This window comes from Arenibacter hampyeongensis (genome assembly GCF_002909255.1).
Lineage (GTDB): Bacteria > Bacteroidota > Bacteroidia > Flavobacteriales > Flavobacteriaceae > Arenibacter > Arenibacter hampyeongensis.
Genome location: NZ_PIOB01000001.1, coordinates 749,730 through 807,400 on the forward strand (window position 1 = coordinate 749,730; position 57,671 = coordinate 807,400).

Genomic DNA, 57,671 nt, shown 5'->3' on the forward strand with positions numbered 1-57,671 from the left:
ATTCGATCTGGCGATTATATATTAACCATCTATGCCCAAGATTACCTAAGCAAAATAATGCCCGTATCCATAGGAAATCAAGATTTGGATTTGGGAATTATTTACTTGGAACGCGATATTGCCCAAGAGAAAACAGATAATTTAATAACATTGACGGATTCCGATTTGGTGGAGGATGAAAGTATTTCAATGACCTCGGGCATGTTACAGGCCACCAAGGACATTTTCCTTAACAGGGCGGCCTTCGATTTTGGTCAGGCGTTTTTTCGTGTTCGTGGATATGGATCGGAAAATGGCAGAGTCCTTCTAAACGGTATACCAATGAACAAATTGGTGGACGGACGACCCCAATGGAATAATTGGGGCGGCCTTAATGATATAACCCGTAATCAGGTATTTACCCATGGATTGCAGGCATCGGACTTTTCCTTTGGAGGTATTTTGGGGACTACCAATATTAGTACCAGGCCATCCGCTTTTAGGAAAGGTATGCGATTATCTACTTCGGCTTCCAATAGAACATATGCTGGGCGATTTATGGCCACCTATACTTCCGTAGTCCCGCAAAAGGATATTTATTATAGTGTTTCAGCCTCAAGAAGATGGGCCAAGGAAGGTTACATTGATGGTACCTTATACGATGCGTACTCCTTTTTTGGTGCTTTGGAATATCAATTAAACGATAAACACAGTATTGGTTTAACAAGTATTATGGCTTCCAATCGCCGGGGAAGGTCTTCGGCCGTTACTGAGGAAGTTTTTCAATTGGCCGGCAAACGGTATAATCCCTATTGGGGAAATCAAAATGGTAAAATCAGGAACTCTAGGGAAAGAAAAATTGTAGAGCCTATTTTCATGTTGAACCACTATTACAACTCTAGAAGTTTCAATCTTAATACTGGAATATCCTATCAGGTTGGATCTAACTCCAAAAGCAGATTGGGATATTACAATGCCCCCAACCCAGACCCGACATACTACCGATATTTGCCCAGTTTTTATATCAATAGTCCAATTGGCGCCAATTTTATAGGTGCCAATACGGCCAAAGAAGGGTTTTTGGAAAATCCACAATTGAACTGGAACAACCTATATAATGCAAATGCCAGTGTATCTACCCAAGGTAAAGCAGTGTATATTGCCTATGAAGATACTGAGAATGACCAACAGTTTAATGTTGCCACCATTGGTAATTACGACATAAATAGTCACTTAAAACTCGATTTTGGCGGGTATTATACCCATTTGGAATCGGATAATTATGCGGAAATAAATGATTTGTTGGGTGCGGATTACCATGAGGATATAGACCCGTTTTCCAATACAAAAAACGACGTGGATGGAAATCTAAATAAGACCAATGGCAACCAATTCAACTACCTATATAATATTAAGGCTGGGGTGTTTGATGCATTTTCCCAATGGAGCGTTACATATCCCAAATGGGGTGGATTTTTGGGCATAAATTATACATCCACCAAATACCAGAGAGACGGCAAATTTAAGAATGAACGTTTTTTGAATGCCTCTTTCGGAAAGGGTGATGAGGTTACCTTTTCAAACTTTGGCGCAAAAGGAGGAATAACCTATAAATTTAATGGGCGACATTGGGTGATTTTAAATGGGGCGTATTTAAATAAACCTCCAGTTTATCAGAATGTTTTTATAAACCCTAGGGAAAACAACCAGATTGTAAAGAGTATACAAAGTGAAAAAATCACCACTACTGATCTTAACTATTTTATAAGGCTACCTAATTTAATGGGTCGGGTAACAGGCTATTATACGCGATTTCAGAATACCACCGATATTAATTTTTTCTTTGTAGATGCAGGTGTCGGAAGTGATTTTGTCCAGGAAGTCCTTACAGATTTGGACAAGCTTCATTTGGGTACGGAATTGGGCTTGGAGTATCAGCTTTCGTCCGCAGTAAAACTATCCCTAGTAGCTGCAGTCGGGAAGTTTCTTTATGCCAGCGATCCTTTGGTGTCCATAAATTTTGATACCGCAGGAGCTGAGGAGGAAATACTTAATCCTATAGGCAATATAGATTTGGGCATAGCCGAAATTAAGGACTACAAATTGGCACAGGGTCCACAGAAGGCATTGGCATTTGGCGTGGAATACAGAGATCCCAAATATTGGTGGGTGGGTACCACTGCCAATTTCTTGGGGAACAATTATGCGGGCATTTCTGCCATTACCAGAACACAAAGTTTTTATCTGGATCCAGAAACCGGCGTCCCATTTCCAAATGCCACCGATGAAAATGTAAAAAAATTATTGTCCCAGAATAAATTGGATGATTTCTATTTATTGAATATGGTTGGTGGTAAATCCTGGTTAAAAGGTGGCAGGTATATTAGCGTTTTTGCCAGCGTAAATAATGTTTTTGATGCTATTTTTAGAACTGGGGGATATGAACAAAGCAGGAATGGGAATTTTGGACAGTTACAACAGGATAATTTAAGTGGTAACCCATCGTTTGCACCCAAATATTGGTACGGCTATGGACGTACCTATTTTATAAATTTTGCAATTAGTTTTTGATTTTTTTCCATTTAAATGAAAATGGTTGAACAGCAACAATTTGGTTAGATGGAAAGGATATATAATTTGTTCCCCGCACACGGAAAAGGATAAATAATACAACAATGAACTTTAGGATCAGCAATATCGTAAGCATTGTGGCTCTGTTGGCGTTATATCTTGTAATGGCCTGTGTTAAGGATAGGAATTTCGAGCCCCCCAAAGCTAATTGCCCATCGGATATTTCGGCCAATATTACTATATCTGAGCTAAAATCGCTTTACGTTGACGAGTTGATACGGATCCAAGAAGATTTGGTTATAGAGGGTTATGTGGTTTCATCCGATCTAGCGGGCAATTTTTTCGGTACCCTTCATATACAGGACAATCCAACGAACCCCACTCAAGGCTTGCAATTGGAAGTTGACCTTAGGGATTCGCACTTATTTTATGAAGTTGGGTCAAAAATCCTTTTAAAAACTAAGGGACTTTATTTGGGTATGAGTAAAGGGGTAATTAAATTGGGGGGTGTTTTTAGTGCTTTTGGCAACCCTTCCGTGGGGCGTTTGCCAGCAGCAAAAGTAGGGCAACATTTATTTAATTCGTGCGATCCAATGCAAGAGTTGGAACCTGCCAAAACTTCCATTAATGAGCTGGAGGACTCCATGATCAGCACTTTGATTCAGCTTAACAATATGGAAGTTTCATTAATCCAAGTAGGTCAATCCTTTGCTGAAAAAGAGGAAGAAACTATAAGGACCTTGATCAATTGTGAAGATTTGGAACTCGAACTGCTCAATAGTGGGTATTCAGATTTTCAGGCCAGTCCATTGCCAGAAGGTAATGGAACCATAACTGGGGTCTTAATAAAGGAGAATAAGGACTATCAATTGGTAATTAGGGATACCTCGGATATTGACTTTACTGCAATGCGTTGTGAGGATTTGGTAGATGAATTTACCTCAACTAAATTATTTATTTCCGAATTGGCCGATCCTGATAACGATGCTGGAGCACGGTTCGTGGAACTTTATAATTCAGATTCTGAAATGCTGGATTTAAAGGGTTGGACTTTAAGGAGATACACTAACGATAACACTGAAGTAAGTTCTATCATAGATTTGTCCGGATATGTGGTTCAGGGGGAAAGCACTTTTGTTATTTCGCCTAATGCTTCGCAGTTTCATTTAGTTTATGGTTTCCCGCCCGATCACAGTGTTTCTTCAAATAGCCCAGCAGATTCCAATGGTGATGATAATTTGCAATTGGTAGACCCTTTTGGTAATGTAATGGATAGTTTCGGTGTTGTGGGCGAAGATGGCTCAGGTACGAACCACGAATTTGAGGATGGCAGGGCCTTCAGGAACGAAAATGTCACCGAGGCCAACCCGTTATTTACGTTCAGTGAATGGACCTTATTTAATGATTCCGGCGAGGCTGGGACCATTAATCGACCACAAAATGCGCCAGAGGATTTCAATCCAGGAATCCGTTGACCCCATTAAATCCCTATATCAGATAGTAATTGGACCAGATCTTTTTTAAAAATGGGTTTAAAGACTTGGCAATTAAACTCTCCAAGGCATTTGACCCTAAGAATATCCCGGAGAAACATCGATTCATGAAATTTTTTATTGATTATAGTGATGGTTTTTTTATACATTTAACTAACGGGAATTAATTATGAACGAATTTTTCTTTAACGAAATTAGAAACGGGAACTTTGATGAGGTAAGTGCCATGTTGAAGAAGAATCCCATACTACTGGACAGTAAGGATCAAAGGGGGTCTACACCACTTATTTTGTCCACCTACTACGACCAGGAGGATATTACGGATCTTTTGTTGGAAAGCGGTGCTAAAATCGATGCCAAAGATGCAACAGGTAATACGGCCCTAATGGGTGTCTGCTTTAAAGGATATACGGATGTGGCCAAAAAATTGATAGACAAGGGTGCCAATGTAAACGAACGTAATACTATGGGAGCTACCTGTCTTATTTATGCCGCAACATTCAATAGGGAAGAGATTGCAAAAATGCTTTTGGACAAAGGTGCAGATACCGCCATCAAAGATGTACGCGGCCTTTCTGCCTTGGATTATGCAAAAGAACAGGGGGCGCCATCACTAATTGCTTTATTGGAAAAGGCCTAAAATAAATTCATGGATCTACGGGAGCATCTGTTCAAACTGGCCGCCCAGAATCATCCGGAGGTGTATTTTAATCGGAGCAATATAAAATGGAACTCAAAGTAGCAATTATTCAATCTTCCCTTGTTTGGGAAAATCCTGAAAAGAATAGGGAAAACTTTTCAAATAAACTGGATTCGATTACTTCTGATGTCGATTTGATCGTGCTCCCAGAAATGTTCACAACCGCCTTTACCATGGATCCCCAACATATAGCTAAGGAAGAAGGGGATAAAACGGTTAGGTGGATGCAAAAGGAAGCACAAAAAAAAAATGTGGCCATAACCGGTAGTATGGTCTTTTTTGCGGATGGTCATTATTACAACAGACTTTGGTTTGTGGAGCCCAATGGTAAATCCAGTTATTATGATAAGCGACATACCTTTACCCTAGCTGGTGAGGATAAGATTTATAACAGAGGGAGAAAGAGGATTATCATTGATTATAAGGGGTTTAGGATTTGTCCCCTTATTTGTTATGATCTTCGCTTTCCAGTATGGGCAAGAAACTCCGAGAATTATGATGTGCTTATTTTTGTTGCCAATTGGCCAAAACCAAGAATAAATGCCTGGGACGCTCTCCTAAAGGCACGTGCCATTGAAAACATGGCATATGTTATTGGGGTCAATAGGACTGGTAGTGATAATAGCGGACATATTTATCCTGGCCATTCCACTGTAATTGATGTTTTGGGTAACCTCGTAGTTTTTTCGGAAGAGGATACCGTACTTTATGCTACCTTAAATAAGAAACATATTTCCGAAGCACGGGAGAAACTAAAGTTCTTGGACGATCGCGACCATTTTAGTTTGAAAGGGTAAAGGTTTGTTCCAATTCCCAATTGGCCCTTACTTCCAAAGGATTGGGGTAATAGATTACTCTTTCTGGCTGTATTTGTTGAAGATAGTTTCCCGTATCCCATTTTTGGTTACCATTGTTATCGAGAATCAATCGAATAAGATATTTTGATGGATCAATATTGCTGAATTCGAAGGTTTGGGGCTCAGTGGCGAACAACTCTTTTTTTGTTATCCCTTTCTCATCGGTTAATTGCACTATTAAGGGATATGTAACGGGTCCCTCCAAGGTAAGTCTTAAATTTCCAAAATCCGCATAGCTTTTGGTTGTCAATTTAAAGGATAGTGTATCGTTTTCAGTGCCAAAAAAATCCATTATCGCTCCTGGGAGTAAGTCTAGAGCGTAATTTTCATTGGGCTCTACTTCAAAATCAAGATCAATTTTATTGCCCAAAGTATCCAATGCCAAAGCAAATTTCACCATGGAGGAATCTTTTCGAATCATACTTATTTTTGAACTATCGATACTTGAAATAGGGGTATTGGCCCCAATATAAAAAGGTCTTCCAAATTCTAGCGATCCTCTTTGGTTGGCCTGTAGTAATAGGGTGTCCAAGGCTACTTTTTTAGTTTTTACAGTAAAGGTATCTATTAGCCTTTCCTTCTCATTGGACACTGTAAAAACGAGCGAGTCAACTTGAAAGGGAGTAAACCAATAGTTTAAGGTATCTTTTTCCCGCTCTTTGGTAATTTTAGTTTTAACCGTATCTGGTATGGTGCTCAAGGGTTTAATGGAAATATCCCTGCCATTGCCTTGATACCCAAAAATGATTTTGTTTTTCGCCGCAAAATTTGGGACAGAAATACTATAATCCGGTATTTCCTTGAACATTGTTAGAAGATAAACAGAATCTGTAGGCAGACTAATAGTGTCCTTTATGAACGCAATTTTATCTACCTTTTGATTAAAGATGTTGTTTTTGGCTTCGTCTTTCACCCCGAACATGGCATATTTCCCCTCTTTTAGATTTTTTAAGTGAAAAATAGGGGTACTGTCCAAGGTGTTCGTAATATAATTTGGGGGTTGCCTATAAATAGTAGAATCAGTGTAGGCACTATCTATCTCATAAAGCATAATACTTATAAAAGTATCGGCATTTTTGTTAAAGGCATCTTTTACCACCCCAGAAACTGTAAGGGAATCTATATAATCCCCCGTAGAAAATACATAAGTCAAATTTCGATTAGGGTTGCCTTCGTTATTGTCAATAATACTTTGACCAAAATTGAAGGTGTAGGTAGTATTTTCTTTTAGGGTATCTTTTAGGATAATCTCCACATATTTATTGGCCGATCCCTGGGGTGTAATCACAGGGGTGTACTTCAAAGGCGGAGAAACTATGAGCTGCTTTTCAATGTCCTTAAGTTTAACATACTCGTCAAAATACAATCGAATTTTATTGGCCTTAAAATTTATGGACATATTCTTTGGCTCCGCCTTTATCAACTTCGGAGGGGTAATATCCTTATCACCTCCAGTAGGCGTGCCTCTACGGGCACACTGTACGAGGGCCGAGACCGTTAAAAGCAAAAATAAAAATCCTAAAATACGTTGGATCATAGCAGTCATGAAAATGTTCAACAAAGAAACAACTAATTTGTAGAATTGTAAAATTATGGTACAATGGCCATTGAGGCAATATAAATATTAATGTTCTTGGTTCCAGATAATGCTTTGGCACAGGCCTCCATGGTTGCCCCTGTGGTAATAACATCGTCCAGTAATAGTACGTTCTTATTCTCGAATATTTCTTGATCCGTTAAAATGTAGAGTGCTTGTTTGTTTTGCCACCTAAGTATTCTGGATTTTTTGGTCTGGGTCTTGGTATTGGCAGTTTTGATCAGTACCTCGTCCAAGTATTGGGCATTGATATGTGCTGCGATCGATTTGGCAAATAGAGCTACTTGGTTGTAACCTCTTTTCCTTAATTTTATTCGGTGCAGGGGTACGGGGATTACATAATCAATTTTGTTCAGGAAATTATTTTCCTTGAGTATATGGCCATACCAATTCCCTAATAATGATCCAATTTGTTCCTGATTTTTATATTTTAAATAGTGGATAATACTCTTTACGATTCCTTTTTCAGTAAAAAACAGGAATGCACTGGCCTTGATTATGTTAATTCTTCCGTAAAAAATACGGTCAACAGGGTTTTCCGCGTTAAATGTATAATCGGTGAGTGGTAATTGATTCCGACAAACGGTACAAACCTGTTCTTCTCCTCTATATAATGGAGCATTACATCCAAAACATAGCCTTGGCACGAGGATTGTGTTGATATCGTTTAGTATATTTGAAATCTTGGAATACACAAATCTTAATTACTATTAACCTACTTAATACGCATGCTTTTAGATGGATACTGAAGATAACAAATTTAATTATAAGATAATACTTGCCGCTTTGGCAGCTATTATATTAGGTATTCTCATTGCCTTCTATTATAGTTATGCCCAATCCAAAAGTAGAATTAGTTTTTTGGAGCAAGAGAAAGAATTGTTGGTTAAGGACCTTACTTTAATGAAATCTGATGTGGATCGACTTTCAGCTCTTAATGAGGTAAATGAAATTGAATTACAAGATTCCAAATATAGAGTGCAACAATTATTGGATTCGGTTGGCCGTTTAAATTTTACGGTTGAAAAACTAAAGGAATACAAAACCGAACTTAGAAAACTCGAAGCCAAGAATGATAGCCTTAAGCTAAAGAACAATTTCCTAAAATATAACAACATGCTCCTTGGTAACAAATATGAGGAAACCAGGAAGATGATAGAAGAACTTAGGGGAAAGAGCAGTTCATTGGCAGAAGCCGAGGCATTACTAAGAAGGAAGAACAAAGAGCTTAGTCAAGAACTTAAGACAAAAAGCTACCTTAAATTGGAAAATTCCGAAGGTAGTGGATTTAGGTTTCGATCGGGAAAACACATTAAGACCAATAAGGCCAACATCATTTCCAAATTAAGAGGTTGTGTTACCATCATGGGAAATCCCAATTCCAAAAATGAAGAACGGGTAATTTACTTTCAGTTTTTAGGGCCTAATATGGGGGTAATCGAGGATAACGCCAATACCATTTCTGTAAATGGAAATGTTTACAGCAAACGCGTGGAACTGGTTTTTATGGGCCAGGAGTTCAGTGTTTGCGATGCAATTTCAGTACCCGAGGGATCTTTGGGCGAAGGAACCTATACCCTTAATGTTTTCGAGAATGAAAAATTATTGGCGACTTCGGAATTTCAATTAAAATAAATCACCACCTTTTCTACTATTATTATATTTTTGCCAAATGTTGAAACAAGAAGACGATTTTAAAAAAGTAATCTCGCATGCAAAGGAGTATGGATACGTTTTCCAGTCCAGCGAAATTTACGACGGACTTAGTGCCGTATACGATTATGCCCAAAACGGTGCGGAGTTAAAAAAGAACATCCGTGAATATTGGTGGAAGGCCATGGTTCAGATGAACGATAATATTGTGGGATTGGATACGGCAATATTTATGCACCCTACAGTATGGAAGGCCTCTGGCCATGTGGATGCGTTTAATGATCCACTAATTGACAACAAAGATTCCAAAAAAAGATATCGTGCCGATGTTTTGGTGGAGGATTATACCGCTAAAATTGAAGCCAAAATAGATAAGGAAGTAGCCAAGGCAGAAAAGCGATTTGGCGATTCTTTCGATAAAAAGCAATTTTTGGAAACCAATCCAAGAGTGGTAGGTTACCAAGAGCAAATAACGACCATTTTAAAGCGATTGGGTAAATCCTTGGAGAATGAGGATTTGGTAGATGTAAAAAATTTGATTGAAGAATTGGAAATTGCCTGTCCATTATCGGGTTCAAGGAATTGGACCGATGTAAAGCAATTTAATCTAATGTTCGGTACTAAATTGGGAGCTTCCGCCGATAGTGCAATGGATCTTTACCTTAGACCCGAAACTGCCCAAGGAATTTTTGTCAACTTCCTAAATGTTCAAAAGACAGGAAGAATGAAAATTCCATTCGGTATTGCTCAAGTTGGTAAGGCCTTTAGGAACGAAATCGTTGCAAGACAGTTTATCTTTCGTCAAAGGGAGTTCGAACAAATGGAAATGCAATTCTTTATCCGTCCAGGCACCCAACAGGAATGGTATGAAACCTGGAAGGAAAAAAGGATGGCCTGGCATTTGTCCTTGGGGTTAGGTGGGGAAAACTACCGGTTCCACGACCATGAGAAATTGGCACATTACGCTGATGCAGCGGCCGATATAGAATTTAAATTTCCATTTGGATTTAAAGAGTTGGAAGGAATCCATTCCAGGACAGATTTTGACCTCAGTAGCCACGAAAAATTCTCTGGTAAAAAATTACAATATTTTGATCCTGAACTTAATGAAAGTTATGTGCCTTATGTGGTCGAAACTTCTATAGGTTTGGATCGTATGTTCTTGGCGGTATTTTCAAACTCCTTGGTAGAAGAGGAATTGGAGAACAATACCACAAGAACGGTTCTTAAATTACCTGCAGTTTTGGCACCTAACAAGGCGGCAGTTTTTCCATTGGTGAAAAAGGACGGTTTACCGGAATTGGCCCAAGAGATTATAGATGATCTTAAATGGGAATTTAATGTTGTATATGATGAAAAGGATGCTGTAGGACGCCGTTACAGAAGGCAGGATGCCAATGGAACCCCATTTTGCATTACAGTGGATCACCAATCCTTGGAAGATAATACGGTTACCATTCGTCACAGGGATACTATGGAACAACAACGTGTTGCAATCGCTGATGTAAAGTCAATTATCCATAAAGAGGTTGATATGAAGAGCTGGTTGAAAAGAATGGAGTAGTAACGCAATATATAAGAAGTTAAAGGTCCGATAATTAAACTATTGGGCCTTTTTTCGTTTATAGTGAATACCCTAAGCGTAAACTGCTGTAAAAATTTCTGTCGTTTCCAGGATAGTAATACCTAGGCTCGGCACCTCCAAATCCGGTTGTGTTTATAAGTACGGATTGGGCATAGTTGACATCGAAGATATTGTTGATGCCAAATGCAATGTCCATAGATAGATTTTTCCCTAATTGATTCTTATACCCCACTTTACTATTGATTACATTAAATGGGGAACTTGCAAGGCTATTGGCATCCGTTAAGGGTATATCCCCTACATATTGATGGGTGGAATACCAATAGAACCTATTGTTGAGTTGGGCCTGTAAACCAGAATTCAATCTGTGTTTGGGAACCCCTGTCAATGGATTGCCGGAGTAATTGTTGTCCTCGTCCACAAAGGTCACAAAACTGTGGTCGTTAAAAGTATAGCTAATAAAGGGGGTCATCCTAAGTTTTGAGGTAACATCCAGATTATATTCTGCCTCCAATTCCAAACCCTGATGTTGGGTCCTGCCTGCATTTTTGCCAACATATTGATCTTCGCCAACCCTTTGTGCCACGAGTAGATTTTTGATATCCATTCTGTAAATGGCTATGTTCATGTTCAATTTTCTATCCAGCAAAAGCAATCTAGTGCCAATTTCGTAATTCGTACCCGTTTCCTGGGCAATATCTGGGTTAATTACCCCGTCTGGAGTAAGTGTTTCTTCCAAAGTGGGGTTGGAAAATCCTCTACTAATGTTTGCGTAAAGTGAATTTAATTCCGAAAAACTATAGTTGAGGTTCAGGCTTGGCAAAATAATGGCATCAAAATCCCTTTCTGCGCTTCTATTGGCGGCCCCTTGATTAAATAAATCCCGAAAATCGTAATAGGTCTTGTTAACGTTCAATCCAATTTGGGTAGAAAAGTCCTTTCCTAGCGGAATAAGAATATTTCCAAAAGCATTGAACTGTCGTCTGTATTCCTTGTTTTTGGCAAATTGATCGCCTTGCAGGCTACCCTTTCCATTATTATCTTGATATAGATTTTCGAATTCGCTCCAATGGTATTCATCTTTGTATAATTCCGCACCAAAATTGTAGTCAATTTTGGATTTATTGGTAACCCATTGGCCAGCGAATTTCGTCCTAAAACCGTAACCATGGGTGTATTCATCCAAAATTCCAAAAGGTCTGGGTTCGTAGTGATCCAGATAGGTATAGAAAATACTGTTGGTGTTTTTTAATTTGTCCGTAATGGCGTGATTTATTGTCAACCCTGCCAGGCTATATTTGTTATCCTCGTATCCTTTGGCAGATTTCCAGGTAAATGCAGCCTTTGTTGGGCTTTCCTTAAAATCGGTTTCTCCCAAAGAACTTGGAATCTGGGCGTTATAATCAACATGGTTAAAGAGAAGGCCAATATTGGTTTTGGAACTAATTTTGTAATTAAGATCCAGTAGAACACCTTCACGTTTAAATCTATTGTTTTCACGATAGCCATCTGTCTCTAAAAAGCCATAATGTATGTTAAGGGCAATATTATTCTCCTTAAGACTAAATTGCAGGTTGTTCTTTAAAAGGTTGTAGGAGCCTATGGTAAAGTTATTCCTAAAATAGGTGGCCCCATCATTGGGCTGCTTGGAATTCAACAGAATAGCCCCTCCCAAATTAGCTCCAAAACTAGTGGCTTTTGGTCCTTTGATTACCTCTAACGAACTTAGATTTTCCAGGTCGAAGGATTCTATAGTGGAGAAGCCCGACCCGTTTGTAATCGGGATATCATTGTAGTACAATCGCAATTTATCTGTCCCGAATAGTGTTCTTGCGCCTACTCCACGGATGGTAATCCTATTGGTGTTTAAGGCCCCGGACAATATGTAAACTCCGGATATTTGATTAATGGCAGAAACCATATCTATTGGACTGTAATTCTGAAAAACCTTGGCACCTATAATTTTGGTTGCTATAATCCCATTATCTGTAGAGGATTGTAGGGAATCCAAAAGGATGACTTCGTCCAATTCGGTAATGCTGTCCTTTTTTACAGGTTCTTGAGCGTGGGATGTCAAGACAAAAAGAATGATTAATAAAAAACTAAGGGAGAATTTCATCGAATAATAATAAGCTTCAAACTTAAGTATTATTATCTAATTTTTTTGTGATTTTCATGGAATCTATAGAACAGGTATATTAAACATGGATTTAATTCTTAATAATATGGTTAGCCCTTTTTGGTTACAAAAAAGATTGGCTATTTTTAACACGATTATGGTTAATATCTAGCTACACTATCCACCAAAAATTGGTTTGGGTTAGCTGGAAAAAAATTAGTTAAATGAAAATTGTTTCTTATAATGTAAACGGAATTAGGGCGGCAGTGAGCAAAGGTTTTTTGGATTGGCTGAAAAGCGTAGACCCGGATGTAGTCTGTTTGCAGGAGATAAAGGCCAATCAAGATCAATTGGATCTTTCAATTTTTGAGGCTTTGGGATACCACTACCACTACTGGTACAGTGCTCAAAAGAAGGGTTACAGTGGTGTGGCCATACTGGCCAAAACAGAACCCGACCATGTGGAATTTGGTACCGGAATAGAATATATGGATTTTGAGGGGCGAAATATTAGAGCCGATTTTAACGGAGTCTCGGTTATGAGCCTTTACTTGCCATCGGGTACCAATATTGCCAGATTGGATCATAAACTACAATATATGGCCGATTTCCACGAGTATGTGGATAAGTTGAAAAAGGAAAAACCGAACCTTGTAATTTGCGGGGATTACAATATATGTCATGAAGCAATAGATATTCATGACCCCGTTAGAAATAAAAATGTTTCTGGGTTTTTACCTGTGGAAAGGGAGTGGATAGGCAATTTTATGGACAGTGGGTTTATAGATAGTTTCCGTCATTTTAATAAAGATCCCGATAATTACACATGGTGGAGCTATAGGGCCAATTCCCGGGCCAACAATAAGGGCTGGCGACTGGATTACGGACTGGTGAGTAGACCATTATTGAGTAGATTAAAACGGTCCGTTATTTTATCCAAGGCCGTGCATAGTGATCATTGTCCAATTTTGGTAGAATTGGAGTAGCGTCATTGACAAGTATTGGAATTTGGTTCAAATAATTTGGGGGAGCTTTTTGCTGACCTAATTAACCATTAGCGTATTGGGTAAATTGTGGAATTCAGTTAAATTGTAGCAACATAATAATTCACTTTTTTTTTGGTAATTGCATTCAATAATTCAGTTTTAGTTTGAGTAATGGAATTGGCTATGAAAGTAGAAGGAGTTTATAAAATAATATATACCCTAGGGCTGGCATTTCTATGTTACGCAATTTTTCTTCAAGGGAAGGATGCATTACCTGCCATTAAACAAAAACCCGCATTGGACAATTCAGGTAAGGAATTGGCTGAGCGGTATTGCCAAATGTGCCATTTGTTTCCGGATCCGAGCTTATTGGACAAGAATACTTGGAGACAGAGTGTTTTGCCCAATATGGGCATGCGCATGGGAATAAAGACAAAAGGTCTTGATCCGTTTGAAGATCTGGATTCCGAGGATGAAAGAATTGTACGGAATCTAAATATTTACCCTGAGCAACCGTTGATTTCAGAAGCGGATTGGTCCAAAATCGTCGATTTTTATGTGTCAAATGCTCCTAATAACTTGGAGATGCAGCCAAAAACCGTTGCTCTTGCGAAAGGGATTATGCCTTTTAAGGCCCAGTTTATCACTATAGGGGAAAGTAAATTACCGAAAGTATCAATGTTGGGCTATAACAAGATTACTTCTGAGCTATATATTGGGGATAACGATAATCTTTACACATTAAAAAATACTGGTGAAATTGGAAATAGTTGGAAATTGAACAGTCCGGCAGCCCATATTGAGTTTGAAGGGAATTCCGATCCATTGTTGCTGACTCTGGGAAAATTTAGGCCATCCGATCAAGAATTGGGAAGGCTTTCCAATTTAAAAATAAAGGAGAATAACCTAAGTTCCGGAGTAGATATCTCGAAACTGCGAAGGCCGGTGTATTTTGCTTCGGGAGATTTAAATGGGGATAAAAGAAGGGATGTAGTGGTATGTAGTTTTGGAAATTATGGGGGAAAATTGTCATGGTTTGATGGTTTTGAGACTTCCAAAGAGCATGTCTTGAGTAATTTGCCAGGAGCCAGAATGGTAGCGATTTCAGACCTTAATGGTGATCAAAGACCGGACATTGTAGCTTTAATGGCCCAGGCTTATGAGCAAATTTCAATTTATTACAATAGGGGGCAAGGAGACTTTGAAGAAGATAAAGTACTGGAATTTTCCCCGGTCCATGGGGTGAGTTATTTTGAATTGGCAGATTTTAATAATGATGGATTTCAAGATATTTTATTGACCAATGGTGATAATTGGGATTATTCCAACGTGGATAAACCTTATCAGGGATTAAGAATATATTTGAATGATGGGCAGAATCAATTTAAGGAGACTTTTTTTTATCCAATGTACGGGTGTAGTAAGGCCATGGCCAGGGATTTTGACAATGATGGGGATTTGGATATTGTAGCCGCTTCATTCTATGCGGATCTTGAAAATCCTGGGGAAAGCTTTGTATATTTATTAAACAATGGAAATTTAAAGTTTACCGCTTCATTTCATCCAGACGCATTATACGGTAAATGGTTAACTATGGAAGTGGCAGATTTTAATGGAGATAATAGACCAGATGTTATGCTGGGTTCCTTTATTTTTAATTTTAATGAAATGGCCAAGGTAGTGGCTACCACTGGCATATCTACTTTCCCACAAGTATTGTTGTTGACTCAAATGGAATAAGGTTAAGAGCCTAGGAATATTTATTTATATGAAGTAATAATATAGGGAATGAAAATAATAAGTATTTCGCGATTGATTTTTATTCTGGGTTTATCATTTCTTTGTTGTGCCATTTTTTTTCAAGGGACGAATATTTTTCCCCCTATTAAACAAAAAACCAAACAGCAGTATACGGGAAAGGAATTGGCGGAGCGGTATTGTCAAATGTGCCATGTGTTTCCAGAACCAAGTTTATTGGATAAAGAAACCTGGGTTAATAGTGTTCTTCCCGATATGGGCATGCGTTTAGGAATCAGAAATAACGATAAAGATCCATATAATGGAATGGATCCCACTACTGCGAATGTCGCAAGATATTTGAACATCTATCCCGATTCGGCCTTAGTTTCATTGGACGAATGGCAAAAGATAGTTAGTTATTATCAAATGTACGCGCCCCAAAAGTTACCCAAACAGATAAGGACCTTCCAAAAAGAAAAAGCAGATTTTCCCTTCGAGGCAAAATATATGAATATTGGCGATAATTCTTTGCCACAAATAACGCTTTTAAAATTTGACCCAAAGGCTTCTGAGCTGTATGTTGGGGATTATTTGGATTTATATGTTATTAACAGTAAGGGTGAAATTAGAAAAAGTTGGAAACTGACTAGTCCAGGTAGTCATATTGAATTTGGTGAAGATACATTACCATTAGTAATGACGCTTGGCAAATTGGGACCCAGCGATCAGCGATCAGGTACCTTGTTCAGATTAGGAGAAGGGCGCAACAATAAAGATGAGGTGGCCTTTTCCAATCTTGGCAGACCAGTTAATTTTGCGACAGCAGATTTAAATATGGATGATACGAAGGATATCCTGATCTGCAGTTTTGGTAATTACGGAGGTAAATTATCTTGGTATGAGGATTTGAATCAATCAAAGGAACATATTTTGAAAAATTTGCCTGGTGCTACTAAGGTTGAAATTAGGGATCTTAATGGGGACAATAAGCCAGATATAGTGGCTTTAATGGCGCAAGCCTATGAGCAGATAATAATATTTTACAATAAGGGAAATGGCGTGTTTGAAGAAATGCCTGTAATGCAATTTAATCCTGTTCATGGTTCCAATTATTTTGAGATGGTGGACTTTAATCAGGATGGATTTGAAGATTTACTAGTGACCAATGGGGACAATCGGGATAATTCCCCAATAGATAAGCCTTATCATGGTGTACGGGTTTATTTGAACGATACTAAAAATAATTTTATAGAGAGCTACTTCTACCCAATGTATGAGTGTAGCAAGGCCATGGCCAGGGATTTTGACAATGATGGGGATTTGGATATTGTGGCCATATCTTTTTATAATGGCTATAATGATTTGAAGGATCCAAAGGAAAGCTTTGTATTTCTTTCCAATAACGGAGGTTTAAATTTTACTCCTTCATTCATTCCAGAGAAGATTCATGGTAAGTGGTTGACCATGGAGGTTGGTGATTTTAATCAGGACAGTCTTTTGGATGTAGTATTGGGTACATGCGTTTTTAACTTTGCCGAATTAGGGAATATTATGGCTGCTACCGGAATATACTCATTTCCTCAACTTATGTTCCTTACACAAACTAAATGAGAGGATAATTTTTTGTTTCCAATTTTTAAAATTAAGCTAAAACTTAGTGGGTGTTTTTATTTGTATTGTTAATCCTTTTTTTTAGAACCCAAGAGTTATATTTTTGACAAACTTTAATTAAATAAATGAAGTACACCAATCTCCCCCATACCGATATTGAAGTTAGTAAAATATGCCTTGGCACCATGACCTGGGGAAGGCAAAATAGGGAGGAGGAAGGTCACGAACAAATGGATTATGCCCTTGAACAGGGGATTAATTTTTTTGATACTGCAGAATTATATCCCATTCCGGCGACCAAGGAGCGCTATGCGGATACCGAGAGAATTATCGGAAATTGGTTTAAAAAGAAAAGAAATCGCGATAAGGTGATTTTGGCATCCAAAATCGCCGGAAAGTCAGAAATGACGAAGTTTATTAGAAGTACGGGAATAAACCGGGAAACTATAAGATCGGCTGTTGAGGGAAGCCTCACTCGTTTACAGACAGACTACCTTGACTTATATCAGTTACACTGGCCCGACCGTGCAACCAATTATTTTGGAAAGAGAGGATATAAGCATAGTATTTCGGATTATTGGGAGGACAATATACATCAGATATTGGAAACATTAAGAGACCTTGTCCGAGAGGGGAAAATTAGACATGTGGGCATATCCAATGAAACTCCCTGGGGAGCCATGAGGTACTTGGAGGAAAGCAAGGTGCATACTAGTTTGCCTAGAATGATTACCATACAGAATCCGTTTAGCCTTTTAAACCGACTTTTTGAAGTTGGATTGGCTGAAATATCACATCGGGAGAAATTAGGGTTATTGGCTTATTCGCCTTTGGGTTTTGGTACTTTGAGCGGCAAATATTTGGGAGGTAGGAAACCAGAGAATACCAGGGTTACCCTTTTTCCAAATTACAATAGATACAGTAGTGATACGGCCGTTATGGCAACCCAAAAATATTTTGAATTGGCCCAGGCAAATGATTTGTCATTGGCGCAAATGGCGCTTGCCTATGTAAATTCGCGACCATTTCTAACATCCACTATAATTGGCGCTACCAATATGAATCAGTTAAAGGAAAATATTGGGAGTATTGATGTGGAATTGAGCGAAGAGCTGCTTAAAGGTATTGAGGCGATACATAATGAATTTCCAAATCCAGCTCCATAGCAGTATGATAGCAATCAATTTTTTAAAAGTAGGTTTCTGGCAATTGGGCTTAATTGTTATTGTTGTTGTATTAATGCTGGTTTTGGCGAGAATTTTTAATTCAAAGAATTAGAACGGGTTCAAGAGAAAAGGCTATTGGCAACATCCTCGATCCTTGCAGCCAATTGAATTCGGATTTGGGTATTTTTTAAGGTAATCTTGTTGTTTTTGGAAACATAGATAGTGCTGAAGCCTAATTTTTCTGCTTCCAAAATGCGCTGATCTATTCTTTGTACCGGCCTTATTTCCCCTGCAAGACCTACTTCGGCCGCAAAACATACCCCTTTTTCTATGGCAATGTCCTCGTTACTGGAGAGTATGGCGGCAATTACCGCCAGATCAATGGCGGGGTCATCTACCGATATACCACCTGTGATATTGAGAAATACATCTTTTGCTGCCAATTTAAATCCTGCTCTTTTTTCCAGGACCGCCAGTAGCATATTTAAGCGCTTGGCATTATAACCGGTTGTGGAACGTTGGGGCGTACCATAAACCGCCGTGCTTACCAAGGCCTGTATTTCGATCATTAGTGGGCGCATACCCTCTACAGTAGACGCTATGGCCGTACCGCTTAATCCTTCGTCGTTTTTGGAAATCAAAATTTCGGACGGATTGTTTACCTCTCGCAACCCACTGCCCTGCATTTCATAAATTCCCAATTCTGAAGTAGAACCAAACCTATTTTTAAGGGATCTTAGGATGCGGTACACATAATTTCTATCGCCTTCAAATTGCAAAACGGTATCTACCATATGCTCCAAAATTTTTGGACCGGCAATAGTGCCATCTTTTGTAATATGGCCAATAAGGATGACCGGAGTATTGGTTTCCTTTGCAAATTTTATGAGCTCGGCAGTGCATTCCCTAATTTGGGAAATACTACCTGCAGAAGACTCAATATAATCGGTATGAAGTGTTTGTATGGAATCTATAACTACGATATCGGGCTCAGTGGCCTCGATCTGGCGAAAAATATTTTGTGTTTTAGTCTCCGTCAGGATAAAACATGTTTCACTTTCGGGATGGATGCGATCAGCCCTCATCTTAATTTGTTTTTGACTTTCCTCACCTGAAACGTAAAGGGTTTTATACGGAAGTTTAAGTGCTATTTGCAACATTAAGGTGCTTTTTCCCACGCCGGGCTCTCCGCCCAAAAGAGTTAATGAGCCAGGCACCAAACCTCCGCCAAGAACTCTATTAAACTCTAGATCTAAGGTGTCCAGTCTTATTTCCTTGTCGGTACTAATTTCGTTGACCCTTAGTGGTTTTACAACTTTCTTGGAGGGTTGGGAAGAGATTTTCCAAGATACTTTTTCCTCTTTCTGAATAACTTCCTCCACTATGGTATTCCATTCCTTGCAGGATCCACATTGCCCTACCCACTTGGCATATTGGGTTCCACAGTTCTGACAAAAAAATGCCGTTTTCGTTTTGGCCATTATTTACTTTAAGCTTTGCGCTAAGGTAGTAAGAAGTTTGAAAAGGAATGTGGGATTTGCAGACTTAGATTAAAATGATACCAATAACATTTTGCCTTTAACAATTGGGACACTTATTATTGGACCTCCAAGGATTTTTAAACCTTATTCTTGACCAAATAAGCAAATTTAGCCTTCTGTTGTTTTAAACCCTTAGCACCTTTTTAGTAACCAAAATCGGCCTTAAGGGCGTCAATTTTTTCCAAAGCCATCTCTTTGGTAAGGAAATCTATTTCTTCCATGCCAAAAGCTTTTTCAAAGGTCCTGAGTGCTTTTTTGGGTTCCCCCAATTGTTCGTAATACTCGCCTTCAAAATAGAAGCCCAACATGGTATTTGGATACTCTTTTTTACACAGATCTGACAATGGCTTCAAGGATTCAAAATCCTCTTTTTTTCTGGAAGCAGCGTAAATGGCCATAATGTCGTTTAGACTTGTTGTTTTTCTAAAACCAAATAAGTTTTCAATGGAAGATTGTTTGTCCGCCAAATAGTTAAATACAGGCCCTTCCGAAGTTAAAATCTTTTCTTTGTATTCCTTTGGACTAATGGGTTTGAACATGCCAAAGATGTTGTCAAAGGCTTTCCCGATTCCGTAGGTGGCTACTGAAATATGGTCCGCATTCTCGTATTTATCAAAGAAATAGTGCAAATTTTCAGTGTCCATGCCTTTTAAATTTTGATCTAGTACCAAAACCCTATTGCTATTTTCACTTTTTTCCCCTTCCAAGATCAATTGATAGAATATTTTCTTCTTCATAACCGATAATCTGGAAGGCACTCTAGTTTCCATTTCTGGCGCCATGGTGGGTGAAATGCTAACATAGGCATTGAACAAGGATTCGTCCTTAAAAAGGTAAAAATTCCCAAAATTAGCGGTTATATCATACCCTACGAACATTTTAAAAGGAGCGGTGCTGAATTTTGTATCCAAATAAGGAAGGAGTTCCATACCCAAAAATTCGAAAAACAATTTACCTTTTTCTGAAGGTAGTCCGTTATCTGGCTCAAAGCCACAATCTTGATTTCTTAAATTATTTTTGGATTGATGTACGCCTACTATTATAGCTTCCGGCATACCATGAAAATTACTGTAAAATTTTGCATTCGCTACCACTTGATCAAATAGATATTCCGCATCCAGAACTAAAATAACCGGATATTTTTTATCTGCTGTGTAGCTTTCTGGGAAGTAGTATTGCACATCCCGACGTTCCTGTAATTTGAAGGATTCGAATATTTCCTGTGTTACTTGGGCGTTGCTGCCAAAGTACACAAACAAGGCCAATAAGGTAAAAAAACGTTGCATAGAACAGTATTTGGGAAATAGAAGACTATTTGTTTCTGTTCCATAACGGTAAAATCAGAAAAGATATTGCGCCAAAAACCACTACCATTAAAGTTTGTGAAATCCACATAATCCATCCAAAAGCATCTCCTGATACCTTGCTGATGCCAAAAATTGCCAAAGCACTGCTTACGGCGATGGGATAAATTCCTATTCCCCCATTGGTTGCAGACATGGCGAAGGCTCCGGCAACAAAGGCAACCAGTAACTGACTAACACTAAGGTCTATAGTTTCCAAGACCGTATATTTTATCACCCAGAACATTGCAATATAGGCTAGCCATATAAAGAGGGTATGAAAAACAAAACTCCATTTATTCTTCATTTTAAAGATACTTAGGATGCCATCCAATAGACCTTTTAAAAATGTTTTCAGTTTGGTGGCCAATTTCGATTTCGATTTTTTCACCACATACATCATTAAGGCCATGCCTAGTATTGCGGATCCCAGAAGTACGGATAGCAGTATAAGATTAAACCCTTTTTGCTCCAGGAAACCCCAGATAATGTCAGTTTGTAAAAATAGGGCTATTCCAACTATGAGGAATAGCATAACCAGGTCAATGACCCGCTCCGTAACTATGGTTCCAAACCCTTTTTCGAAAGGTACATGCTCGTAAGTGGCCAAGGCCGTTGCCCTTAGGATTTCACCGGACCTTGGTATTCCCAAGTTTGTAAAATAGGCCGTTAATATGATCAATATATTGTTGAACAATTTAGGTTTATAGCCCAGGGGTTCCAATAAATAGTTCCATCTTATAGCTCTTGAAAGGTGGGTAAGGATACCTAAAAAAACGGATATGCCGACCCAAAATAGATCAGCATTTTTTATGTAATGTATTATTTCCACTCTATCCTCTTCAGAGGTAATGTAATAAGAATACCAAACTAAAAACACACCCAATAAGATAGGGAGAAATGTTTTTAAGGATTTCTTTAGGGAAGACTTCAAAACTAGGTCAATAGATTGGTTTCCTCATTTGGGAAGACCAAGGAAGGGTTGAATTTTTTTGCCAATTCAATATCCATGGTGGCGTAGGTTATCAAAATTAAAACATCGCCTACGGCAACTTTTCTTGCGGCTGCACCGTTCAAGGTTACCTCACCACTACCTCTGGTTCCCGGTATGGCATAGGTTTCCAGTCTTTCGCCATTGTCGTTATTTACAATTTGCACCTTTTCGCCTCTAATAATATTGGCCGCATCCATCAAATCTTCATCAATGGTAATACTGCCTATATAGTTGAGGTCAGCACCCGTTACTTTTACGCGGTGTATTTTAGATTTTACTACTTCTATTTGCATGGGACAAAGTTAATCATTTATGCCAATTATATTTCCAATTCTATTTATTGGTGGCATTAAGCAACAAGATTATAAAATTAAAGGGCAATGTTATCAATAAGCCTAACATCTCCGGAATAAACAGCAATAAAGACCCTGTATTTTAATTTTCTATTTTTTCTTATTACAGGCTTTAATTGATTTACATCTGCAATTTTAACATATTCCAGTTTTAATTTCGGATGGGTTTCAAATTGTTTTTTAACCCAATTCACTACAAAATTAGCACTTTTCGTGCCAAATTTTTGTTTGGCAGCTTTGAGGGTTTTGTAGATATAGGCAGCCTCTTTTCTTTGGGCCTTGGACAAGCGTTCGTTTCTAGAACTCATGGCAAGTCCGTTGGCCTCCCGGACTATGGGGCACCCTACGATTTCTATAGGTAAATTAGTGATTTTTATCAGTTTTTTGATAATCTGGAGTTGTTGAAAATCCTTTTCCCCAAAGTACGCCCTGGTTGGTGAAATTAAGCTCAGTAATTTTTCAACAATAGTACCCACACCGTCAAAATGTCCTTCTCTAAACTCCCCCTCCATTACATTGTCAAGTCCCTCAAAATCATATGTTTTGGAGGTTATTCCACCAGAATACATTTCCGAGGCAGATGGCGCAAAGACGATGATCTTATCAGAAGCGGTTTTTAAAAGGGACATGTCGGCGTTCAAGGTAATTGGGTACTTCTCTAAATCTGCCTTGTTATTAAATTGGGTGGGGTTCACAAAAATACTTACAACGGTAATGTCATTTTCTTTAACCGATTTGTTGACTAGGGAAATATGACCCAAATGCAAAGCTCCCATGGTGGGGACCAAACCTATAGTTTTGGTTTTCGTTTGGGACGATAGATAGGATTTGAGCTCCTTTTTAGTGTTAATTAACTGCATGCGTTTTACTTAAAAGAGAGCAAACTTACTATAATTACTGCTAATCTGTATAATTTTTGTAATTTTGCACTTTCTCTTACACTATAAATAAAATATTGCTTTTATGAATGGCAAAAAGATATTGTTTGTATCTTCAGAATTAGTACCCTATCTACCAGAGAACGAAGTTTCCTTAATGTCTTACGAAACCCCAAGAATGGTCAATAGCAATGGTGGCCAGATAAGGATTTTTATGCCAAGGTTTGGGAATATTAATGAGCGTAGACATCAATTGCACGAGGTAATTAGATTATCCGGGATGAATTTGGTGATCAACGATATGGATATGCCATTGATAATTAAAGTGGCATCAATCCCCAGAGAGCGCATTCAGGTTTATTTCATTGATAATGATGAATATTTTAAAAGGAAGGCAACTTTTACGGATGAGGATGGAAAAGCTTTTCCTGACAATGACGAAAGGGCTATTTTCTTTGCCAAGGGTGTGGTAGAGACTGTAAAGAAGTTAAACTGGTCCCCAGATATTATCCATGTTCATGGTTGGATGGCATCTTTGCTTCCCCTTTATCTTAAAAAATTATACTCCGATGAGCCTTTGTTCGCCGAAAGCCAGATTGTTATGTCCGTCTATGGGCAGGGCTTCGATGGTACATTGGATAAAGATCTCATCAAAAAGATTGCATTTGACGGTGTTCCTGAAGAAAGTATAGAAGCACTTGCAGATCCCAATTATAATAATTTGTTAAAAGTTGCTGTTGATTATGCCGATGCTGTTATTTTAGCGGCCGAAGATATTCCAGCTGATTTGGAAGACTACATATCCAAGCTTGAAAAACCTGTTTTGCCATTTGTTCCTTTACAGGAGTTTGAAGAGGCGTACATGAACTTTTATAACACCAAAGTATTAAAATAATCTAAATGAACTTACTGAACAGATTAAAATTACCTGCTTTGGCAGGTATATTGCTTGTTTTGGTTTTAGGGTCCTGTGAGGAGGATCTGACGACTATAGGCAGTGGTGTAGTTGGGGGCGAACCATTTACTGCCAGCAAGGCAGTTTATGATGTTTTTGCCTACAATAAAAAAATAGAGGCAGTTAGGACCAATAAACTACCAGTTTATCAAATAGGTAACTATAATGACCCGGTATATGGGAAAACCGAAGCTAGCATTACGACTCAGCTTCAATTGTCATCTGGGAATCCTGTTTTTGGGAGTTATTCTGCACTAGTGGAGGAAACGGCCGATACAGATTCCAGTACCTTGACCATAAATGAGAATGAAACGGTGAAGGAAGTTTTTCTTTTTATTCCGTTTTTGACAAATCCTAAGGGTGACCGTGACCTGGATGGTGTTGCGGATGAGTTTGATGCTGACCCTGAGGATGCCAATAGTGATAGTGACGGGGATACCTTAACCGATATTCAGGAAAAATCCCTAGGAACCGATCCGCTAAATAAGGATACGGATGGAGATGGGACGAATGATAACTTGGACGATGATACTGCCGCAAATAGATTTCCTGTAAAATATGACCTTGATAGTATTTTTGATGGCAACGGAGATATACCGGAATCTTTTAATATTAAGGTAGAACGATCTACCTATTTTTTAAGGGATTTGGATCCCACTACCAATTTTCAGGAAGCGCAACAATATTATTCATCCCAACAGTTTTCACCGACCTTTGTATCTGACCTATTGTTCGAGGGCCCGGTAGAGGTAAATAATGTGGAGGAATTAATCTTTCAGGAAGACGATCCCGAAACGGAGGATGTGGACGAATCGGAAGAAGCTCCTACCCGTATTGCTCCGGGGATAAGGGTACAATTAAATTCGGCATTTTTTCAGCAGAATATTTTAAATATGGAAGGTTCTTCCGAGTTGTTGAGTCAGGCCAACTTTGCTGAATTTCTAAGGGGGGTTCATTTATCGGTTTCTGACGATGTTTTGGTGTTATTAGATCTAACTCGAGGAAATATTACCATAGATTATACGTATGACGGTGTAACCAGTTCAACAGATGCCACCGTTGTTGAAAAGGAAAGTCAATATGTGTTGAATTTTATAAGAAGAGACAGTAGTACCGGCGCAGTAATTGGTAATGCGGTCAACACTTTTATAAATGAGGATTATCCCGCTGAAATAACAAATGGCTTGGACAACGGCGAAAATGCCTCTAAAATTTACTTAAAAGGTGGTGCAGGGAGTTATGCCCAGATTAAACTTTTTGATGAGATCAACGGCTATGAAATTATCAACCAGATCAAAAACCAGAATTGGATCATAAATGAAGCCAATTTGGTATTTTATGTAGATAGAAATACCTTGGATGCCGCTGGGACAATTATTGAACCGTCAAAATTGTATTTGAATAAGGACAATACAAATGGACCTGTTTATAATCAATTTCTGGAATCCGAAGACGACTTTAATGCAGGTAACATAACCAACTATGATGGGGCCCTGAATAAGTCGAACAATAAAGGGCAGAGCTATAAAATTAAGATTACCAACTATATTAATGACCTAATAGTAAGGGACTCTACCAATGCTACCCTGAACTTGTCCCTGACTTCCGATATAAGGGTTACAGCTACCGGAAAAGCAATGCTGGCCAATAGTACTGAAGGGGAAGTACCGGTAATGTCTTCTGTGAATCCATTTGGGACAGTACTTTATGGCAGTAATAATGTACCAAGTGACCAGGCGGTTAAAAAATTAAAATTGGAAATATTTTATACCAAGGCCAATTAAAGCAAGAAAAGTACCACTTAAAGTATATTTAGGTTTTTTAACTAAAAGATAAAAGGTTTTACGCAACAAGGAGCTAAATTTGTTGTGTTAAACCTTTTTTAATTGCTAATCATTAAACTTTAAATTATGTGTGGAATTGTAGGATATATTGGGCATAGGGATGCTTATCCCATTATTATAAAGGGACTTCAGCGTTTAGAGTACAGAGGTTACGACAGTGCAGGTATAGCATTATACGATGGCAAGGATATAAATTTATCAAAGACGAAGGGAAAAGTAGAGGATTTAAAAAATAAGTCCCAAAAATCAATTTCCCTTGAAGGTAAACTGGGGATAGGCCATACCAGATGGGCTACCCATGGTGTGCCCAATGATGTTAATTCCCACCCACATTATTCCAATTCTGGGGATTTGGTAATTATCCACAATGGTATTATTGAAAATTATGATTCACTTAAAAAGGAATTAATTAAAAGGGGCTACACTTTTTCCTCGGAAACCGATACGGAAGTATTGGTGAACCTTATAGAGGAAGTGAAACGCAAAGAAGGGGTTAAGCTTGGAAAGGCGGTTCAAATTGCTTTAAACCAAGTAGTAGGGGCGTATGCCATTGCAGTTTTCGACAAGCAGAAACCGGATGAAATTGTAGTAGCCAAATTAGGTAGTCCGTTGGCTATCGGAGTTGGGGAGAACGAATTCTTTATAGCTTCGGATGCATCCCCTTTTATAGAATTCACCAACAATGCCATTTATTTGGAGGATGAGGAAATGGCCGTCATTAGGTTGGGCAAGGAAATAAAATTGAGAAAAATAAAGGATGATGCCATTGCATATCCATCCATTCAGGAATTAAAACTTAATCTAGAGGAGATTGAAAAAGGTGGTTTTGATCACTTTATGCTTAAGGAGATCTATGAACAACCAAGAGCAATATTGGATACTTATCGGGGACGTCTTTTGGCCAAGGAAGGGATTATTAAAATGGCGGGCATAGATGATAATCTGGAAAAGTTTTTGAATGCCAATCGTATAATTATAGTGGCCTGTGGTACTTCTTGGCATGCCGGTTTGGTTGCCGAGTATATATTTGAGGATTTGGCCAGGATTCCGGTAGAAGTGGAATATGCTTCCGAGTTCAGATATAGAAACCCGGTTATAACGGATAAGGATGTACTTATTGCCATTTCACAGTCCGGAGAAACCGCAGATACCCTGGCCGCCATTAAATTGGCCAAGGAAAAGGGAGCTTTTGTTTTTGGGGTCTGTAATGTGGTGGGTTCATCCATAGCAAGGGAAACAGATGCAGGCGCTTATACCCATGCCGGTCCAGAAATTGGAGTGGCCTCGACCAAGGCCTTTACGACGCAAATCACGGTATTGACCTTATTGGCATTAAAATTGGCCAAGGAAAAAGGAATTTTCAATAATACCCGATTCCATGAGCATTTGACCGAATTGGAGAATATACCAGCCAAGGTTGAAAAAGCCCTACTTACCAATCCACTGGTAGAAATAATTGCCGATGTTTATAAAAATTCTACCAATTGCTTGTATTTGGGAAGAGGCTATAACTTTCCGGTAGCTTTGGAAGGTGCTTTGAAATTAAAGGAAATAAGTTACATACATGCCGAGGGGTACCCTGCCGCAGAAATGAAACATGGGCCAATTGCACTAATAGATGAACATATGCCTGTTGTGGTCATAGCTACCAATAAAGGTCATTATGAAAAGGTAGTTAGTAATATACAGGAAATTAAATCCAGAAAAGGTAAGATTATAGCTGTGGTTACGGAAGGGGATGAGCAGGTTAGGGATTTGGCGGACCATGTCATTGAAATTCCTGAAACATTGGAGAGTCTTACACCATTATTAACTACTATTCCCCTACAGTTATTATCGTATCACATAGCGGTCATGCGAGGTTGTAATGTGGATCAACCCCGAAATTTGGCAAAGTCGGTTACAGTAGAGTAAAAAATTAACAAATTTTATTTGTAAAATCCATGAGTATTGGTCTTTTAAGGCGATTATTCATGGATTTTTTATGTTATATTTTGTCCTTAATTTGAATAAAACTGTTAAATTTTGAACAAAAAATACTATGCATGCATAATTTATTTGATTTTGTTATTGTTAAATTTAAATTTAGTGTATATTGGCCATTAGATGATATCTTACCAATAACTAATACTAATTTAACTCAAAATTTTATGAGATCAATTCTTCTATTATTCTTTTTCATGTTCGGAATGCTGACGTATTCACAAACGATCATAAAAGGAAATGTGGTGGACCAAAACAGCGATCCCGTGCCTGGGGCCAACATTGTAATTGTAGGCAAAGCCATTGGAACGGTAACCGATTTTGATGGGAATTTCTTGTTGAACACTACTGAAAATCCTCCATTTACATTGAATATTACCAGTATTGGATTTGTTGCCTCCCAGGCCAATATTACTCAAAATAATCAAACTATTTCCGTTACCTTAAACGAGGAACAGACAAGTTTGGACGAGGTGGTAATTTCTGCTTCAAGAACTCCAGAGCGTGTTTTTGAATCTCCGGTTACTGTGGAACGTTTTGGATTGGAAGATATTAAAAACACTACAGCTGCAGATTTTTACGGCGGATTGGAAAATTTAAAGGGTGTAGATGTAAACACTAACAGTTTAACTTTTAAATCCGTAAACACTAGGGGTTTTGCTTCTTTTGCCAATACTCGATTTATGCAATTGGTTGATGGTATGGATAATTCTACTCCGGCGTTAAACTTTCCAATTGGAAACTTAGTGGGGATGATAGAGACAGATGTTCTAAGTGTTGAATTACTTCCTGGGGCATCCTCAGCACTTTATGGTGCCAATGCCTTTAACGGGATACTTTTTATGCGTAGTAAAAGCCCTTTTGACCATGAAGGAATTAGTGTTTCCATAAAAAGAGGTGTCACCTCTCAAGAGTCAGCAGGAACTAATCCGTATACTGACTTTGGTATTCGCGCGGCGCATAAATTTTCTGATAAATTTGCTGGTAAAGTAAACTTCGGATATTTAAAAGGGACAGATTGGGCCGCAACCAGTGAGGTTGATAAATTTGATCCAACTAGAACAAGAGCCAATTATAACTATGATGGAATTAATATATACGGGGATGAAGTTTCCACGAACATTAGATCTGCATCTGGTTTGGGAATTATTCCAAATGTTGAGGTAAGTAGAACAGGTTACAATGAGCGGGATTTAACCAACTATAACGCTGAAAGTATTAAAGCGGATTGGGGATTATACTATCGTCCAATTGAAGACAACAGCCTAGAGTTCTCTTATGTGGGTAAGGTGGGTACCGGTACTACTATCTATCAAGGAACAAACCGTTACAATATCAATGGTTTTTTTCAAGAGCAACATAAACTAGAAATTAAAAATGACAATTTCTTTTTACGAGGATATGTTGTAGGGGATAAAGCAGGAGACTCTTATGATATGGTGTTTACGGGGATTAACATTAACAGATCCTGGAAATCCGACGAAGACTGGTTTGGAGATTATATAGCAACTTATGCTGGAATAGAATTGTCTGGCAATCCTTCTGGTTTAACGGATGATCAAAAGCATGCACGGGCGAGAGCTGTTGCAGATACGGGCCGTTACCTGCCAGGAACACCGCAATTCGAGGCTGCATTTAATAAAAGTATAAATGATCCTGATTTATCAACAGGTTCTAAGTTTCAAGATGCCTCTAAATATTACCATGCTGATGGTAATTATAATTTTAGCCATTTGATTGATATTGCTGAAATTCAAATTGGAGGATCCTATAGAAAATACAGTTTAAATTCTGGCGGTACAATATATACTGATACTGATGGTCCAATTGATTATTCTGAATATGGTATTTATACCCAAATTCAAAAAAAGATTGAACTCTCTGATGTGAAAAGCATAAAATTAACAGGATCAGCGCGTTATGACAAATCAGAATTTTTTGATGGCTTCTTATCGCCACGTATTTCAGCTGGTTTCACACTTAATAGAAATCACAACATTAGAGCTTCCGTGCAAACTGGATTTAGAAACCCGACCACCCAAGATTTATTTATTGGTTTGGATGCAGGTAGAGCAATTTTAGTTGGTTCCGCACCTGATAATTTGAATCGTTATTCTGATACCTATGATGTAAGTTCAACTGGTCAATTGTCAGGCCAGCCTGCATCAGTAGTACAAACAGGAAGAGCAGCTTATGAAAATGCCTATTCAGCGCAGTCAGTGGAGACCTTTAAGCTTACTAATAACGTGGCTGATTTAAAGGTTTCAAATCCGGATTTGGTAAAACCCGAACAGGTTACCTCAATTGAGGTTGGGTACAGAGGAAAGATAGATAAACTAGTAGTTGATTTTAGTGCCTATTACAATAGTTATAAAGACTTCATTTCTCAAGAAGTTGTTGATGCACCTTATTATGGTATTGCCGGCGATGGCAATCTATCTGTAGATGCTGTCAGAAACGATGATGTACAGCGCTATAGTGCCTATACCAATACTGATGCTGATGTTAACTCTTACGGAGCTTCTATTGGTTTAGACATGAAAATACTTGGTAATTTTGATTTAGGGGGTAGTTATACTTTTACAAAGTTGGATTTTGATCGAGAAGCAAATCCAGATGTTATGTTGAATTTTAATACTCCAGAACATAAGTTTAAAGCCAATTTTGGGAATGAAGAGTTATTCAAAAACTTTGGCTTTAATCTAGCATACAGATTTAGTGATGATTATTTTTGGGAAGCTACTTTTGGCGATGGTGTTGTGCCGGAATTCCATACACTTGATGCTCAAATTAGCTACGCTGTTCCAAGCATCAAATCTTCCTTTAAGTTAGGTGGAACCAACATTACGGGCAATGAGTATTTTACTGCCTTCGGTACAGGCTTTATTGGGTCTATGTACTACCTATCTTGGACAATTAATAACTAATCGGAAATCAAATCATAATTTGACATGAAAAATTTAAAATATATATTCTTAGCTTCTTCACTGTTTTTGTTTACAAATTGTAACGATCCTGAAGATGTAGATTTGAACCTTGTTGTGGAAGAGGAAGCAAAACCCGCATTGACTGCTGGTTCTGCTGATTTTTCCAAATATGTAGCTATAGGAAATTCATTTACTGCTGGCTTCAGTGATAATGCGTTATTTATTGCATCACAACAAAATTCTTTTCCTAATCTATTATCACAAAAATTTTCATTGGTTGGTGGTGGTAATTTTTCCCAACCATTAATGAATGATAATTTTGGAGGATTATTATTAGGAGGAAATCCTGTTTTAAATCCACTATCTGGAAATAATCTTTTCGCTCCAAGACTGTATTTTTATTCTGATTCTAATTCAGCATGCCCGGACTTTACCGGCCCTGTTGTTCTTGGAATTGACCCTAACGATACCAATACACAGGTTGCTAGTTCTACAACAGATTTTTTATTAAATAATCCAACAGGACCATTTAATAATATGGGAGTTCCTGGCGCAAAAAGTTTTCATTTATTAGCTCCAGGTTATGGAGCCTTGGCCAACTTTTCCTTAGGCCTAGCAAATCCTTATTTTATAAGAATGGCTTCAGAACCTAGCGCTAGCGTTTTAGGTGATGTTCTTGCACAATCACCAACCTTTTTTACACTTTGGGTTGGGATTAATGATGTTTTAGGTTATGCCCTTTCTGGCGGAGACGGATCTAGTGCGATCACCCCAATAGATGGAGCACCTGGAGTTGGTTTCAACCAAACATATGCAACTTTGATCGGAGCAGTAACGGCAGGTGGTGCACAAGGTGTTGTGGCAAATATTCCAGATGTAACAAGTATTCCACATTTTACAACCGTACCCTATAATCCCTTGGATCCTAATGATGAATGTTTACAAGCTTATACCGATCAAATACCTACCTTAAACGGGGTATTTGGTCAGTTGAATCAGGTGTTTGCCTATTTGGAGAGTCAAGGAGTTCCAAACGCAACAGATCGACAAATTGTTTTTTCAACAACTGAGGCAAGTGCGGTTGTGGTTAACGATGAATCCTTAATTAATTTATCAGCTCAAATTGCCGGAGTATTGAAGTTAAGTCCTACGTTTCCTGCGTTTGTACAATCATTTGGTTTGCCAGTTGAAGCCGCGCCAACGGTAGCCGATCTTTTTGGTTTAGCTTACGGACAAGCAAGGCAGGCTACAGCTGACGATTTGTTTGTATTGCCTAGTTCATCTATTATTGGTACGGTAAACACCAGTTCAGTGGAATTTTTAATGTCCCAAGGACTATCCCAAGCATTGGCTGGGCAATTTTCAGTAGAAGGGGTGTCTTTACCATTAGCTGATAAATGGGTTTTATTGCCAAGTGAACAAGCAGAGATTGCAGCAGCAACGACTGCATTCAATGCAACTATCGCAGCAAGTGCTACTCAAGCAGGTTTGGGTTTGGTGGACGCCAATGGTTTAATGAACAAAATAGCGGATGGAGGATTGACTAGTGGTAATTTTATCTTAACGGATGTATTGGTCAGGGGAGGTGCATTTTCTTTAGATGGTGTTCATCCAACAGCTAGAGGTTATGCTTTGATAGCCAATGAATTTATGAAAGCGATAGATGTTACTTATGGTTCAAATTTTGAGGCATCTGGTTCTTTATTGGATATAGGCGCCTATCCAACAAATTATTCTTCAACGCTTCAATAAAATAAAGTTGATTTAAACAGAGATATAGCACCTTATTATAGGGTGCTTTTTTGTATAACTGATTTTATTTTTTTGTGTTTAAGTGAATATTAGTCATTATTTGAAAACTTTTTCATGTTGAATAGCCTTGGCTTAGAAAGAAGGAAAAGGTAATAAAGGGGTGGAAAGGAAGATTTTTTAGCAAATGAAAAAAGTATACATCAGTTCTTCCATAAAAATTAAAAAAACAATTTCTTTTTAAGAATGGAAAACATATCTTTGCAGCCTTAAAAACAAAGCGGTAGGTTGCGCTGTTTTTAATTTAAAGATATCAGTAAAACGTAAATACTCAAGTAATGTCTAAAGTTACAGGTAAAGTTTCTCAAATCATCGGCCCGGTAGTTGATGTTGAATTTCAGTCCGGAGCGGACCTTCCCAGAATTTATGATTCTTTGGAAATCCAAAATGAAGATGGATCACTATTAGTATTGGAAGTTCAATCCCATGTTGGTGAAAGTACCGTAAGGACAATTTCTATGGACTCAACGGATGGTTTAAGCCGAGGTGTTGAGGTAAAAGCAACAGGAAACGCAATCCAGATGCCAATAGGCGATGCTGTTTACGGTCGTCTATTTAATGTAATTGGAGATGCCATCGATGGACTTGGAAATTTGCCAAAAGCAGGTAAAGACGGACTTCCAATTCACAGGGATGCCCCTAAATTTGAGGATTTATCCACTTCTACGGAAGTTTTGTTCACTGGTATTAAAGTAATCGATTTGATCGAGCCTTATGCAAAGGGTGGTAAAATTGGTTTGTTCGGTGGAGCTGGTGTTGGTAAAACAGTACTTATCCAGGAATTGATCAACAACATCGCAAAAGGACATGGTGGACTTTCTGTATTTGCTGGAGTAGGAGAGCGTACTCGTGAGGGTAACGATTTACTTCGTGAGATGTTGGAGTCAGGAATTATAAAATACGGAGATGATTTCTTGCACTCTATGGAAGAAGGCGGATGGGATCTATCCAAAGTTGATAAAAAAGTAATGAAGGATTCCAAAGCGACATTCGTTTTTGGACAAATGAACGAACCTCCTGGAGCACGTGCACGTGTTGCCTTGTCTGGATTAACTATTGCAGAATACTTCCGTGATGGTGCAGGAGAAGGTCAAGGGAAAGACGTTTTATTCTTCGTAGATAACATTTTCCGTTTTACTCAGGCGGGTTCTGAGGTATCGGCCCTTTTGGGACGTATGCCTTCAGCGGTAGGTTACCAACCAACTTTGGCAACGGAGATGGGTGCTATGCAAGAACGTATTACATCAACCAAAAGAGGTTCCATTACCTCGGTACAGGCGGTTTACGTACCTGCGGATGATTTAACAGATCCAGCACCGGCGACAACATTTGCCCACTTGGATGCTACTACCGTATTGTCTCGTAAGATTGCCGAGTTGGGTATTTACCCAGCGGTAGATCCTTTGGATTCAACTTCAAGGATTTTGACTGCCGAGATATTAGGAAAAGATCATTATGCATGTGCTCAAAATGTAAAAGAGTTATTGCAACGTTATAAAGAACTTCAGGATATTATTGCCATATTGGGTATGGAGGAATTATCCGAAGAGGATAAATTGGCAGTAGGTAGGGCTAGACGTGTACAACGTTTCCTTTCCCAACCGTTCCACGTAGCAGAGCAATTTACCGGTATCCCGGGAGTTTTGGTAGATATTAAGGAAACTATTAAAGGATTTAATATGATTATGGATGGGGAGTTAGATCATCTTCCAGAATCTGCCTTTAACCTTAAGGGTACCATTGAAGAAGCTATAGAAGCTGGAGAGAAAATGCTTGCTGAAGCGTAAATGAGTAGGCAGTAATAAGTTGGCAATTGACAAGAAGCGATTGAATACTGAATACTGAATACCGAATACTTATAAATATGTATCTAGAAATTGTATCACCAGAGGCCACTTTGTTTGCCGGAGAAGTTACTGCAGTAACTGTTCCTGGAGTTGATGGTGAATTTCAAATGTTGGACAATCACGCCCCTATCGTTTCCCTATTACAGGAAGGAAAGGTAAGGTTTAAAGGAAACGTTGTTTTGGACGAAGCTAACGGAAACAAATTTTCCAAAGCTCCCAATGGCGATACTATCCTTGAAATTAGCAGTGGAACTGTTGAAATGAAGAACAATAAAGTAATTGTATTGGCGGATTAACAAAGATTAATGCCATTGACAAATAATCAAAAGCCATACGTTTCGTATGGCTTTTGTCGTTTTATAGCATATGGATAGGCGTAAAATTATCATTTCAGAAGGTGTTAGGCCCATGTGGCAAACCTTAGTGGCTTCGGCTTTTTATACCTTGACCCTTATTTTGCTGGTTATGTTCTTCTTTGGTTATGAAATATTCCCGGAAGTAGGATTGAATAACAGGTGGAATTTTAGGGTATTCTATATTGCCATTGCCTGTGCGGCCCAGGGAATTTTATTTTCGAGTGTAAAAAGTATTTATTTTGATTTGGAGCATCAAAAATATAAGGAAGAATATCGTGTGGGTCCTTTAGGTGTTGGTAGATGGAAAGCTCTTCCCGCCATAGAATACGTATCCGTTTTTAGGCAATTAAAAGCCAATGGTTCCTATACCTATGAGGTAAATTTGTGGATGAAAGGGAATAGAAATTTTACCATTTATGAAACCGGGGATTTGGCAACGACCTTTGCTTTGGGCGAGAGGACCGCCAAGGCTTTAAAAGTGGATTTATTGGATGCTACGGTGCCCAATGATTTTAAGTGGGTAGATCTTTAGTTTTTCTGTATTCTCTCCAATAGGCATACAACTTCCCAGCGGACATATTTGAATCTTTTGAAATGCGTTAGGGACCGCGGCGGCATCCCCGCAGCAACGCCAGGGATATAGCCAAGGGCCCGACCGACGAAGGAGGGAACGCCCAAAAAGAAGATAACATTTGGCAGTATATAGTTGTTTGGTTTTTAAAGATATGATCCCTTGTTTATTGTAATTTCCTCATTTCTATGTGCTTTAGAATATAATAATACAATGGATGTAAAAGGGTAATTTATGCTTGCCGGGAAGAGAGTGTTATGTATATGGGCCTAATATACAGTGAGATACGAAATTTTTTTATTTTTCCGTTATCCTTATTATGAGGACAACTAGTTTTTGAGCTGAATGGTGCGCTGCGATTTTGAACTTTGAACGGCAGCCTCTAATATTTCCATGGTGATCATATTGTTTTCCAAGGAATAGGGGTCGTAAGATCCAAGGGTAGTTTCCTCCCTAATAACGGATGCAAACAAGGCAAAGGGCTCATCATAGGGAGCATCCCTTTCCCCTAGTTTAAAAACTTCCTCTTTATAACCACCATAGCCTTCAGAAATCCGAACTCTCAGGTCATGGCGGTTATCGGCATAAATAGCACCTTTTACTCCATAGATTTCCATATCCTTACGGCCAATGGGCCAGTTCCATGAGGGTTCCAATATGGCCATGGCACCGTCATAGGTAAGTATTATAGTAGCATCATCGTCTACCTTGGGGTTGTTTTCGGGCTGTAACTGTTGGGTCACTGCAGTAACCGAATTTGGTCTTTTACCCTGTTGCAACCAGGTCATAAGGTTGGCCCCGTAGCATCCAAAGTCCATTATGGCCCCACCACCATTGAGTTTGGGATCGGTTAGGAATTCTAAAAACTCGGCACTTACCCCAATTTTTTTAGGCCCTTTATGTCCATCTCGCACAATAACCTTTCTAAGATCGCCTATTGTACCTTCATGGAGCAGTTCAAAGGCCTTTAGATTTGTAGGATACCAAGAGGTCTCATAATTGGTGAGCAAATGAATATTGTGTTTTTTGGCCAATGCCTCCATTTTTTTGGCATGTTCCAAGCTTACGGCCAAGGGTTTTTCTACCATAACGTGGATGCCTTTTGGTGCACAAGTCTCTACAATAGCCAAGTGATCGTAAATATTTCCAAAGCCTGCAACCGCTTCGGGCTTTACGGCGGCTATCATTTCCTCCATGGTATTGAACACCATTTCCATAGGAAAACCGTGCTTGTTGGATAGTCGCTGTGCCAAATCACGATTGGTCTCCACAATACCTACCATGATCACATCCTCTTTTGCCTCCCTGTTTAAAATCCACCCAACATGTCCATGGGACAGGCCAACGACTCCCAATTTAACCGGTTTTTTCTGTGCGAATGTGCTTGTAAGCGTTAACAAAATAACACAAAGCGATAGTGAAAGGGCGTTTTTCATGGTTATATAGTTACAAGCGACCACTTTAATTAGGCTTACCGTGGTCTTTGAAAGATACTACAATTTTAAATATAAAATGTTTAACTAACAGGGGATAATTGCCCTATAACTACCTCTGCTACGGCGCCTTCGGTAGCCTTTTTGTGCGCTGCGATATGCGCACTGTTGTTATGTTTTTGCCAATGATCATAACTGGTCCAATTTTCATAGAAGAAAAAACGATCAGGGTTTTCATTGTCTTGGTGCAGATCGTAGTTTAAGCAGCCCTCTTCCTTTAGTGTAGGTGGTATAAGTTTCAATAAGGCTTGTTTTACAAATTCCCTTTTATCCGATTTGGCCAGAATACTGGCAGTGATGGTCAATTGCTTGTTGCTCATTTTGTTTTAAATTTATTCTTTAAATATAAGGAACTCCTTTGGCTTGCCCATGAATATATTTTGTGACCTCAAGGCCGGTACATATCTTAATCCGCTTTCTTAAGTGTTCCCATTAGGCGTTTGCCAAGGTTATCTATATTCATACTATTTTTGTGAAAAGCCGAGATATTGGAGAGAATAATCACTCCATTTTTGTTCGCAATATCAAGTACCATGTTGGATCTATAGCCCCCAGTACCACCACTATGCATAACGTGTTCCTCTCCCGGGTTTTTTTTAATGGCCCATCCCAATCCCATATCGGCTTTATTGACCTGGAGGTTAAAGGTTGGTTTTCTGGTCAATGCCAGCGCTTGGTTTGAATCATTGAATTGTGCCCCGGCAAATTTTGACAGGTCGGCAACAGAGGACAAAATTCCACCGGCCCCAGCCAAGACATTTAAATCCCAGTTTGGAGTTTCCTTACCTGTAATATCCAGTCCCTTGACCAGTTTGTTTGAAATAAGGCTTCTATTGGTGGTAGTATTTGTCATTTGGTACTTTGTACAAATTTTAGTCTGGAGTAGGTTTTCATAGGAAGTACGCTCTATTTCACTCAAAACAAAACCCAACAATCCTACGCCTAGGTTTGAATATTCCGATTTCTCACCTGGATTTTGGTTCAGTTGTAGCTCTTTGGTCAAATAATGTTTTAACTTATTCTCGTCATAATCTTTATATGGGTTTTGCATGTCCACGGAATCCGGGAAAAGGTTGGTGGGCAGCCTTGGAAGCCCTGAGGTGTGATTGGACAGCTGTTTAAAGGTTAATGCTACACCATCTTTTAAAGGCCATTCCAAATGATCATTGATATTGTCATCCAGGCCAAGTTGATTGTTCACCACCAAATTTGCCAATAGGGAAGCAGTGAATACTTTGGAAATAGAGCCAATTTCAAAAACACCATCATGATTATCAACAGTGAAAATGGTATCGTTCTTACGTTCAATACCATAAAATTTAGTAGTCCCGTTCTTAATAATGGCAAAGGACAGCTGGGTATTGTTTGGGAAATCTTTGGCCTCCGCATAAATATTTTTGGATTGAAGTTCGGTTATGCTTTGGTCGAAATCTTTTTGACCGTTAATCGCGACCTTTTCTTGTGTACACCCACCAACAGTAATTAAGAGTAGAATTAATATGAAATACTTTTTCATGGGATGTTTATAAGCCATTTACGGCTATGGAATACATTCTTATAAATTGCATTGAGGGCTTAAACTATGCATTTGTCAACTGCTGGGAATTGGTGTTGCTTAAAATAAGGAACAATTCCAATTGGCCCAATTTTCAAATTAAACATGTTGGTCTATCAATATTTGGTTGCCATCGGGGTCGGTCAACATAATACTTGCGGGTCCTGTTGTTTTTAGGTCCGCCTCTTGTTCCAACTTTAGGTTATTGCTTTTTAAATGAGTTTGAATTTTTCTAACATCATCAAAGGAGCTCAGCGCATTGGCATTCTCGTCCCAACCCGGATTAAAGGTAAGGATGTTCTTGGGGAACATTCCTTGGAACAAACCAACGAGGGCATTGCCATTTTTCATGATCAGATAATTCATTTTTAGGTCACCCGCAAACACGGTAAACCCCAGTTTTTCGTAAAATTCTTTGGATATGGTTAGATCCTTGACGGCTAGACTAATTGAAAAAGCTCCTAGTTTCATAATTGTTTTTTAGGTGTTGATGTTCTACAATTCGATTGAAATATGGCTGGGGGATTACGGCGGGAAATTGCCGACTACACTAAGATAGTTATTTTCGGGGATTTATAGTAATACAAATCCTTACCGGTCAATAATCGGCTGACAGCGGTGTTTAGGCAGTTTTATTACCTAGGAAATAAAACTTGTTAATTTTTACCCCTAGTTTTAACAATTTACATTGTTTGTTAACATTTAATTCACTTATCTTAACAAAAGTTTAATATTTTTTATACATTTGCTTAGTAAGTGTTATTCTTACGGTTATTAATATGTTAAAATAGAATTGAAGTTGGAATTGGTAGCTTTAGTTTTAATATTCGATTTGGAATAGTGAATTCCCATAAACACTTTTAGAAAAGTACCTTTATTTAAATGGTTGTTAGACAGATTGTTTAGGGTGTTCCAGTGCCAAATTTAAAAAATAAGACATGTTAATACACTTTTTGGTACCGCTTATATTAACTAACTAACTAAACTTTTAACATTATGGAGAAAAAGACTTGGTTTTCTGTTCAACCAGAAATCATTCAAAGAAGGAAGCTCAAAATGAAGCTTTCGGTTTTGATGTTTGCCATGGCATTGTGTAGTGTGCATGCCTTCGCAAATCCTAAAATCGAAGCGATTAATTCAGTTTGGGCCCAACAAACCATTTCAGGAATGGTATCCGATGCTAACGGACCATTACCAGGGGCAAGTATTGTGGTCAAAGGGACTACAAACGGGACCCAAACCGATTTTGATGGTAACTATACCCTTTCAAGTGTTGCCAACAATGCGGTATTGTTGTTTAGCTACATAGGTTATAAATCTGTGGAAATACCTGTAAATGGTCAAACCACAGTTAACATTACCATGGAAGAAGATGCCAGTCAGCTTGAGGAAGTGGTAGTAGTGGGTTATGGTACCCAGAAAAAAGCAACTTTAACTGGATCCGTGGCTACAGTAGGCGGGGAGGCACTTGAAAAATCTTCTTCTCCCAACTTAGGTACTGCCCTTGCCGGTAAGGTTGCCGGGTTGTATATAGATACTGGTAATGCGGCTCCCGGTGCTGAAAATACTGGAATTAGGGTTCGTGGTACCAATACTTTTAACAACTCTTCTGCCTTGGTAGTAATTGACGGTATCCCTGACAGAGCTGGTGGTATTACAAGGATCAATCCTGCGGACATTGAAAGTATATCTGTACTTAAGGATGCCTCAGCTGCAATATATGGAGCTAGGGCTGCGAATGGGGTTATTTTGGTAACTACCAAACGCGGTAAAGTAGGTGCGCCGGAAGTAAAGATTACCAGTAATTATGGTTTGCAAAATTTCACCACAACCCCAGATATGTTAACGGGTGCGGAGTATATGGATTTAGTGAACCTTCTTAATGTTTATAAGCTTCCAACGGCTGAGTGGGCAGATGCCAATGCAGTTAGGGGAGCACCTTTCACCCGTCCTAATGGGGAGGTGTTAAACCCAACCTATTCTACAGATAGAATCCAAAAAACTGCCGCGGGTAATGATCCCTGGGCGTATCCCGATACGGATTGGATGAAGGAAGTAACCACTAGAGGGGCTCCTATTCAGCGTCAAAACTTACAAGTTTCCGGAGGTACGGAACATGTTAGATATCTTGCTTCTTTAGGTCACTTGAGACAGGATGTAAACTTTAAAAATGCTCCCAAGGGTTATACACAGTATGACCTAAGACTTAATCTTGATGCAAAAATTAACGAGCATTTGAGTATTAATGTGGGGCTTTATTCTCGACAAGAAGAAAATTATACGGCCACCAATGAACCAGGAAACGTATTTAATGATCTGGTAAGGCAATATCCTTGGTTTCCGGCATTCTGGCCTTCAGGCGAATATGGACCAGATATAGAAAATGGAAACAACCCGGCCATTCGGGTTACCGATGGCCCTGGTTACACTGACAGGAATACTAATTTCGTTCAGAGTAACATCGGAATCAACTTTGAAGTTCCAGGAGTAGAGGGTCTTCAATTGATGAGTACTATTTCCTATGATAAAATGAATTTCGATTACAAAAACTGGAATCGCCCATGGACACTTTACACTTGGGATGGGGTCAATAGAAATTCTTCAGGTCTTACAGCGGCACAACGTGGTCCAGGTGATCCAAGTTTGAATCAGCAACATACGACATTGACCGATTTTACTGCTTCTTTAAATGCCTCTTACGAAAAGGAATTTGGCGATCATTACTTTAAATTGCTTGCTGGGGTTACCCGTGAAGAATCTGAGCAAAGTTTCTTTGGGGCCTTTAGAAGGTTTTTCCTTTCCAGTGATCTTGCACAATTGGACCTAGGGGGTAATGAGGGGCAAAATAGCTTTGGTAGTGGTTATGAGACCGCTCGTTTAAACTATTATGGTCGTTTAAATTACACCTACAAGGATAAGTATTTACTGGAAGGTCTATTTAGATATGATGGTTCTTACCTATTCCCTAAAAACAATCGTTTTGGGTTTTTCCCAGGAGTATCTGCAGGTTGGGTGGTATCAGAGGAATCCTTCTTTAAAAAGGGCTTGCCATTTATTAATTTCTTGAAGTTCAGAGGTTCTTGGGGTGAGTTGGGTAATGATAATGTTGAACCTTTTCAGTATATTGCAACATATGAATTGTCGGCTACAGGTTTAGGTCCTGTATATACAACTGCATACGAGAACAAAGTGGCTAATCCCAATATTTCATGGGAAACCGCTACCTCAAGAAACGCAGGTTTTGATTTAAGAACCTTGAATAACAAGTTATCACTTGGGTTCGATATTTACAAAAACTCAAGATCCGATATTTTGACCACGCCACAAAAGACCTTACCACAGTACAGTGGTATTGCTGCACCGGCGATAAATATAGGGGAATTTGAAAATACTGGTTATGAAATTACTATGGGACTAAATGGAGCAAATGATTCTGGTTTCAGTTATAACCTAACGTTTAACTTTAGTGATTCCGACAATAAATTGGTGTTCTTTGATGAGCCTGATTTGGCGGATCGTCCTTGGCAGCGTGAAACTGGTGGGGAGATTGGACGACCACTTCGTTATAAATTCGACGGGGTTTTTCGTTCCCAAGCTGAAATTGATTCCGAATCCTTGGATTACAGTGGGGTAACACCCGCCCTTAAACCAGGTGATGCCCGAGTGTTGGATATTAGTGGCGATGGAAAAATAGGTCCTGAAGATAGAACTAGGGTTGGGGGAAGTGCTTTTGCAGATACCCAATTTGGATGGAATACTGCCATAAATTATAAGAACTTGGACTTTAATATGTACTGGACAGGTTCGGCAGGAGGATATAATACCTATGAGTGGAGTTTTATGTCAGGTACCCTTGCCAATGTTCAACGAGATGTTCGTGATCGTGCATGGTCTATTGATAATCCAAATGCTTATGGTCCAAGATTGGCGGATCGTGGAGATCAATGGTATTCCGGACAAACGGATGCCTTTCTTATTACAAGGGATTTTGTGAGATTAAAAACTTTGGAATTAGGTTATAGTCTGGATAAAGATCTGATTAGTCAATTTGGGGTAAAAAGTTTACGTATTTCTGTGTCAGGTACCAACTTGATAACGATTACCGACTTTCCTTTTGATCCAGAGGTATCCCAGGGCGGGGTTGACGTGGGTAATACCCGAGAAGCCAGTGGTGGAGCGGTCAATAATGGTGGTGCATACCCTATGTTGAGAACAATTATGACTGGATTGCAATTAACTTTTTAAAAAATACTGAAATGAAGAAGAATATTTTAAAAATTACAGCCATTTTGGCCTTCGGATTTCTGCTTGTGGGTTGTAACGAGGATTTCCTGGAAACTACACCACTAGGTGAAGTAGCGGAAGGCAATGTATGGTCAGATCCAAAACTTGCCGAAGCAGCTGTTTTAGATTTGTACCAAGGTACATGGGCAGGTACACTTACCCGTGAGGAGACTACAGATGCCTTTACCGATCAGGCCGTTTTTACACATCCAGGTAGGGGTGTGGATGGTTATACGGAAGGTAAAATGAACCCTGCTGGTAACTTTATGGACATGCAGTGGTTTAGTTGGCCGGAATTATATCCGTTCATAAGAAGCGCCAATATCGCTATTGCAAGACTTACCGTCAATGAGGCGGGAATGGAAGCAACTTTGGTAAATCGCTTGCTTGGGGACGCGTATTTTATGAGAGGCTACTATTATGCCCAATTGATGAGACAATTCGGAGGGGTAGTTTTGTTAACGGACCCTTTAACATTGGATAGTGAAGCCAACAATCCACGAGGCACATTTGCGGAAACGGTAGATTTAATTTTATCGGATTTGGATAGAGCAATTGATTTGCTTGAAGATGCGCCTAGAGATCCTTCTAGAGCGGATAAGATTACCGCTTTGGCGATGAAGTCTAGGGTATTGACCCATGTGGCAAGTGATTTGTACGAGCCCTCCAAAAATTCTGGTGTACCCACTATTGCCAGTTATAGTAATCCGGAATTGATCGGATGGACAAGTGGTTCACAATTGCAACGATGGGAAGCAGCCAAGGTTGCCTCCAAAGCATTATTGGATGCCACTACTGGTTACAAATTGGATTATACTTCTCCAGCTTCTCAAGCAGAAGCCATTCAAAATTATGAAGATATCTGGCTTCAGGGAGATCAGAACCAAGATTTTATTTGGGGAAGATTAGTTGAGGAATTTGGCTTTGGTTCCAGGACTTATCCAGGTGGTAATGAATGGTCCCAAGGACCAGGAATGGTGGCCTTGTACCATGGTCCCAACGGGTATCATGAATGGGCGGGAACTACGCCTACTGAGGCATTGGTTTCCAAATACGATTTTGCGGACGGGACCAAGTTCGATTGGAACAATCCTGCACATGCAGCAGCTCCTTACGATAACCGTGAGGCCCGTTTTTATTCCACTTTCCTTTACGATGGTGGAGGTTGGAAGAACAGGACCGATGACGTTGTTAAATTTGATAAATTCAATGAAATCCAAACTGGCTATTATACTTTGACAGATGGTACCATTATAAATGGTGTTGACACTCGTCAAGGTCCTATAGAGGATTGGAACGGTTCCAGAACAGGGTATTACTTCAGAAAATTTTCGGATCCCAGGACTCCTGCTTCATGGCCCAATGACCTTCAAAAGGTAGATGCTCCGTATATACGTTATACCGAGGTACTGCTAAACTATGTGGAGGCCAATATCAATACCAATGACGAAGGGGAAGCCATTACCTGGTTGAATAAACTCCGTTTTAGAAATGGCCTTCCGGCAGTAACGGCATCGGGTTCAGCACTATTGGAACTCTACAAAAGAGAACGTGACAAGGAATTGGTCAATGAAGACGCTAGACTATTTGATATGAAGCGATGGTTGGAAGGTCCACAATCCTTGAACAAGCAGGTGCAACAAATATTGATTCAGGCTACACAAAAGCCGGGTACTACTGTAACGGATTACAGAAAGGATACTGCTAAATTTGACTATCTTTATAGGCCGACTGATATTGTTTTTGAGAATAGAATTTGGCAGAACCACGTTTATTTTATGCCTATTAAACAGGAAGAGATCGACAAAGATCCTTCTATAATCCAGAATCCAGGCTATTAATAATTACAAATATTAATTAACATTTAAATTGAATAACCCTTAGCGCTTATGTGCGGGGTTATTCTTATTTTAGGGATGTTATGTCAATACCGATTTATGATGCAAAGATTTAGTTTTTTTATTTTATTGGCACTGTCATTATTATCATGTGAGCCACAGCCAACCCAATTATTCTCCAAGCTTGATGCGGCCAAGACCGGAGTGGACTTTAAAAATAAACTCACAGAAACACATAAGTATAACTACTTTACCTATCCTTATATGTATTTGGGGGGTGGCGTTTCTTTGGGAGACGTGAACAATGATGGTTTGGAAGATATTTTTTTTACCGGGAATATGGTGGCCAATAAACTCTATTTAAACAAGGGCGATCTAAAATTCGAGGATATTTCAGAAAGTGCAGGAATAACTGGTGACGAACGCTGGTATTCCGGGACTACCTTCGTAGATATAAATCAGGATGGATTTTTGGATATCTATTGCTCTGTAGGCGGAAAAAATGGCCCCAACAATAATGTGCTCTACATTAATAATCAAGATAATACATTTACGGAAAAAGCTGCAGAATACGGAATAGACTGTGACGGTATAAGTATGCAGTCAACCTTTTTTGATTATGATAAGGACGGTGATCTGGACTTGTATGTAATTAATTATCCCCCTACCAGTTTTACGGCCCCTGTTGAATACTACCAGTATATGCTGGACAATCATGAAATAAAGGATTCGGATAGACTTTATCGCAATGATGATGGTCATTTTACGGACGTAACGGTGGAGGCAGGCTTAAGTTCCTTTGGCCTTAGTTTGGGAGTTGTGGCCTCTGATGTTAATAATGATGGTTACACAGATATATTTGTTTCCAACGATTTTAATGCGCCCGACTTTTTATTTATAAATAATCAGGATGGGACCTTTACCAATCAGATCAATACCAGTTTACAGCAAATCTCCTTTTTTGGGATGGGCGCTGATATTGCGGATTTCAATAACGATGGTCTTATGGATATCTTTCAGTTGGATATGTCCGCCGAGGACAATTTCCGATCCAAGGCCAATATGTCCTCCATGGATCCGGCTGCATTTTATAAGTCGGTAAATGTTGGTCTGCACCATCAATACATGCAGAATTCCATGCAAATGAATAATGGAAATGAGGAGGGCGAGCTTCCTTTGTTCAGTAATGTTTCCCGCTTGGCAGGGGTTTCCTCTACGGACTGGAGTTGGGGAGGCCTAATGGCCGATTTTGATAATGATGGATGGAAAGATCTCTTTATTACCAATGGCATCCGCAGGGATGTCAACAACAAGGATTTTTATGCAAAGTATAGGGAGTTTTTTAATAAGATGGAAAAAGATCCCAATTACAAAAACAAGGAAGAAGAGGTTGAACTGTTAAAGTATTTGGAAGAGTTGCCCTCGGAAAAATTGAGCAATTATATGTTCCAGAACAACAAGGACCTTACTTTTACCAAGAAAACCGATGAATGGGGCTTTCAGGAAAAAACATTCTCCAATGGCGTAGCCTATTCCGACTTGGATAATGACGGTGATCTGGACCTGGTTATCAATAATTTGGAAGATACGGCGAGTATTTATCGCAACAATTCCACTGGCAGTAATCAATTGACCCTGGATCTTAAGGGGCAAGGAAAAGTTTTGCCCAATGGAAGTAAGGTTTCCCTTTATACATCAGATGGATTACAGGTTCAGGAATACAACACGGTTAGAGGCTATTTGTCATCCGTTTCGCCATTACTCCATTTTGGCCTTGGAACGGTGCAGCAGGTGGACAGTATCTTGGTGGCTTGGCCTAATGGATCAACCACCAAACTGGATGAAATTAAGGCGAATCAAAGGCTAACCATAAACTACCATGATGCGAAGTTGGTAAGTTCCCATAAATCCGGAAATAGGGCTGTAAAGCAATTTGAAACCGTTGATACCCCGGATATATTTAAGCACAATGAGAATGTCTTTAACGATTTTGGGGTGGAGGTGTTATTGCCCCACAAGAATTCTACTTTGGGACCTGCACTTGCTACCGGGGATTTAAATGGAGATGGATTGGACGATTATATTGTTGGGGGAGCAGTAGGACAGAATGTAGCGGTGTTCCTGCAAAATGCTTCCGGGGAATTCTCCGAACTTGTTATTCCGGATCTAATGGAAGATAAGTACTATGAAGACCTAGGGATATTAATTTTTGATGCGGACAAGGATGGGGATAACGACTTTTACATTGCCAGTGGCGGTAACGAGTTTAAGCCCAATTCCTTGGGATATGAAGATCGTTTTTATGAGAACATGGGCAATAATAAATTTCGACGCAATAAGGAGGCCATTCCGGATACCAAAATAAGTGGTTTAAATGTTTCTGCCTCCGATTTTGATAAGGATGGGGATTTGGATCTCTTTATAGGAGGTAGGCTTGTTCCCAAAAAATACCCATATCCTGCGGATTCTTATATTTTGGAAAATGTGAGCACGCCAGAGGGTGTGAAATTTGTGGATGTTACGGATAAAATTTTTCCAGATTTAAAATCTTTGGGCCTAGTAACCTCCTCCAGTTGGATCGACTTTGATAAGGACGGCTGGGAAGACTTGGTAATTGTAGGGGAGTGGATGCCGATCAAATTCTTTAAGAATGTAAAAGGCGTTTTTGAAGATGTATCTGACCAACTATTGCAAGGCAATACCTCAGGCTGGTGGTTCTCGGTTGAAAAGGGAGACTTTGACAATGATGGGGACCAAGATTTAGTGGTTGGTAATTTGGGCAAAAATTATAAGTATCAAGCCAGTGAAAAATCGCCATTTAAAGTGTATTTGAATGATTTTGACAGCAATGAAACTTCAGATATAGTACTGAGCTACAAAAAGGGGGACAAGGAATTTCCATTACGGGGGCGCCAGTGTTCTTCCCAACAAATGCCAGCAATAAAGGTGAAGTTCCAAGATTACAATTCGTTCGCAAGCGCAACATTGAATCAAATTTATACCGATAAATTACTTGGGGAATCACTGAGTTATGAAATTACTTCGTTCGCCAGTATTTACTTGGAGAACAATAATGGAAAATTTACGGCAAGGCAATTGCCCCAGATGGCACAGATATCCAGTATAAATAAATTTGTTGTAGACGACCTCAATGAAGATGGTAAATTGGACATTGTTTTGGCAGGTAACTTGTATAATAGCGAGGTGGAAACCCCTAGGAACGATTCCAGTTTTGGCCTTTACCTCCAAGGTGACGGCAGCGGAAATTTTATACCTAAATCCATGATGGAATCAGGTTTAAAAATTGTGGGTGATGTTCGCGGTATGGAACTGTTATCCGTAAAAGGTCAGAAACATATTTTGGTGGCCAAAAATGATGATTTATTACAGATGATAAAAGTGAATTAAGGGTCGGCATTTCAACTAATGCCGACCACTAATAAAATGGTGTTCGGATTATTATAGTATACCAAAGAAAGGTGTAGGGTTTCATATGGCTACAATCAATAGAAAGTTCTTTAAGAATTCCATAATGGTCATAATGCTGTTGGGCCTTGCCACTTTTGTATATTATTGCAAGAATGTGAAAACGGAATCGGATTATTATAATCCCCAGACTTTGGCAACCCATGACAATGGGGAGCATTTTGTAGGTTCTAAAACTTGTATGGAGTGCCATGCCGATATTTACAATACCCATTTAGAGACAGCACATTTTAATAGTGGATCCATGGCGGATTCATCCAATATTAAGGGTAGTTTCAAGGAAGGTTCCAATATATTGGACCTGAAGTCTGTAGAGTTTGTAATGAGGTCGGATGGGGAGTACTTTTATCAGCATACCAGGATTAAAAATAGGAGTACAGAGATTCCACCCTCAAAATTTGATATTGTAATTGGATCAGGTGTCAGGGGACAGTCCTATCTCACTTGGGACAAGGACGATTTATATCAATTACAGGCTTCTTATTATACCCCTACGGACAGCTGGGTGAACAGTCCGGGATATCCAACCTATTACGATGAGCCAAGGCCCATAAGGGATGCCTGTCTAAAATGCCATATCACCTATGCCAAAACTGTGGAAACATCCCCTAATGGAAACCGTTTTGACAGGTCGCAGATGATTTATGGAATAGATTGTGAACGCTGCCATGGTCCGTCTGCCAAGCATGTCGTGTATCACAGGGAGAATCCTGAAGCAATAGAGTCTAAATTTACCTTAAAAATTGAAGACCTTTCGCGACAACAGCGTTTGGATTTATGTGCCCAATGCCATTCTGGGCCAAGAAACATAGTGTTGAAGGGGAATTCCTTTTCCTACGCCACGGGAGAAGATTTGAAACAATATACCAAAAATGTGGATAATGAAAGTTCTGAACGTAAATTGGATGTCCACGGAAACCAATATGGGCTGCTAACCAGAAGTGAATGTTTTAAGCAGACGGCAACAATGGACTGTAGTACCTGTCATGATCCCCATAGGAAGGAGAGGGGGAATACCGCTTATTTTAATGGTAAATGCATTGGCTGTCACAATGATGGTGCAAAGATGTGTTCCAATAAAGCCCATGGCAGTGATATAATGACAAGTAATTGCATTACATGTCATATGCCCACCACCCCTTCCCAAGCAATGATGGTGCAATTAACCAAGGATAGTCTTGAAACCTCCTTTAATATAAGGACTCATTTGATCGGTATTTATGAACAGGAATTGTGGCGGGATTAAATAGTCTTTTTATGCCAAAACAAGTGATGTGGACAGACTATTGATTCGCTATTTCAGGATTACTTTCCGTAGCGAATTTCCATAGGGGGTTTCGAGCAGTACGGCATATACCCCCGATGGAAGACCGGAGATATCAAAGGGAATGGAATAAGAGGCTTCTCCCCTGTCTTTTTTAGAGGCCATAAAGGCGTTGTTGGCAAAGTTGAATATTTTAATGCTGATATTTCCCCGTTCCGAAAGAGCTATATCGGCTGTAAATTTCCCATCTGTGGGATTGGGATAAATAATAAAATCTTGGATAAGCTTTCTCGGATCTGCCTGCCCATCGCCTTCAGTTAATACTTCATTCTCTATGACCAGTACTTTTTTGGTCTGATTTGCGAAACATTCACCAATCCGCGTCATGATTCCTATTTCGTATTCACCAGGTGTATTGAATACCATTTCGGCCTCATCCGAATCTTGCTTTAGAATAGTTGCACCTTCAGGCAATATCCATTCTTGTGTTTCCGGCAGTGGATAGCTAATATCAACAGCGATAAGTGACTCCCCAACAAATACTTGGCTAGAAACTGCAAATTCTGCGTTTATTTCATCATCAGAGACATCAACAAAAACACTTCCTGTTGCTGAGCACCCATTTTGGTTGGAAACTATTACGGAATAATTGCCACTTTCATTAATAGTAACGCTTGGTTTCGAACTGGAAAATCCATTATCGGAAGTCCAGTTGTAAGTAGCATTGGTATGGTCTACAGTTGCATTCAACACTAATTCCTGTCCTGCACAAAGGGTCCTATCCTGGCCCAGATTGACTTCTAAAGGAATCGGTTCCTCAACTACATAAGTTCTGGTTAAAGCGCCATTTCCAAAACCATTGATAATTACCGAATAATTACCTGGAGCCAGATTTGTAATATTGTTTGTTGAGGCTCCATTATTCCAACTATAGGTAAATGTTCCATTACCTTGATTTACAACTATTTCTATACTGCCATCATTTTCTCCTGAACAGCTAGGTTGTGTGATTGTCTCCTGCACTATATCAGGTTGAGCCACTTCATAGATTTCGGTAGCCGTACATCCATTGGCATCGGTAATCAAAACTTCATACGAATCGGTGGCTAAATTGGAGATAGTAGATTGATCTCCCATATTCTGGCCATCCGAGATTCTGGTCCATGCGATAGTATAGGGCTCGGAACCTCCAGAAATCTCCAAGGCAATGCTTCCGTCATTGGCTTGATATTCACTAACATCCATCAAGGTTGTATCGACAATCTGTAAGGGATCAGCAGGAGTTCCCACAATATAAGTGCTTTCCGCCAGACAACCATTGTCATCAAAAATTAGTACGGAATATTCCCCAGCTGCAATATTGGATAGATCTTCCGTAACCGCACCATTACTCCATTCATAGGTATATGGTAATGTTCCCCCTTGTACCGAAATAGCAATGCTTCCGGTTTCCGCTCCGTTGCAGAGAACATCAGTAATACTATTCTCCGTTATTTCCAATAGATCTGGTTGGTCAATGATAACCGATGTCGCATCAACGTTAATGGTATTTGTATCGGTAACCCTTACAAAATAGGCTCCTGCCGTTAGATTTCCGATAATTTCAGTATCCTCTACAAGCTGTATATCGTTTCCATTTTCTGTTCTAAACCATTCAAAGGTATAAGGCGCTACACCGCCTTGCACGTTGGCAGTGATTTCGGCAAAGTCATCATCGTTACATTCCAAGAATACGGTTTGGTTTAGCGACACAATGAGTTGCCCTGGTTCAGCTATGGTAATAGGCTGCTGGGAGACCAAGATACAACCAGCGCCATTGTTGAGGGCATAGTTTTCATCGATAATGGTTACGAGATAATCGCCGCCAGGAAGGTTTTCCAATACATTACTGTTTATTGGCGTAAAGTTTGTAGGCCCTGTCCAACTATAGGATAAAGTTCCTGTTCCTCCAAATGCCGTTATAGTTATGGCACCATCCGCTGCATTTGCAGCAGAAAGTGGTTGTTGTAGGTCGATGACGAAACTTAACTCCTGGGGTTCATTGATCATTACTGGATTAGGAGATATGAAATCGCAATTATTACTATCCCTTACATAGGCTGTAAAGTTACCTTGGGCCAAGCCATTAAAGATAGGGGAGTTCCGATAGGTAATGCCATCCAGGGAATAGGTATAGTCGCCTGTTCCACCAAGGGCCTCTATTTGAATACTGCCACTAACACCTTCAAAACAGCTTATATCCGTAGTGATTACATTGGTAATACTAAGTGCTTCTGTGGGTTGGTTGATTATAATTGGGGCCGATGAGGTCGTTGTATTGATATCGGTAACGGTCAACATATAACCTCCGGCTACAATACCAGAAATATTTGGCCCATCGGTACCATTGCCTATTAAAATCTGGCTTCCATCAGCAAAGGTCCATTCATAGGTAATGGTCCCCTCCCCGGTTACCGTTGTGGCAATGCTTCCGCTTGCTTCGCCAAAACAGCTTACATCAGTGGGAGTAATATTGTTAATTGACAATGGTCCAGGTTCTGGCAAGAAAAAGGTTTGGGAATGATAGCAACCGTCTATACCACCCAGATTCCCTGGAGAGGTGATTTCCACAGTGTAGTTACCAGTTACTAATACATCAATATCCTTAGTGGTTCTTGGGATGGTAATTCCAGGTCCGGTCCAACTGTAGGCATAAGGTTCTGTTCCTCCTGACACCTCAAGGATAATGCTGCCATCTGAACCTCCGGTAGATGAAACGTCTGAAATGGTTTCAGTTACTGAAATTTGTAATGGTTCAATAATTTCTACTGTGGTAGTGAATTCACATAAGTTATAATCACGAATAGTAACTACATAAGTTCTTGGGGCTAAATCATTAAAAGTATCACTTACTTGAAATCCGAAGCCACCATCAATGGCATATTCATAAGGAGCAGTGCCTCCCAGAGCGGTAATCTGTATATTCCCGTCATTACCACCATAACAAGAAACTACAGTAGATACTACTGTTGCATCCAAGGTCTCCAGAGGTTCTGTTATGGTAACGGTATCGGTAACTTCCGGATCCCCAGAGGCATCTGTTAGCCTAAGGAAATAAATGCCCTCGGCCAAATTAGCAATAGTCGCGGCATTTGGTGATGTTATGGGCTGCCCATCCTGTCGTTCCCAAATGTAATTGAATGGCGCTACACCAGTCACCACTGCGGTTATACTGCCTGTTGCCTGGCCCCTACAAAGAACGGGCGTTGGGGTAAGACTTGTAATTCCTAATGGCCCCGGCTGGTCTATTACAATTGGAGGGTTACTAAGAGGCGAGCAGTCATTGACATCGGTAATTTGGGCAATGTATTCCCCGGCTTCCAAATTAACAAGATTGGTACTCGTAGATCCGGTTGAAAGTGTAAAAGGCTGACCTTCCCTGGTCCAAGTAATTGTATATGGATCGGCGGGTTCGGAAAATGGTGTTCCTCCAACTATGGTAAGCGTTATACTTCCTTGGTTTCCACCATTTGTAGTTGCGTTTTGGGTAGTGGTTGAGACTGTAAGTTCATCCGGTTCCGATATCAATATGCCCAGGACTGGGTCTGACTCGCAATTATTCTGGTTTCTTATATAAATATCATAGAAGCCTCCGCGAGTTATTGGAATTGTGCCATTATTAAGTGGGGTCCAAGGGCCAAAAAAATCCAATTTGTATTCGTAGCTTGAGCCTCCGGAGGCAGTCACCGATATGCTTCCATCATGAGCCCCTAAACAGCTAATATTATTTGGGGTGGCAGAATTTATTATAACCTCTTCAGGGGTATTTAAGGTGATGGTGGTACTGTCGTAACCTGAGGGGTCATCAAATTCGGTAAAGCCAGTTGAAGCGACCTTTAGAATATATTCTCCAGGCTCGGATAGGTTGTTTAGAGAGATTGTTTGATTTCCTGTGGTTTGAATGGGTGACACTACCCCGTTAATTGTCCATTGGTAGTTATAATTAAGCACCCCTCCAGAAATCGTTATGGTTATACTTCCATCATTTCCATTTGGACATACTATTTGATTTAACTGCTGATCAGCTATCTGTGGGGGAGGGATTGTCGTAACTGCAATATTTTCAGAAGTGAGATTACAACCGTTACTGTCTGTTATAGTTATCCTGTAGGTGCCAATTCCTAATTCTTGAAATTCAACTGTTTTGTTTAGACTGCTCTGGATTAAATTTGGGTTTGCAATAGTTTCAAATTCGAGGGTAGTTTCATTTTCCTTGACCAATCCAAAAGTATAATTGGGTGTTCCCCCGTTATATAATATACTAATGACCCCATCATTCGAGTTGCTTGATGAAGTAATGCCAGGGTTGGGATCTTCAAAACTTAGACTTGGCGGTGCTGTAATTGTAATCTGTTCAGAGGGTAGACTTAAACAACCAGTTGGACTGCGCGCTAAAAAGGTATAATTGCCGGGTTCTAGATTAAAAAATGTGGGATTTGAATCCCAGCTATTATCATCTCCTTGAATACCATATTCCAAGGATATATTTTCATTGGTAGGGAATCCTCCGCCCTGTCCAACTAACGTAACAGACCCTTTTTCTCCAGCACAACTGGGCTGTGTAATGTTCTGTGGAGGGATGGAAATTGAAATTTCACTTGGCCTAGAAATTCTAAAAGTATTGGGCGTTATCCCTCCGCTTTTAATTTCAACGGGATTTTTAGAATAGTCTACTTCTTGATAAACTATGAAATAATCGGCATAATTTAAAGTAGAGCCGTTAGAAGCGATACTGCTTCCACTCAAATCAGTTGCAGTTCCACTGTACCCATTTGCATTTGAAGTAAGCGTCAATAATGGATCAGATATAGTCTGCTTGGTGGTTCCAGGAAAAGTTGGGTCATTGGCCTTAAGTTCAGTTTCGTTTGGATTTCCTGGATGTGTACCTTGGTAAAGAAAATAACGCATTAGAAAACCTTCGGCTACATCATCTTCGAAAGTTAAAGTAACGCTGCCGTCATTGTCACCATGGCAGGTTTCGTTATAAGTTATTGTTAATTCGGGGATAAGGTTTGGGGAACAATCTATGATGTCATATGTAACTATGCCCCCCACATAATCCGAAGGAATTTGAGATTGAAATTCTGCTTTTCTAATTTTTATGTAAATCTGTCCATCTGGATTTAGTCCTGGAATATTGGAAGGTGTAAAACTAAAGTTTGTGTCATGCTCACCATAGGGCAATAATTCTTTATAGAGGCCGATATTTGATAATGAATATTCTATTGCATATTTAATTTTACCTAAACTGCAGGAAGTTGTTTCTTCAAAAAAATCAATACTTTGAGGCTTACAAAATGGACTAGGAGAACTCTGGTTAGTTACTGACTTAAAGGCACCAAGCTTTACAAATGCAATTCCAGCTGTTAAATCAGTGCAATCATCTATGTATCTTTCTGTAAAAGCAAGATAAGGGCTGCATACATCTCCCAAATCAATATATTTTGTCGTCGCAAGGTTGCAAAAAGGATTATTGATTCCTGCCCTGCCATAACGTAATTCAATCCTGTCTAAATTATAATCTGATGAAAAATAGATTTGGCTATTATCGTAAAATGTTGAGCCATAATGAAAAAAGTAGGAATTATTTCCGTCGGCTAATTCATAAATTAAATTACCTGAAGTGTTAGTGCCATATGACATATTTACATTTTGATGAATATAGTACCAATTTTGACCCTCAACTTGAGTATAAATGAATAAAAACAAAATGATTAAAAAATATTTATTGGTTTTCCTCATAACCTAATACTTTAAATTAATCTTTGATATTAAAGATGTGCGACCACCATTAAGGACCAATTGCAGTCCGTAATTGTAATTGGTGTTCACTTCAAGGTCAACATCATTAAAACCCTTGCTTGTCCCTTCCAAAGTTTTATACAACTTTAAAGGGTGATTATCGGTGCCTCGATACAGTCGGTATTCCAAAACATGAAAATTCTTGACTTTCCATGTTAGGTTAATAAATCGCAATTCGCGATTTACGGTTCCTGAGAACTTTACATCCTCATCTGTAACCGCCTTTCCGTTCCATGTAACCGAAACTGGTTTGGCAGGTGTACTTTCCAATCCAACCGAATCTATGGCCACTACGGTATAATAGAATACATTCGGATCTTGCAGTGTAACATCATAAAAAGTGGAATCTTGTAATGACTTGGATTCAAATAATTTCTCCCATTGGATATCATGTTCCCCTCCAGTTTTTCGATATACTATATGGGAGCTAATATCGGGACTGCTACTGGGAACCCAATAAATTCTAATCCCGTCAGAAGTCACTACATAATTGTTCAGAATTGGGGTAGAGGGCGGAATAATATCCGGTTTGTCCATGATCAATACCTCCGAAAATTTTGAACGATTAAAGCGCTGGTCCTCTGCCAATATCTTATAGTATATTTTTTTATTTAAATTGGCTATTGATAATGTATCCGTATAGTTTTCGTGTTTAAAAGTAGTCTGTGTGACTTCACTAAACTCCGCCTGTGGATTATTTGACCTGTAGATTCGATATCCTCCCAAATCTTCTTCCAGATTTTTTGACCAAGATAATTTAACGACTCCAGTAGTATCCATTGTTCCTATAAGGCCAATTGGGTTAGTGGGAGGTAGGGAATCAACAGGTTGGACCAAGGTGGAATAAGATTCGCTTTCCAACTTATTTTTTCCCATAGCAACAATGGTAAAATAATTTACCCTGTCCAAACCTTCATAGGTTATTTCCCTTGCCGTATTTGGAATATTATCTACTACTGTTAGAAAAGGACCTTTGTTGTTGTTCGCCTTGCGCAGTTGAAACTTATCAATTAAGCTGTTATCTTCTTCCTTAAATTCCCACCGGAGAATTACCTTATTATCAGTAGGCAGTTCTTTTTGATAAATTCGGGGAACAAAACCCAATGTTTCTTCCGCCTTACCCTCTACTATTTCAGAACTTGGTCCAGTTTCCCCAAAAGCAGTTTTACCTATAACGCGATAATAGAAATTCGTGTTATTGGGTATCGAATCCATATAGAACATTGATATTTCGGAGGCTTCCTTGGGTTGTTGGGCATTGAATATAGGGACCCCGTTTAAGGGCTCAAAAGAAATATTGTCTCGAGATCTTTCAATTTGGTAATTGGAATATACATGTTGTAGCAAATTGAAGTTCCATCTCAATGTAACTTTTTTATCAGTAAAGACACCAGCTAAACCTATAGGTTTCGGAAGGGCTTCGTGCATATCTGGGCTAGCATATACCGTTCCATTGTTAGTGGGAATATTACTTTGTTGTGGAAACGCTACCGATACAGAATAAACATATTTTTCGCCAGCAATAACCGAAGGGTCCTCTATGGCCCAGCCCGCCAATTTGGAAGCCTCATAGTTTTGTTCTGCAGCTACCAAGGCAATAGTAAAACGCTGTTCCAATTCATCGTTTATAGCATAGACAGCACCCATCTGATTTCCAGGAGGACTAACTTCAAAGGTGTCACCATATAAAGCCTGGGCCAATATAGCTACATTCTGATCTTGTAAGGCCAGTGCTTCCCATTCTTCCAAAGGTTTTGGTCTTAGTGGTTGTGTAACTAATTGTTTCCTTTCTATGGGTACCACAGCCTCGCCGTTCCTTGAAATGGTTGCTCTTTCTATCCAAAAACCTAATTCATTGGCATTCTTCCATGCCAAGGGCTGGTCCACTGCCCATCGCAATATTACCTTGTTGGGCAAGGAGCGAGCTATAACCTTGACCGAAGCGGTATCTTGAGCCCAGAGGCTTGAGGTTAATAAGAGTAATATAACGAGTCCTTTCACTGTTTATTAGTTTTTTTTCAATGAGTTGTGAGCTAGTCGTTCACATATTTTATTTCATATCCTTTTTGATAAATATCACCTGGTGTTCGGTAAATCAGCTGTGCCTTAAAATTACCTAGGGGCAAGGGAGGAAAGGGGCTTTCAATTAAATATTTGTACCTTTCATACTGAGAAATATTGCCATCACTTCCATAATATCTATTTAGGATTTTATCTCTTAAATAGACCATATCCACTTTATACTGATACGGTAAATTATATACAAAGGGAATTCTGTTTTTTACCCATGATGAATTAGGGTTGTTCTCTAGATTAGCCAAATATTCATTGCCTATATAAAAGGAACGGACAGGGGGTAATCCAAGTAGAGCTTCGTCCCGATTCACACTAATGTCACCATCAAGAGGGTAATTTTCATAAATAAGAGGGTATATTTTCTTTTTATAATAGG

Annotated in this window: 37 protein-coding genes (2 of these 37 cut by a window edge); 22 read left to right on the forward strand and 15 right to left on the reverse strand. The window is 39.3% G+C overall.

The window, feature by feature from the left end:
* The 4 genes from CWD91_RS03030 to CWD91_RS03045 all read left to right on the forward strand — a co-directional run.
* Positions 1-2,550, forward strand: the 3' portion of a protein-coding gene (locus CWD91_RS03030) for a TonB-dependent receptor (protein WP_103439450.1). The gene continues 192 nt to the left of window position 1, outside the view; the window shows 2,550 of its 2,742 coding nt (coding positions 193-2,742); its start codon lies off the left edge, out of view; the stop codon is at positions 2,548-2,550.
* 104 nt (positions 2,551-2,654) lie between these two features.
* Complete coding sequence (locus tag CWD91_RS03035; RefSeq protein ID WP_103439451.1) at positions 2,655-4,025, forward strand: DUF5689 domain-containing protein; 1,371 nt, start codon at positions 2,655-2,657, stop codon at positions 4,023-4,025.
* A 187-nt stretch (positions 4,026-4,212) separates the two neighbouring features.
* Positions 4,213-4,683: an ankyrin repeat domain-containing protein gene (locus CWD91_RS03040; protein ID WP_103439452.1), complete on the forward strand. Its 471-nt coding sequence runs from the start codon at positions 4,213-4,215 to the stop codon at positions 4,681-4,683.
* An 86-nt stretch (positions 4,684-4,769) separates the two neighbouring features.
* Positions 4,770-5,540, forward strand: a complete 771-nt coding sequence (locus CWD91_RS03045; RefSeq protein WP_103439453.1) for an amidohydrolase — start codon at positions 4,770-4,772, stop codon at positions 5,538-5,540.
* Here CWD91_RS03045 and CWD91_RS03050 read toward each other — a convergent pair.
* Positions 5,524-7,161 carry an Ig-like domain-containing protein gene (locus tag CWD91_RS03050; RefSeq protein WP_317045595.1) on the reverse strand — a complete coding sequence of 546 codons (1,638 nt, stop codon included), beginning with the start codon at positions 7,159-7,161 and terminating at the stop codon, positions 5,524-5,526. The genes CWD91_RS03045 and CWD91_RS03050 overlap by 17 nt on opposite strands.
* Before the next feature lie 29 nt (positions 7,162-7,190).
* Positions 7,191-7,844 (reverse strand): ComF family protein, encoded by a 654-nt coding sequence (locus CWD91_RS03055; protein WP_239985625.1) that lies wholly within the window; start codon positions 7,842-7,844, stop codon positions 7,191-7,193.
* A gap of 91 nt (positions 7,845-7,935) precedes the next feature.
* Between CWD91_RS03055 and CWD91_RS03060 the strand changes: the two genes are divergently transcribed.
* Together CWD91_RS03060 and CWD91_RS03065 are read left to right on the forward strand one after the other, a co-directional pair.
* A complete protein-coding gene (locus tag CWD91_RS03060) occupies positions 7,936-8,832 on the forward strand; it encodes an AAA family ATPase (protein WP_103439456.1) in 897 nt (298 codons plus the stop codon).
* 37 nt (positions 8,833-8,869) lie between these two features.
* The gene (locus CWD91_RS03065) at positions 8,870-10,414 is read left to right on the forward strand and encodes a glycine--tRNA ligase (protein WP_103439457.1); all 1,545 of its coding nucleotides are present in this window, start codon (positions 8,870-8,872) and stop codon (positions 10,412-10,414) included.
* Positions 10,415-10,472: 58 nt separating this feature from the next.
* Here the strand turns inward: CWD91_RS03065 and CWD91_RS03070 are convergent, their stop codons facing one another.
* Entirely contained in the window at positions 10,473-12,554 is a 2,082-nt protein-coding gene (locus CWD91_RS03070; protein WP_103439458.1) for a TonB-dependent receptor, read from the reverse strand.
* A gap of 224 nt (positions 12,555-12,778) precedes the next feature.
* On the opposite strand from CWD91_RS03070, the gene CWD91_RS03075 reads away from it, so the two are divergent.
* The 4 genes from CWD91_RS03075 to CWD91_RS03090 all read left to right on the forward strand — a co-directional run bounded on the left by CWD91_RS03075 (position 12,779) and on the right by CWD91_RS03090 (position 18,057).
* A complete protein-coding gene (locus CWD91_RS03075) occupies positions 12,779-13,540 on the forward strand; it encodes an exodeoxyribonuclease III (RefSeq protein ID WP_103439459.1) in 762 nt (253 codons plus the stop codon).
* 183 nt (positions 13,541-13,723) lie between these two features.
* Complete coding sequence (locus CWD91_RS03080; protein ID WP_103439879.1) at positions 13,724-15,280, forward strand: FG-GAP repeat domain-containing protein; 1,557 nt, start codon at positions 13,724-13,726, stop codon at positions 15,278-15,280.
* A 48-nt stretch (positions 15,281-15,328) separates the two neighbouring features.
* Positions 15,329-16,891 (forward strand): FG-GAP repeat domain-containing protein, encoded by a 1,563-nt coding sequence (locus tag CWD91_RS03085; protein WP_103439460.1) that lies wholly within the window; start codon positions 15,329-15,331, stop codon positions 16,889-16,891.
* 125 nt (positions 16,892-17,016) lie between these two features.
* Positions 17,017-18,057 (forward strand): NADP(H)-dependent aldo-keto reductase, encoded by a 1,041-nt coding sequence (locus CWD91_RS03090; RefSeq protein WP_103439461.1) that lies wholly within the window; start codon positions 17,017-17,019, stop codon positions 18,055-18,057.
* 119 nt (positions 18,058-18,176) lie between these two features.
* On the opposite strand, the gene radA is transcribed toward CWD91_RS03090, so the two are convergent.
* From radA to panC, 5 genes are all read right to left on the reverse strand, one after another.
* A complete protein-coding gene (gene radA, locus CWD91_RS03095) occupies positions 18,177-19,538 on the reverse strand; it encodes a DNA repair protein RadA (protein ID WP_103439462.1) in 1,362 nt (453 codons plus the stop codon).
* Positions 19,539-19,741: 203 nt separating this feature from the next.
* A complete protein-coding gene (locus CWD91_RS03100; RefSeq protein ID WP_103439463.1) occupies positions 19,742-20,884 on the reverse strand; it encodes an alpha/beta hydrolase in 1,143 nt (380 codons plus the stop codon).
* Between the two features lie 25 nt (positions 20,885-20,909).
* Positions 20,910-21,875 (reverse strand): lysylphosphatidylglycerol synthase transmembrane domain-containing protein, encoded by a 966-nt coding sequence (locus tag CWD91_RS03105; RefSeq protein WP_103439464.1) that lies wholly within the window; start codon positions 21,873-21,875, stop codon positions 20,910-20,912.
* Positions 21,876-21,877: 2 nt separating this feature from the next.
* Positions 21,878-22,228 (reverse strand): aspartate 1-decarboxylase, encoded by a 351-nt coding sequence (panD, locus tag CWD91_RS03110; protein ID WP_093977447.1) that lies wholly within the window; start codon positions 22,226-22,228, stop codon positions 21,878-21,880.
* Positions 22,229-22,305: 77 nt separating this feature from the next.
* Positions 22,306-23,148: a pantoate--beta-alanine ligase gene (gene panC / locus CWD91_RS03115; RefSeq protein WP_103439465.1), complete on the reverse strand. Its 843-nt coding sequence runs from the start codon at positions 23,146-23,148 to the stop codon at positions 22,306-22,308.
* A gap of 103 nt (positions 23,149-23,251) precedes the next feature.
* Between panC and CWD91_RS03120 the strand changes: the two genes are divergently transcribed.
* The 8 genes from CWD91_RS03120 to CWD91_RS03155 all read left to right on the forward strand — a co-directional run bounded on the left by CWD91_RS03120 (position 23,252) and on the right by CWD91_RS03155 (position 35,419).
* A complete protein-coding gene (locus CWD91_RS03120) occupies positions 23,252-24,061 on the forward strand; it encodes a glycogen/starch synthase (protein WP_103439466.1) in 810 nt (269 codons plus the stop codon).
* Between the two features lie 5 nt (positions 24,062-24,066).
* Entirely contained in the window at positions 24,067-25,905 is a 1,839-nt protein-coding gene (locus tag CWD91_RS03125; RefSeq protein WP_103439467.1) for a DUF4270 domain-containing protein, read from the forward strand.
* A 126-nt stretch (positions 25,906-26,031) separates the two neighbouring features.
* Positions 26,032-27,879 (forward strand): glutamine--fructose-6-phosphate transaminase (isomerizing), encoded by a 1,848-nt coding sequence (gene glmS / locus CWD91_RS03130; RefSeq protein ID WP_103439468.1) that lies wholly within the window; start codon positions 26,032-26,034, stop codon positions 27,877-27,879.
* 236 nt (positions 27,880-28,115) lie between these two features.
* Positions 28,116-30,875, forward strand: a complete 2,760-nt coding sequence (locus tag CWD91_RS03135) for a TonB-dependent receptor (protein ID WP_103439880.1) — start codon at positions 28,116-28,118, stop codon at positions 30,873-30,875.
* 24 nt (positions 30,876-30,899) lie between these two features.
* The gene (locus CWD91_RS03140) at positions 30,900-32,627 is read left to right on the forward strand and encodes an SGNH/GDSL hydrolase family protein (RefSeq protein WP_103439469.1); all 1,728 of its coding nucleotides are present in this window, start codon (positions 30,900-30,902) and stop codon (positions 32,625-32,627) included.
* Between the two features lie 335 nt (positions 32,628-32,962).
* Positions 32,963-34,471, forward strand: a complete 1,509-nt coding sequence (gene atpD, locus CWD91_RS03145; RefSeq protein WP_103439470.1) for a F0F1 ATP synthase subunit beta — start codon at positions 32,963-32,965, stop codon at positions 34,469-34,471.
* Between the two features lie 77 nt (positions 34,472-34,548).
* A complete protein-coding gene (locus tag CWD91_RS03150; RefSeq protein ID WP_103439471.1) occupies positions 34,549-34,827 on the forward strand; it encodes a F0F1 ATP synthase subunit epsilon in 279 nt (92 codons plus the stop codon).
* Between the two features lie 70 nt (positions 34,828-34,897).
* Complete coding sequence (locus CWD91_RS03155; protein WP_103439472.1) at positions 34,898-35,419, forward strand: hypothetical protein; 522 nt, start codon at positions 34,898-34,900, stop codon at positions 35,417-35,419.
* A 368-nt stretch (positions 35,420-35,787) separates the two neighbouring features.
* Here the strand turns inward: CWD91_RS03155 and CWD91_RS03160 are convergent, their stop codons facing one another.
* The 4 genes from CWD91_RS03160 to CWD91_RS03175 all read right to left on the reverse strand — a co-directional run bounded on the left by CWD91_RS03160 (position 35,788) and on the right by CWD91_RS03175 (position 38,977).
* Complete coding sequence (locus tag CWD91_RS03160; protein WP_103439473.1) at positions 35,788-36,894, reverse strand: Gfo/Idh/MocA family protein; 1,107 nt, start codon at positions 36,892-36,894, stop codon at positions 35,788-35,790.
* A gap of 80 nt (positions 36,895-36,974) precedes the next feature.
* The gene (locus CWD91_RS03165) at positions 36,975-37,271 is read right to left on the reverse strand and encodes a putative quinol monooxygenase (protein ID WP_103439474.1); all 297 of its coding nucleotides are present in this window, start codon (positions 37,269-37,271) and stop codon (positions 36,975-36,977) included.
* Positions 37,272-37,357: 86 nt separating this feature from the next.
* Positions 37,358-38,467, reverse strand: a complete 1,110-nt coding sequence (locus CWD91_RS03170; protein WP_157943705.1) for a serine hydrolase domain-containing protein — start codon at positions 38,465-38,467, stop codon at positions 37,358-37,360.
* Positions 38,468-38,605: 138 nt separating this feature from the next.
* Positions 38,606-38,977 carry a VOC family protein gene (locus CWD91_RS03175; RefSeq protein WP_103439476.1) on the reverse strand — a complete coding sequence of 124 codons (372 nt, stop codon included), beginning with the start codon at positions 38,975-38,977 and terminating at the stop codon, positions 38,606-38,608.
* 525 nt (positions 38,978-39,502) lie between these two features.
* Here CWD91_RS03175 and CWD91_RS03180 point away from each other — a divergent pair.
* From CWD91_RS03180 to CWD91_RS03195, 4 genes are all read left to right on the forward strand, one after another.
* Positions 39,503-42,751 carry a SusC/RagA family TonB-linked outer membrane protein gene (locus tag CWD91_RS03180; protein WP_239985627.1) on the forward strand — a complete coding sequence of 1,083 codons (3,249 nt, stop codon included), beginning with the start codon at positions 39,503-39,505 and terminating at the stop codon, positions 42,749-42,751.
* 11 nt (positions 42,752-42,762) lie between these two features.
* A complete protein-coding gene (locus CWD91_RS03185; protein ID WP_103439477.1) occupies positions 42,763-44,631 on the forward strand; it encodes a RagB/SusD family nutrient uptake outer membrane protein in 1,869 nt (622 codons plus the stop codon).
* Positions 44,632-44,727: 96 nt separating this feature from the next.
* Positions 44,728-48,036 (forward strand): VCBS repeat-containing protein, encoded by a 3,309-nt coding sequence (locus CWD91_RS03190; RefSeq protein ID WP_239985629.1) that lies wholly within the window; start codon positions 44,728-44,730, stop codon positions 48,034-48,036.
* Between the two features lie 85 nt (positions 48,037-48,121).
* Positions 48,122-49,360: a multiheme c-type cytochrome gene (locus tag CWD91_RS03195; protein WP_103439478.1), complete on the forward strand. Its 1,239-nt coding sequence runs from the start codon at positions 48,122-48,124 to the stop codon at positions 49,358-49,360.
* Positions 49,361-49,408: 48 nt separating this feature from the next.
* Here the strand turns inward: CWD91_RS03195 and CWD91_RS03200 are convergent, their stop codons facing one another.
* From CWD91_RS03200 to CWD91_RS03210, 3 genes are all read right to left on the reverse strand, one after another.
* Positions 49,409-55,060: a T9SS type A sorting domain-containing protein gene (locus CWD91_RS03200; RefSeq protein WP_192877626.1), complete on the reverse strand. Its 5,652-nt coding sequence runs from the start codon at positions 55,058-55,060 to the stop codon at positions 49,409-49,411.
* A 102-nt stretch (positions 55,061-55,162) separates the two neighbouring features.
* The gene (locus CWD91_RS03205) at positions 55,163-57,220 is read right to left on the reverse strand and encodes a fibronectin type III domain-containing protein (protein WP_103439480.1); all 2,058 of its coding nucleotides are present in this window, start codon (positions 57,218-57,220) and stop codon (positions 55,163-55,165) included.
* A gap of 32 nt (positions 57,221-57,252) precedes the next feature.
* On the reverse strand, positions 57,253-57,671 hold the end of the coding sequence (locus CWD91_RS03210) for a hypothetical protein (RefSeq protein WP_103439481.1). 4,597 nt of this gene lie beyond the right edge of the window; 419 of the gene's 5,016 nt are visible here — the last part of the coding sequence; the start codon falls outside the window, past its right edge; the stop codon is at positions 57,253-57,255.

Coding starts and splice junctions, on each gene's coding strand:
- CWD91_RS03035 (WP_103439451.1), top strand. CDS start 2,655: ATGAACTTTAGGATCAGCAATATCGTAAGCATTGTGGCTCTGTTGGCG.
- CWD91_RS03040 (WP_103439452.1), top strand. CDS start 4,213: ATGAACGAATTTTTCTTTAACGAAATTAGAAACGGGAACTTTGATGAG.
- CWD91_RS03045 (WP_103439453.1), top strand. CDS start 4,770: ATGGAACTCAAAGTAGCAATTATTCAATCTTCCCTTGTTTGGGAAAAT.
- CWD91_RS03060 (WP_103439456.1), top strand. CDS start 7,936: ATGGATACTGAAGATAACAAATTTAATTATAAGATAATACTTGCCGCT.
- CWD91_RS03065 (WP_103439457.1), top strand. CDS start 8,870: ATGTTGAAACAAGAAGACGATTTTAAAAAAGTAATCTCGCATGCAAAG.
- CWD91_RS03070 (WP_103439458.1), bottom strand. CDS start 12,554: ATGAAATTCTCCCTTAGTTTTTTATTAATCATTCTTTTTGTCTTGACA.
- CWD91_RS03075 (WP_103439459.1), top strand. CDS start 12,779: ATGAAAATTGTTTCTTATAATGTAAACGGAATTAGGGCGGCAGTGAGC.
- CWD91_RS03080 (WP_103439879.1), top strand. CDS start 13,724: ATGAAAGTAGAAGGAGTTTATAAAATAATATATACCCTAGGGCTGGCA.
- CWD91_RS03085 (WP_103439460.1), top strand. CDS start 15,329: ATGAAAATAATAAGTATTTCGCGATTGATTTTTATTCTGGGTTTATCA.
- CWD91_RS03090 (WP_103439461.1), top strand. CDS start 17,017: ATGAAGTACACCAATCTCCCCCATACCGATATTGAAGTTAGTAAAATA.
- radA (WP_103439462.1), bottom strand. CDS start 19,538: ATGGCCAAAACGAAAACGGCATTTTTTTGTCAGAACTGTGGAACCCAA.
- CWD91_RS03100 (WP_103439463.1), bottom strand. CDS start 20,884: ATGCAACGTTTTTTTACCTTATTGGCCTTGTTTGTGTACTTTGGCAGC.
- panD (WP_093977447.1), bottom strand. CDS start 22,228: ATGCAAATAGAAGTAGTAAAATCTAAAATACACCGCGTAAAAGTAACG.
- panC (WP_103439465.1), bottom strand. CDS start 23,148: ATGCAGTTAATTAACACTAAAAAGGAGCTCAAATCCTATCTATCGTCC.
- CWD91_RS03120 (WP_103439466.1), top strand. CDS start 23,252: ATGAATGGCAAAAAGATATTGTTTGTATCTTCAGAATTAGTACCCTAT.
- CWD91_RS03125 (WP_103439467.1), top strand. CDS start 24,067: ATGAACTTACTGAACAGATTAAAATTACCTGCTTTGGCAGGTATATTG.
- glmS (WP_103439468.1), top strand. CDS start 26,032: ATGTGTGGAATTGTAGGATATATTGGGCATAGGGATGCTTATCCCATT.
- CWD91_RS03135 (WP_103439880.1), top strand. CDS start 28,116: ATGAGATCAATTCTTCTATTATTCTTTTTCATGTTCGGAATGCTGACG.
- CWD91_RS03140 (WP_103439469.1), top strand. CDS start 30,900: ATGAAAAATTTAAAATATATATTCTTAGCTTCTTCACTGTTTTTGTTT.
- atpD (WP_103439470.1), top strand. CDS start 32,963: ATGTCTAAAGTTACAGGTAAAGTTTCTCAAATCATCGGCCCGGTAGTT.
- CWD91_RS03150 (WP_103439471.1), top strand. CDS start 34,549: ATGTATCTAGAAATTGTATCACCAGAGGCCACTTTGTTTGCCGGAGAA.
- CWD91_RS03155 (WP_103439472.1), top strand. CDS start 34,898: ATGGATAGGCGTAAAATTATCATTTCAGAAGGTGTTAGGCCCATGTGG.
- CWD91_RS03160 (WP_103439473.1), bottom strand. CDS start 36,894: ATGAAAAACGCCCTTTCACTATCGCTTTGTGTTATTTTGTTAACGCTT.
- CWD91_RS03165 (WP_103439474.1), bottom strand. CDS start 37,271: ATGAGCAACAAGCAATTGACCATCACTGCCAGTATTCTGGCCAAATCG.
- CWD91_RS03170 (WP_157943705.1), bottom strand. CDS start 38,467: ATGAAAAAGTATTTCATATTAATTCTACTCTTAATTACTGTTGGTGGG.
- CWD91_RS03175 (WP_103439476.1), bottom strand. CDS start 38,977: ATGAAACTAGGAGCTTTTTCAATTAGTCTAGCCGTCAAGGATCTAACC.
- CWD91_RS03180 (WP_239985627.1), top strand. CDS start 39,503: ATGGAGAAAAAGACTTGGTTTTCTGTTCAACCAGAAATCATTCAAAGA.
- CWD91_RS03185 (WP_103439477.1), top strand. CDS start 42,763: ATGAAGAAGAATATTTTAAAAATTACAGCCATTTTGGCCTTCGGATTT.
- CWD91_RS03190 (WP_239985629.1), top strand. CDS start 44,728: ATGATGCAAAGATTTAGTTTTTTTATTTTATTGGCACTGTCATTATTA.
- CWD91_RS03195 (WP_103439478.1), top strand. CDS start 48,122: ATGGCTACAATCAATAGAAAGTTCTTTAAGAATTCCATAATGGTCATA.
- CWD91_RS03200 (WP_192877626.1), bottom strand. CDS start 55,060: ATGTCATATGGCACTAACACTTCAGGTAATTTAATTTATGAATTAGCC.